A 57,671-nucleotide genomic window follows, 5' to 3' on the forward strand; every position below is an offset into this window, starting at 1 on the left:
CGTCGGCGGTCCGGACACCCCGGCCCCCGCGGCCCGCGGGTTCGGGCCCGGCACGCACGCCCCCGACACCCGGCCGGGCGCGCACGGTCCCGGCACCCGGCCCGGCGGAGGCCCCGGGCACACCGGCCCCGGCCACCCGCACGGCCCCGACGGCGGCCCCCACGGCCCCCACGAGAACGGCCCGCACGAAAGCGCGCCCCACGAGAACGGCCACAGCGACCCGGACGGCGGCCCCCCGCACCACAACGAGCCGCTCCCCCCGGACGAGGTCAACGCCCGGCACTCCGAAAGCACCCCGTCCGGCAGCTCCTACCACGCCGGCGACCCCGACATGGGCGACCTGCCGCACCGCGTCCAGCCCGACCCGGACGGCCGCTACACCGTCGACGTGCACGTCACGCCCGACGGGCACGCCCGCATCGGTGACCGGCTCTACACGCCCGAAGAGTTCGCGGACGTCCTGCGCCGCAACGCCGACTACGACGGCCGCCCGATCCGGCTGATCGGCTGTGACGCCGGCTCCAACGACTTCGCGCACCGGCTTTCGCGGGAGCTCGACACCGAAGTCATGGCGCCGACGAAGCCCGCCTGGACCGACTCGCACGGCCGTGTCTTCTCCTCCGACTACGAGATCGGCCCGGACGGCAAGATGCGGCCCCGCATCCCGCCGGACGGCGAGTGGAACACCCATCACCCGGACGGTTCGACGCACCGCGCGGGCGACGACGGCTTCGCGCCGGAGAGCCACCACGGCGAGCCGCACGACGTCGACGCCGACAGCGCTCGACACCGCGGTGATGGCGACGATCTCAACCCGCAGCACCAGATCGAAGGGCGCTGGCACGAGCCGACGAACTTCACGCCGCCCGGCGAGGACGTCCGCCTGGGCGCCGGTGAGAGCTTCTTCGACAACCCGCCGCCGAAGCTCGAGCCGAACACCCGGTACAACGTCGTCGATCCCGACGGCAACGTGCGCACGCGGATCTACACCGACAAGCACGGCACTGTGACCCATGTGGACGCGCACGCGCCGAACACGCTGCACGGCGGCAACCCCGAGGTCGCCCGGCCGGTGCCCAACGCCGACTACCGGGTGCAGGTCGGCAACCGCCACGACATCTACCCGACCGGGCCCGACGGCCAGGTCCGGACCGTCACGCACCAGGACGTCCAGACCGTGCACGGCAAGCAGGACGTCACCCGCACCGACCACGTCACGACACCGCCGGAACCCGCCACCCACACGCACGTCGGCCCAGGCGACCCGAAGGCGCCGGCGGCCGACAAGCCGTTCAGCGCGCGGACGGACCTGGAGCCGGACACCCGCTACCACGTCACCGACGCCGAAGGGAACCCGCGCGGCAGCTTCCAGACCGACGGCGAGGGCAAGGTCAAGTGGGTCGACACCCACGAAGGCACCCCCGACCGGCCCAACCCGGACCTCGACCACCCGGTGGCGAACGGCAACTACCGCGTCGACCGCGGGCCGAACTACCAGGAGTACCACGTCGGCGCGGACGGCAGGCCCGAGCACGCGGCGAACTGGCGGGAGCCGCACACCTCCGGCGAGGCCGTCGTGCACGAAGGCGCGGTGCGGCAGAACGAGGCGTTCAACCGGCAGAACCACGTCGACGAGCACGGCAACTCGACGCTGGCGCCCGAGCGCGAGCACCAGGTCACCGACCGGCACGGTCAGTCGCGCGGCTCGTTCTACACCGACGAACACGGCAACATCACGCAGGTCGACACCACGACCGGGCAGCGGTCCCGGGTCAACCCCGAGATCGCCAAGGCACCGGACGGCGTCCACGTCACCCAGGACGGCTTCTACGGCACCGGCAAGGCCAAGGACGTCCAGGACTCCTGGCCCCAGCCCGACCGGGAAGTCACCTTCTCCCACCACGAGAAGAACCCCGGCTTCCTCGACGGCAACGCCGACGGCTTGAGCGACCAGCAGGTCAAGGCCGTCACGGACCCGGTCAGCGGCAAGCAGGGCAGCCCGCTGGTCACCCGGACCGACCTGCCGCCGAACACCCGGATCCACGTCGTCGACAGCGAGGGTTTCCCGTACTCGACGGTGCAGACCGGACCGGACGGCAAGGTCACCCACGTCCACACGTTCCAGCCGACCAACGCCGACCTGAACTACCCGCCGCCCGGCGCGACCGTGCGGGTCGACCACGGCCTCGAGGTGCACAACCCCGACGGCAGCACCCGCATCACCGAAGGCGACGTGCACCGCACCGACACCCGCGGCAACACCGTGGCCACTTCGGGCCCGCCGGACGCCGCCGGCGCCAGCCAGATCCGCCGCGACGAGAAGGCCCAGGCGGAAGTCGGCGCCCTCGGCGGGAAGGACGCGGCCGGCAAGAACATCGACGACGGCGGCCACCACGGCGGCACCGCGATCGGCAAGGGCGGCGAGTCGATCAACCAGTCGACGGAAGGCCGCATCGACAACTCCAACGCCGGCTCGAAGGAGCTCGAAGGCACCTACGACACCGATGACAGCTGGTACCAGATGGAACGCACCCGCGACGAGAACCTCGACGCGGTCGACCACGAGGACATCATGCCGGCGCGGGACCCGGACATCGACGACCCGCACACCCGCCACTACCGTTCCTACGGCGTGGACGAGCAAGGCCGAATCACCGTCAATGTCAGGAGTTTCCCCGGTGACCACAACACCCCCCTCTGGCCCCGCGACTTCCGGCGGTGAAAGCCACGAGGACCTGATCCAGCAACTCGGCATCGCGCTGCTGGACCTGGCGCCGGAGACGGGCTGGCGACGGATCGACCTCGTCAGCTCGATGACCGTGCCGGTGCAGGACCTCGGGTTGACCGTGATCATGGACGACGGCTCGCGGCCGGAGGTCCGGCCGCCGCACGAGCTGAACGTCGTCCTCGCGAAGCTGCGGACGCTGACCTACCAGCCGGGGCGCGGCGCGTGGTTCTCCGCGCGCGTCTCGATGAACCCGCCCGGCGCGATCTTCTACAACTACAACTACGACTACGAACCCCGGCTGACCCCGCAGATGAAGCCCGAGGACTACGCCGAGGACCTGAAGATGTTCCCGCGGGAGCCCGAGCACGTTCCCGGCTGGCTGCGGGAAAAGCTCGCCGCGGCGAACGGTGAGGAGCAGAAGTAATGCCCATGCCCCGGATGCCGCTGAACACGGCGCAGGCTCACGAGCTGCTCAAGGACTTCACCACCTGGATGATCCACTCCGTGCCGTCGGACTGGGACCAGCTGTTCCTCACCTTCCGGTCGGTCGGCGGGTACGTCGAGCTGCCGGCGCAGATCATCACCGTGCTCGGCGGCGGGTACGACTGGACGCCGCCGCCGGGGGTCGCCGAGTTCTTCGTCGAGCTGAAGGACGACATGGCGCGCCCGGGCGAGGGCGCCTGGACGTCGCTGCGCTACCACCTGGTGCACCCCGGCCGCTACAACGCCGAGTACGACTGGGACGGCGAGCCGGACTGGGACCACGTCCCGTCCCGCGACTTCTTCGTCGCCGAAGCCGAGAAGTACCCGCGGGAGAACGTCCCGGAGTGGCTCCAGCGCCGCTTGGCCAGTGACTGACGGGAGAGGCAGATGAGCCAGCCGCCGGTGCCGCCGCAGCAGGAGATCGTCCGGCAGATCGCCGTGGTGCTGACGTCCCAGGTGCCGCCGGGGTGGCGGCAGCTGCGCGTCGAGTACCGCGCCGCCGGGCGGCACGTCGAAGCCGACCTGCTGGTGACCGGGCCGGACGGCGTGCCCCGCCCGGGCCAGCCGCACCCGGAAGCGGTGCGGCTGCTCGGCGTGCTGCGCTCGGGCATGTACCAGCCCGGCCTCGGCACCTGGCTGGGCGCGATCCTCGTGTTCGAGCCGGGCCAGGCCCCGGACGTCGACTTCGTGCGGCCCGACCTGGAACCGCCGTTCCGGCAGCAGCCGCCGCCCATCGGCTTCCAGGACGAGCTGCGGTTCTTCCCGCGCGCGGACGAGCACATCCCGGCCTGGCTGCGGGAGCGGGCCGGCCTGCAACCGCCGGTTTCGGACGGCGAGATCCGCACCCCGCGGATCTACGACGGCCTCGACGCCGCGGGCAAGCCGCTGATCCGGCGCCGGCCGCTGATCCCGGCCGAGGCCGAGCGGGTGCTGGCGTACCTCGACGCGGCGCCGGTCATCCTGGCCTCGCGCAGCAACGGCCCGGACGCCTTCGCCCCCGACCGCGCGGACGCGGTGCCGATGAACTTCCGCACCGACGGCGCGTGGGCCTGGCCGGGCGCGGTTGCGTACTACCTGCGCGAGCACGGTGTGCCGCCGGACCCGGACCTGGTCGCCCACATCCGCGCCCGGCGCTTCACCGCGCCTTCGGAGGTGTCGGAGCCGGCCAAGGACCTCGCTCTGGCCGCCATCACCGGCGAGGAGCTGTGACCTCCGGGCCTTCGGGCTCCGCCACCCGGAACCCTCGGAAGACGAGTCAGACGACGGTGTAACCCGCTTCCATCAACGCACGCTCGACGTCCTTGCAGTGCTCGGGACCGCGGGTTTCCAGCGCCAGCACGATGTCCGCCTCGCCGAGGTCGAGCGTGCCCGAAATCCGCGAGTGCTCGACGTCGAGCACGTTCGCGCCCAGTTCGCTGACGCGCGAAAGCACGCCCACCAGCGACCCCGGGCGGTCCGGCACCCGCAGGTGGAGCCGCAGGTAGCGGCCGCCCGCGGTCATGCCGTGCTGGATGATCTGCAGGAGCAGCACCGGGTCGACGTTGCCGCCCGAGAGGATCGCGACGACCGGCGGCTCGAACGCGCCGGGGTGCTGCAGCAGCGCCGCGACCGTCGCCGCGCCGGCGGGCTCGACCACCAGCTTCCGCCGCTCCAGGCACAGCAGCACCGCGCGGGAAAGGGACTCTTCGGACACCGTCACGACGTCGTCGACCAGCGACTCGACGTGGGCGAAGCTGACCAGGCCCGGCTCGCCGACCGCGATCCCGTCGGCCATCGTCGAGGTCGAGCCCAGCCGCACCGGCGCGCCCGCGGCCAGCGACGGCGGGTACGCGGCGGCTTCCTCGGCCTGGACGCCGACGACCCGGACGTCCGGGCGCACCGCCTTCACCGCGGACGCGACCCCGCCGACCAGCCCGCCGCCGCCGGTGGCGACCAGGATGGTCTTCACCCCGGGTGTCTGGTCGAGGATCTCGAGGCCGACCGTGCCCTGGCCGGCGATGACGTCGGCGTGGTCGAAGGGGTGGATGAACACCGCGCCGGTCCGTTCCCCGAACTCGACGGCAGCGGCGAGCGTCTCCTCGAGCAGGGCGCCGTGCAGGTGCACGTCGGCGCCGTAACCGCGGGTGGCCGCCAGCTTCGGCAGCGGGGCCCGCAGCGGCATGAAGACGGTGGACTTAGCGCCGAGCAGCGACGACGCGAGCGCGACGCCCTGCGCGTGGTTGCCGGCGCTGGCCGCGACGACGCCGCGCGCGCGTTCGGCTTCGCTGAGGCCGTGGATGCGCGTGTAGGCGCCGCGGATCTTGAACGACCCCGTGCGCTGCAGGTTTTCGCACTTCAGGTGCACCGGACCGCCGTGGAGCCGGCGCAGGTCGCGCGCGTGCTCCATCGGCGTCACCCGGGTCACTCCGGTGAGGAGTTCGCGGGCGGCCTGGATCCGCTCGATGGTGACGAGTTCCATGAGCCGGATGATGCCACTCAGGAGATCCACAGGTTGACCGGACCGGGACCCGGGTACCCTGGGCCGTGTCAACACGCGGTGAACGAGGAGCGACCATGGCACGGGGGAACGACGCGAACGCCGCTCGACGGGCGCGCGCCACCCGCTCCGCCGGCCTCCTCCCCCTGGTGATCGGCGTCGCCTCGGCGGCCGCGCTCACCGGCGCGGCGTACTTCACGGTCGACAGCGCCTCGTGCGGCGCGCCGGCGCAGTACATCCGCCACGACAGCCACGTCGAGCTGGTCGGCGGCTGCGTGGACGGCTCGACCCTGCCGGCCACCGGCACTCCCCGCGCGGGCGGCAACTACAACCCCTGAGGGTTACTCCCGTGTTCCTCCGGCACAGGAAAGTGCCTTCTTCCGCGGTGTGTGCGCGTCCTCGATGATCACGGCATGAGTTTCGAACCAGGCCGTGGCCCAGGTCCCGCCAAGCCGACCGAAGAAGCGCTGAGCGACCTGCTCGCGACGCACGACCTGGGCGCGCTGGCGACCGTCAACCGGGCCGGCCACCCGCACCTGTCGACTGTGGCGTACGCCTGGGACCCGGCCGAGCGTGTGGTGCGCATCGGGTCGACGCTGGGGCGCGCGAAGGTCCGTCAGCTCGCGCACAACCCGCGCGCGTCGCTGTACGTCAGCAGCGCGGACCAGCTGTCGTTCGCGGTCGCGGAGGGGGCCGGCTCGGTGTCGCCGGTCAGCTCGGTGCCCGGTGACGAGACCGGGCGGGCGCTGCTCGCGATGCAGGCGCCGTTCACCGACCCTGGCGACGAGGCCGCGTTCCTGAAGAACATGGTCGAGGACCGCCGCGTGGTGATCACGCTCCGGGTGGAGCGCCTCTACGGCGGCGGCCTCGACCTGAGCGCAAGCTGACAAGCGCCCCAATGTGGCCTTGGTTGCGTCAGACGCACCCAATGTGGCCTTCGGTGCGTCTGACGCACCGAAGGCCACATTGGGGTGCTTGAGACTCAGCCGAGGGCTTCCAGGAGGTCCGCGACCAGGTCACGGCCGTCTTCGATGCCGACCGACAGGCGCAGCAGGTCCGCCGGGACCTGCAGCGTCGAGCCCGCCGTGCTCGCGTGCGTCATCTTGCCCGGGTGCTCGATCAGGGACTCGATGCCGCCGAGGGACTCGGCCAGGATGAACAGCTTCGTGCGCGAAGCGACCTCCAGGGCCGCCTGCTCGCCGTCGGCATGGCTGAACGAGATCATCCCGCCGAAGCGGCGCATCTGCTTCGCCGCCGTCTCGTGGCCCGGGTGCTCCGGAAGGCCCGGGTAGTAGACCTTCGCCACCTTCGGGTGCTTGAGCAGCGCCTGGACGATCAGCTCGGCGTTGTCGCTGTGCCGCTCCATGCGCAGGGCCAGCGTCTTGATGCCGCGCAGGGTCAGCCACGCGTCGAACGGCCCCGGCACGGCGCCGGCGGAGTTGCGCAGGAAGAAGAACTGCTCACGCAGCTCGTCCTCGTTGGTGATCACCGCGCCGCCGACGACGTCGGAGTGGCCACCGAGGTACTTCGTCGTCGAGTGCAGCACGATGTCCGCGCCCAGCGAGAGCGGGTTCTGCAGGTACGGCGTCGCGAAGGTGTTGTCGACCACCAGGCGGGCGCCGGCCTCGTGCGCGACCCCGGCCAGCGCCGCGATGTCGGCGATGCCGAGCAGCGGGTTGGTCGGCGTCTCGCACCAGATCAGCTTCGTCTCGGGGCGGATGGCCGCGCGGACGTCGTCGAGGTCCGCCAGGTTGGCGACGGTGTGCTCGACGCCCCACAGGCTGAGCACCTTGTCGATCAGGCGGAACGTGCCACCGTAGGCGTCGTTGCCGAGCACGAGGTGGTCACCGGGGCGCAGGGTACTGCGCAGCACCACGTCGGACGCGGCCATGCCGGACGCGAAGGCCAGCGCGTGCCGGCCGCCTTCCAGCGAGGCCAGCGCCTCCTCCAGCGCCGAACGGGTCGGGTTCGCGGTGCGCGAGTACTCGTAGTCGCCCTCGCGGGTCCCGCCCACGCCGTCCTGCGCGTAGGTCGAGGTCTGGTAGATCGGCACGATCACCGCGCCGGTGCGGGGGTCTGGCTTCTGACCGGCGTGGATCGCGCGAGTCTCGAAACCCAGTACGGAGTAGTCGTCCACCATTGGCTAAGCGTACGGGCCGGCCCCGACATTCCCGTCAGGTGGGATGGATCTCAGCACCGCACCAGCGCGCCGCCGGTCCGGACGCGGCGAGGGCCAGGGTGACGACGGCGGGCGGCACGACGAGCGCCAGCGCGCCCAGCCCGCCGACGGCCAGCCCGCTCGGGCCGAAGTCGGTGAAGGTGACGCCGGCGGCCGCGAGGAGCGTCGAGGTCAGCGTCGCGAGCATCGCCGCGCAGCTGCCGGCGATGCAGCCGATCCGGCCGAGGGGCTCGCGCCGCAGCAGCAGGACGCCGCCGGGCAGCAACGCCGACACGAGCACCAGGTCGACCGCCGCGTGCAGGCCGACACGGCCGGCGTCGTCCGGAAAGCTCAGCAGCGCGACCGCGTCCAGGCAGAGCCCGGTCAGGTAGACCAGCCCACCGAGCAGCGCGAGCACGGCGGCGGCGAGCGCCGTCCGGCGTTCGGTCGCGATCAAGCGCTTCACCAGCCCGGGGGTCGGCCGCCCCGGGAGTGGGGCGGGTCGGGTGCCGAGGATAGGGCTGATGGCCGTGCGGCGCCGGTGGGGGCGAGCAGCAGCGTGCCGACCGTCAGCGCCGGCAGCGCGAAGATCGCCTCCGGCGAAGTCGGGCCGGCCGCGCACCGCCGGCGGGACTCACCAGCTCCGGGACGAATACGCGCCCTGGCCGGAGAAGACGGGCAGCGCCGGCGTCCGGTAGCGCAGGTACCGGAACGTGGGCGGCAGGAACGCCAGCACCAGCACGAGCACCGCCAGCCCGGCGAGCGCGACCCGGTCGACCATGGCGAAGCCGCCGTGGGTGAACATCGCGTCGGTGAAGCGGGCCAGCGGCACCCCGACCGACACCGGCTCGACCAGCAGGGCGCCGATGGCCAGCAGCGCGCCCAGGCCGAGCAGGACCGCGCCGGCCGTCGCGCGGAAGAACGTCGCCAGCGAACCGAGCAGCAGCACCAGTCCCGCGACGAGGTAGCCCGCGAGGTCGGCCAGCACCAGGCCGGGGAGCGCGCCGAGGCTGAATTCGGCCGGCATGTCGAGGAAGATCTTGACCGGCACATATCCCGCGGCGACCGCGGCCGGTAGTCCGAGCGCGCCGGCGAGAACCGCCGTTACTCCGGACGGCCGAACCGATGAATACGAATGCGAATGCGACACCGGGTAGCCGAGCGAACCGGTCACAACTCCCCCATCAGCAGAGCGCGGGACGACGGCGCTCACCCTAGTCCGGAAAGGGGAAACTGAACCCGAAAGGGAACGGAATTCGGCCGGACGGCGGAACCCAAGATCATTTTTGTGCGGTAGCGGCAGAAATCATGTCATGCGATCCGCGCGGCCGTGCTGCTCGTTAATTGTCCGAAAAGGACAAGTGCGTATTCGGCTATAAATGCAGCGTGCCCCGGAGCCGAATGGGCTCCGGGGCACGCTGTCTTCTCGAGACTGGTTCACCACTGCTGTTGCTGCGGCGGCTGGCCGAACCCGCCGCTCGGCGGGCCCTGCTGGCCCGGCTGCTGGCCGTAGCCGTGCGGCGGCTGACCCGGCTGCTGCGGGTAGCCCTGGCCCGGCTGGCCGTAGCCGCCCTGCTGCGGCGGCTGGCCCGGCTGCGGGAAGCCCCCGCTCGACGGCTGCGGGAACCCGCCGCTCGAGGGGTTGGGACCACCCGGCTGGCCGTAGCCCGGCGGCGGGCCGTAGCCCTGGCCCGGCTGCTGCGGGTAGCCCTGCGGCGGCTGGCCGAACCCACCCTGCTGACCCGGGTCGCCGAACCCACCCGGGCCGGGCTGCCCCGGCTGCCCGAAGCCCGGCGGCGGACCGGGCTGCCCCGGCTGGCCGAACCCGCCCGGCTGCTGCGGGCCACCGAAGCCCTGCGGGCCGCCGAAGCCCGGCTGCGAGCCGGCCGCGCCGCCGCCACCGAGGCCGACGAACTGCTGGGTCGGCGGCAGGAGCCCGAGCACGCCGACGATGAGGATGAGCACGCCGAGGATCAGTGGCGGGAGCCCGATGCCGAACGTGTCCTTCTCGGACGCGGACGCCTGCGCGAGCGTCTGGGCGTTCGGCGTCATGCCGATCTTGATCAGCAGCGCGAAGAGCACGAGCAGCGCGCCGCCCACGACGACCACGATCGGGACGAACTTCTTGATCCCGCCGAGCTTGCCCGCGAGCGCGAGCCCGACGCCGCCGGCGAGGGAGATCAGCGAGCCCACCAGGACCATGATCACGTAGAACCAGAGCGTGCCCGGGCCGATGATGCCGGCCGCGTCGAGGACCTTGTCGATCGCCGCCTGGTCCGGGGCGAGGTCGAAGATCTTCGAGTAGTCGCTCGCGTCGCCCATGTAACTGAACGAGATGATCAGCGCGATCAGGCCGAGCAGGGCGACGACGCCGCCGGCGATGTAGCCGAACAGGCCGTTGCCGCCCGCGGCCGGTCCGCCGAACTGCGGCGGCGGGGCGCCGAACCCGGGCTGCGGTGGGCCGCCGAAGCCGGGGCCGCCGAAGCCCTGCGGGGGCTGGCCGTAGCCACCCGGCTGCTGCCCGAACCCGCCCGGCTGGCCCGGCTGACCGGGCTGCCCCGGCTGGCCGAAGCCACCCGGCTGCTGGCCGAACGCCGCGGCCGGGTTGTCGGCCGCGCTCGGCGGCGGGGTGTACGGGATCGCGGGCGGCTGGGAACCCGGCGGGACCAGCTGCGTGGAGTCCGCGACCGGGGCGTCGCCGCCGCCGGCCGGGTTCACCATCTGGGTCGCGTTCGCGTCGGCCGGGTTCATCATCTGGGTCGCGCCCGCCCCGCCGTCACCCGGCTGGACCGGCTGCACGACCTGGGTCGGCTCCGGCGTGTCCCCGAACGGGGAACCGGGGGCTTGTGGTTGCACGACCTGGGTCGGCTCGGGGCTGCCGAACGGGTCCTGCTGCGGCTGGGGGCCACTCGGCGGGCCTTGAGGTGGCTGGCCGCCACCCCACGGCTGGTTCGGTGGCTGCGGTGCACTCATGTGGGTCTTGAACCCCCTTGACGAGGACGCGAAAGTGTTCTACTCGCGCCCACGCTATCGGATCACCCGGCAGGGCGCTCGTAACGCCCCTGCCGGGTCCGCCGATTAAGACACTTCTCAGCCGTTGTTCAGCGCCCGGCCAGGAAGCCCAGCAGGTCGTGCCGGGTGACGACCCCGGCGGGCTTGCCGTCGATCAGCACGAGCGCCCCGTCGGCGCCCTCGAGCGCCGTCATCGCGGCCCCGACCTGCTCACCGCCGCCGATCGTCGGCAGCGGCGGGGACATGTGCCGCTCGAGCCGGTCGGCCAGCTGCGCCTTGCCGGTGAACAGCGCGTCGAGCAGGTCGCGCTCGTTGACCGCGCCGACGACCTCGGCCGCCATCACCGGCGGCTCCGCGCTGACCACGGGCATCTGGCTGACGGCGAACTCCGCCAGGATCGCGACGGCCTCGGCGACGGTCTCGTTCGGGTGCGAGTGCACCAGCGCCGGCAGGTGCCCGCTCTTCTTGGTGAGCACGTCGGCGACCGTCGCGCCGGAGGAGTCGGGCGGCAGGAAGCCGTAGGAGGACATCCAGGTGTCGTTGAAGACCTTCGTCATGTAGCCGCGGCCGCCGTCGGGCAGCAGCACGACCACGACGTCGTCCTCGGTCAGCCGCTCGGCGAGCTTCAGCGCGGCGGCGACGGCCATCCCGCAGGAGCCGCCGACCAGCAGGCCCTCCTCGAGCGCGAGGCGGCGGGTGACCTGGAAGGAGTCGGCGTCGGAGACCGGGATGATCTCGTCGGCGATGTTGCGGTCGTAGGTGTCCGGCCAGAAGTCCTCGCCGACGCCCTCGACCAGGTACGGCCGGCCGCTGCCGCCGGAGTAGACCGAGCCCTCCGGGTCCGCGCCGACCACCTGCACGCGGCCGTCGCTGACCTCCTTGAGGTACTTGCCGGTGCCGGAGATGGTGCCGCCGGTGCCGACGCCCGCGACGAAGTGCGTGATCTTGCCTTCGGTCTGCGTCCACAGCTCCGGGCCGGTGGAGAGGTAGTGGCTCTCGGGGTTCTGCGGGTTGGCGTACTGGTTGGGCTTCCAGGCGCCGTCGATCTCGCGGACCAGGCGGTCGGAGACGTTGTAGTAGGAGTCCGGGTGCTCGGGCGCGACCGCGGTCGGGCAGACCACGACGCGGGCGCCGTAGGCCTTGAGGACGTTGCGCTTGTCCTCGCTGACCTTGTCCGGGCAGACGAACACGCACTGGTAGCCCTTGCGCTGGGCGACCATGGCCAGGCCGACGCCGGTGTTGCCGGACGTCGGCTCCACGATCGTGCCGCCCGGGCGCAGCTCGCCGGAGCGCTCCGCGGCCTCGATCATGCGCAACGCGATGCGGTCCTTGACCGAGCCACCCGGGTTCAGGTACTCGACCTTGGCCAGCACGAGCGGCTTGAGCCCCTTGGTCAACGAGTTCAGCTTGACCAGCGGGGTGTTGCCCACGAGGTCTGCGATGTGCTCTGCGTACTCCACGACCGCCAGCCTAAACGGCGGACCGGTCGGGTTGTCCACTCGTGCGGGGACCCGGGTGGGCCCCCGGGTGCGCGTCGGTGATGGCGGGCCGCGAACCGCGAGGTCGGGCCGTCCGGCGAAGACCGGAGGCGGCCACCAAGCCGCGCGTCTACGCCGGAGCCGGCCCGAGGGCCGCCGCACGCCGATCCGTCATCCCGTCCCGGAGGTTCCACCCGGCGCCGACACCGCGCCGACACCCCATCCGCAGGGCCAGGGACGCCCCGCAGGCGGCCCGTCCGATTGTCATCGCCAGTTCACCTCCCAGGTCAGGAATGGCGATCTTGTCTTCGTTCGACGATTCTATCGGCGCTCCGGTTGCCCCGGCTCATCCTTTCGTGTCAATTGTGACCAACCCGACCGTTCGGCGATCGGGCGTTCTTCCCAGCCGTTCGGCCAGGTCCTCGGGAAACCCTGTTGGGCTTCGGCGCCGGCGAGCCGGGCGACGGACTTCACGCCGAAATCGACCGGACCCGCGAAGACGGCGCCGTTGAACGTTTCGGACCCGTCGACGAATTCGACACCACGGAAATCGACGCGGTTCTCGAAGGTCGCTTTGTTGAAGTCCGCTTTGCCGAGGAATTCGGAGCCGCGGAAGGAGGTCAGGTCGGAGAACCGCGTCTCGTAGCAGGTGATCGAACGGATCACGCAGTGCGTGAGGTTCAGCCCGACCAGCGTCGCCCCGGAGAAGTCGAGGTCGACGCCGGGCCAGAAGCCGGTGTCCGGCTCGCCGGGCGGGCCGGGTCGCAGGTGCTGCCGGATGATCCGCTGGGCGGTCTTGCGGACCTGCAGCTCCTCGAGGTTCGTCGCGTGGTCGTCGAAGGGCATCCGCAGGTAGGCGCAGAGGACGTTGACGATCGTCTGCCGATGCTCGGCGTACCCGCCGGCCAGCCGCTCGAGGGCGTACAGCCCGGCGAGCCGGACCGGGGCCTTGTCGCTGCCGAGCTGGTCGGCGGCCTTGCCGTAGATCTCGGTGACCCGGCGTTCGGTGGCGTCGTGGTCCTTCTGCACGAGGTCCAGTTCGGCCGAGCGCTGCCGGCGCGCGGCGAGCAGCAGGGCGGCGGCACCCCCGGTGCCGACGACGATGTTGGCGGCGGTCTTCAGGGCGTCGAGCCGCGCGGAGTCCTCCGGGCGGCCACCGCCCAGGAGGCTCAGCAGCAGGGTCGCCGACACCGCGGCGACCATCAGCAGGCCGGCTCCCCACAGCAGGATCGTCCTGGTCCGCAGCACCCGCGCGTCCGTCCCCACCCCGGTGATCCTGCCAGCCGGGTGTTGCATTGGTCGCGTTCGACTTTGCCCGCGGGCGTCGGCGCGGCAGTATGTGAGCAACCGCTTAGCTCGCGATACGAGGATGTGTCACGTCATGCCTGAAGCTGTCATCGTCTCCACCGCCCGCTCGCCGATCGGCCGCGCCGGGAAGGGTTCGCTGGTCAGCATGCGGCCCGACGACCTGACCGTGCAGATGGTCCAGGCGGCGCTGGCCAAGGTGCCGGAGCTGGACCCCGCCGACATCGACGACCTGATGCTGGGCTGCGGCCTGCCGGGCGGCGAGTCCGGGTTCAACATGGGCCGCGCCGTCGCCGTCGAGCTCGGGTACGACCACCTGCCCGGCTGCACCATCACGCGGTACTGCTCGTCCAGCCTGCAGACCACCCGGATGGCGTTCCACGCGATCAAGGCCGGCGAGGGCGACGTCTTCATCTCGGCCGGCGTCGAGACCGTCTCGCGGTTCGCCAAGGGCAGCTCGGACTCGTGGCCGGACACGCACAACCCGCTGTTCGCCGACGCCGAGCAGCGCACCGCCGCGACCGCCGAGTCGGGCACCGACAGCTGGACCGACCCGCGCGGCGACGGCAACGTCCCCGACGTCTACATCGCGATGGGCCAGACCGCGGAGAACCTGGCGCGGCTCAAGGGCGTCACGCGCGAGGACATGGACGAGTTCGGCGTCCGCTCGCAGAACCTGGCGGAGAAGGCCATCGCCGACGGCTTCTGGGCCAAGGACATCACCCCGGTGACGCTCGCGGACGGCACGGTCGTCTCGAAGGACGACGGCCCGCGCGCCGGCGTCACCATCGAAGGCGTCTCGGGGCTCAAGCCGGTGTTCCGTCCCGACGGCCGCGTCACGGCGGGCAACTGCTGCGCGCTCAACGACGGCGCCGCGGCGCTGGTCATCATGTCCGACACCAAGGCCCGCGAGCTGGGCCTGACGCCGCTGGCGCGGATCGTGTCGACCGGCGTGACGGGCCTTTCGCCGGAGATCATGGGCTACGGCCCGGTGGAGGCGTCCAAGCAGGCGCTTTCGCGTGCCGGGCTGTCGATCGGCGACATCGACCTGGTGGAGATCAACGAGGCGTTCGCCGCGCAGGTCATCCCGTCGTACCGCGACCTGGGCATCGACCTGGACCGCCTGAACGTCAACGGCGGCGCGATCGCGGTGGGCCACCCGTTCGGCATGACCGGCGCGCGCATCACGTCGACGCTGATCAACTCCCTGCAGCACCACGACAAGCAGTTCGGCCTGGAGACGATGTGCGTCGGCGGCGGCCAGGGCATGGCGCTGATCATCGAACGCCTCTCCTGACCTCGGCCTCGTGAGTGGTTAGGGCGGTTCTAACCGCCCTAACCACTCACGACAGCCACGGCAGACCCCGCTAGTGGACCATTGCCGGTGGGGCGGCCACCTCGCCTTCCGCCGGGGCGGCCGGTTTCGTCTTCGGCAGGAACAGTGCCGGGATCACGCACAGCACCACCAGCACCAGCGACCAGACGAACGTCGTCGAGAACGCGTCGGCCGCCAGGCCCGTGGCCGCCTCGTGTGACGCCGGGTTCAGGATCGCCGCCGTGGCCGCCAGCTGGCCCTGGGCCGTCGGGACGCCGAACTTGCCCGCCAGCAGCGCCGCCAGGATCGTCGCCATCACCGCCGAGCCGATCGCGCCCGCCGTCTGCTGGACGATGTTCGTCGCCGTGGACGCGCGGGCCATGTCCGCCGGCCGCAGCGTCTGCAGGGCCGACGTCGTGATCGGCATCATCGTGCAGCCCATGCCGAGGCCCATCACGAACAGCGCCGAGAGCAGCGTCCAGTACGACGTGGTCGCCGTGACCTGCGTCAGCACCGCCATCGAGCCGACGATCAGCACCATGCCCGGCAGCACGATCTTGCGCGCGCCCACCTTGTCGGCCAGCCGGCCGGCGACCGGCATCGTGAGCATCGCGCCGAAGCCCTGCGGCGCCAGCAACAGCCCCGCGTGCAGCGTCGTTTCGCCGCGCACCAGCAGGAAGTAGGTCGGCAGCAGCATCATCCCGCCGAGGAACGCGACGAAGAACAGCGACATCGTCACCATCGCCACGGTGAACGCGCGGTTCTTGAACAGCCGCAGGTCCACCAGCGGGTTCGGCACGCGCAGCGCGCGCAGCACGAACGCCACCAGCAGCGCCAGCCCGGCGACCGCCGGCAGCCACACCTCGACCGCGCCGATCCCGCCCGCCGACGGGATCTTCGAGACGCCGAAGATCAACGCGGCCAGCCCCGGCGACACCATCAGCATGCCCGCGAAGTCGAACGGCGCGGTGGCCTCCGGCTCGTCCTTCGGCAGCAGCCGCCACGACAGCAGCAGCGTGACGACGCCGATCGGCACGTTGATGAAGAAGATCCAGCGCCAGCTCACGGCGTCGACCAGCCAGCCGCCGAGGATCGGGCCGCCGATCGGGCCGAGCAGCATCGGCACGCCCAGCACCGCCATCACGCGCCCGAGCCGCTGCGGACCCGCCGCGCGGGTCAGGATCGTCATCCCGCACGGCATCAGCATGCCGCCGCCGAAGCCCTGCAGGACGCGGAAGAGGATCAGCGTTTCGATGTTCCAGGCCAGGCCCGCCAGCATGGAGCCGGCCAGGAACAGCACGATCGCGACCATGTAGAGCCGTTTGGTGCCGAACTTCTCGGACGCCCAGCCGGTGACCGGGATGACGGTGGCCAGCGCCAGCAGGTAGCCGGTGGCGACCCACTGGATGACGTCGAACGACGTCGAGAACTCGATCGTCAGCTTCTGCAGCGCGACGTTGACCACCGTGGTGTCCAGGATCGCCATGATGGCGCCCAGGACGACCACGGAGGCCACTTTCAGCACCCCGGCGTCGAGCGCGTCACTGTTCGGCGCCGAGCCGGTTCTTTGCGTGGTCATAAGGAGAAGTCCCCCCGGTTTCGTCGATTGTCCGCGAGAGTACCGGGGGGCTCCGACAAAAACGGCTCAGCAGATGCTGTCGGCCGGCTCCGGGTTCGCGAGCCCGAACAGCGGGCGCAGCTTGAGGCCGAGCCACGTGCCGCCGAGCGCGAACGCGCCCCACAGCCAGCCGTGCAGGCTGCCGGTGGAGATCCCGCCGAGGTACGCGCCGATGTTGCAGCCGCCCGCCATCCGCGCGCCGACCCCCATCATGATCCCGCCGAGGATCGCGGCGACGGCCGTGCGCCACGGGATCGAGCTGTGGATCTTCCACGCGCCCGCGGCCGCGGCGGCCACCGCGGCGCCGATCATGATCCCGATGTCGGTGAGGCTGGTCTTGTCCTGCCAGATCGGCCCGGCCAGCGACGTCGCGTTGGCCTTCTGCTGCCAGAACTCCCACGACTCGGGGTGCAGCCCGAACACCTGCAGGATCTTCGCGCCCCACAAGGCGAACGCGCTCGTGACGCCCCAGATCCCGCCGGAGACCAGGAAGACCGCGCCGGCCAGCACGCCGAGCACGACCGCGCCGACAAGCACCGGCCACGAGCCGCGGAAGATCCGCGCGAACCCGCGCGCGGTCGGCACGACGTCCACCGGCGGCGGCGTGCGGCGGCGCTGCACTGCCCGGGTGACCAGCACGATCCCGGCGAGCACGGCGATCGTGATCGCCCACGAGCCGAACCAGCCGACGTGGTCGGCCAGCAGCACACCCGGGAAGGCCGGCCAGCCGTTGAGCAGCGGGTAGGCCCAGGTGTAGAGCACGGAACCGGTGATGAACCCGCCGAGGGTCAGGACGATCGTGGACTGGCCGGAGCCGACCGCGAACAGCGTCCCGGACGCGCACGCGCCGCCGAGCTGCATGCCGATCGCGAAAAGCGTCGCGCCGACGAAGAGGGCGAGCCCGAGCGGGCTGGCCGTCGGCGCCGGTTTGCTGCCGAAGAGCCCGGCGCCGGTGCCGGCGATCAGCGCGATCAGCGTCGCGGCGGTGCCCAGCAGGAGGGTGTGGGCACGCAGGCCCTGGCCGTTGCCGACGGCGATCAGCTGCCGCCACGCCGAGGTGAAGCCGAACCGCGAGTGGAACAGCGCGAGCCCGAGCCCCAGGCCGAGCAGCAGCAGGACGCCGAACTTGGCGCCTTGGCTCGCCCAGACGTACCAGGTCAGGCCGACGGAGAGCACACCGGCGACCGCCAGCGGCACCACGCGGACGGGCTCTTCCGGCTTCGGCACGGGTGCGGCGCAGGACGTGGGGAACTCGAGGAACTTCTTTTCACCGGCAGGGGATTCGGTCGTCGCCACCAGTACTCCAGGCTTGGGTGGGCGGAGCAGGACGAGCAACGTTAGGTCCGGTGATCGGCTTGTCGCAGCCCGTCGCACAGTGTGGGACGAATGGAGCAATCCGGCCGCTATCACCCGTTCGGCAGTTACGGAGAGACGCTGAACAACCTTAGATTCGATCTTGATCTGAATGACCCAGGATCGAAACGAGGGTGGATGAATTCCAATCTTCGCCGCGTCGCGGCGATTGCTGCTGCGGCGGTATCGATTTTCACAATGACCGCAGCAACCGCACAAGCAGGAACGGAATCGGTCAATCTCTGTTCTGAGAGCAGATTCTGCATGTGGCATTTCGCTGACGGCACCGGCTACCCGGATAGCTCTACGATCGGGCGCCCGCTCAAGTGCATTGACACGGCCGAATATCAGCTCGCGTACAACCGCCAAAGTCAGGCCGTCCGGGTGTGGAAGTACAACAACTGCACGGGCGACTCGGCAGTGGTGTTTCCTGGAGCGATCTTCACCCCACAGGGCTGGACCATCGACGCCATTTCTCCCTGAACGCAAACGACGTGACTGAAGCTGTGGGGGCATCCTCCGCGAGGATTCCCCCACAGCCGAATCAGTCAGCCGTCTTGACGCACATCGTCGTCGCCGGCTCCGGGTAGATCGCGACGCGGGTGGCTTCGGTGCCCTCGCAGACACTCTCGCTCGCCTGGCCTTCGACGACCTTTACGAGCTCGGCGTCCTTGGTCGGGTCGGTGCACGCGACCTTCTGGTAGCCCTTGGTCTTCGACGAGAAGTTGGCCAGGCAGTCACCTTGCTTGGCGTTGATCATCAGGCACAGCTTGTACGAGCTGCGGCCACTGACCGAGTACGTGTCGTAGCCGGCTTCGGAGCCGCCCGGGCACTCGTCGCTGGAGCTCTCGAGCTTCGCGCCGATCTTGACGTTGGCCTTCGGGTCGTTGCAGTCGGCCTTCGCCGGGTCGTCGCCGCCCCGGGTGAACTCGGTGATGCTCAGGCAGTCACCCGCGTTCGAGGTGGCCGGCGACTGCGCGAAGGAGACGATCCCCACGATCACGAGGCCGATGACCACGATCGCGCCGATCGCGCCGACGATCAGCCGGGCGGCCATCGACTTCTTCGGCGGCGCGGGCGGCGCCGGCGGGAAGCCGGGCTGGCCGGGCGGCGGGAACTGGCCGGGCGGCGGGCCGAACTGGCCGGGCTGACCCTGCGGCGGGGCACCGAACTGTCCCGGCTGGCCCTGCGGCGGGGTCCCGGGCGCGGCGCCGAACTGTCCCGGCTGGCCGAACTGCTGCGGCTGGCCGCCCGGAGGCGGTCCGTACGGATCGGGCTGACCCACCGGCTGCTGGCCCCCGGGGGCCGGAGGGGGAACGCTCACTGTGAACCTCACACATGTGAAATGAAGAACCGACCGGCACATCAAACACGCAGGGTGAGCACGGACCGCAGCGGGGTCCTCATATGCACTAATTACCCACAGAAAAGGCGCCCCGTTGATTACGGAGCGCCTTCACTGAGAGACTGTGAGCCAAGCTACTCACGAAGGTAGGACAGCAGCCGCAGGATCTCCAGGTACAGCCAGACCAGCGTGGTCATCAGGCCGAACGCGGTGTACCAGGCCCACTTCGACGGCATGCCGGCGCGGATCATCCGGTCGGCCTGGTCGAAGTCGAGCAGGAAGCTGAAGGCCGCGATGCCGATGCAGACGATGCTGAAGACGATCGCGAGCGGGCCGCCGCCGCGCAGCGGGTTGAAGTCGAAGGCCAGCGACGCGATCAGGTTGAACAGCATCAGGACCGCGACACCGACCACGGCGCCGACGATCCACTTGGTCAGCTTCGGCGTGACCTTGACCGCGCCGGTCTTGTAGACCACCAGCATCCCGATGAAGACGCCGGCGGTGCCGATGATCGCCTGCAGCGCGATGCCGTGGTAGACCGCTTCGAACACGCCGCTCAGCGCGCCGAGGAAGAGGCCTTCGGCGGCGGAGTAGGCCAGCGTCAGCGGGCCGCTCGGCTTCTGCTTGAAGATGATCACCAGCGAGATGACGAGCCCGACGACCAGGCCGCCGATCATCGCGCCGATCAGCGCGCCGGGGAGCCGGCCGGTCTCGGCGATGGAGGTCTGGGCCCAGATCCCGGTGATGATGCCGACGACGAGCGCGACGCCGAGGCTCATGCCGGTCTTGATGACGACGTCGTCCACGGTCATCGGGCGGTCGCCCTCGCCGGAGGTGACCTGCCCGGGGCCGTACCCGGGCGCGCCGCCCTGGGTCTGGTCGAAGCCCACCGGGGGCCCGTACTGCCCATACGTCTGGGTTCCGCCTCGGGGCAGGTTGCGGAACGCCGGGTTGCTACTGGAACGCACCTGATCCTCCTGGATCTGCTGCTTCGTGGATCGACGCTGCATCGGGTTCAACGACCGCCGGGCACGCACGGTTCCCGTCGAGTAAAGACGACTTTACTCGACGGCGGGCCACCGGCCACGTCGGACACGGTAGGCGAGCGGGCGCACGACCGTTCAGCCGCAGCCACCCGAAGAGCGGTAGACAGCCCAACCCGGTTCGAGCGACGCTCACCTGGCGTGTCCGGACGTTCACCGAACGCGCGTCGGGGAGTTGATCAATCGTGTGACCTGCGGAGACGCACCGGCGTCGCCGCACGTCCCGACGGAGGGGCCTGCACACCATGAGGTGGTCAACCCGCTCGCGCGCGCTCGTCGGCCTGGTCGCCACCGCGCTGCTGGGCCTGCTGTCGGTGGCGCCCGCGGCGTCCGCGGACTCCCAGCGTGGCATCGGTCACCTCATCGAGGGACAGCCCGGCACGGGCCAGGACTGGCTGGGGTCCTACGTCGTCGGCGGGCAGCAGGTCTTCTGCGTGAGCTTCCAGCTCACCGCGCCCGACACCGGCGAGGTGTACAAGCCGGGCGACGAGCTGCTCACGAAGTGGGGCACGAAGCTCCCCGCCGACCAGGCGGCGAACATCTCGTACCTGCTGCTGCGCTACGGCGGCACGAAGGAGCCGGACGACGCGGCCGCGCTCGCGCACCTGCTGCACTCCTGGACGGCGGCGCCGCGCACACCCGCCGACCTCGTCGCGTCCCTGCCGCCGGACAAGATCGCCTACGACGCGCCGCGGCACCTGGCGAACCTGCCGGCCGGCGCCCGGGCGGCCGTCGAGCGGCTGCGGACCGAGGCCGAGACCAACCGCGGCCCGTGGACCGCGTCGGTGACCACGCCGAAGGCGCCGCAGTACCCGGGCGAGGCCGCCGAGTGGACGGTCACCGTGACGAACGCCAAGGGCAAGGGCGTCCCCGACGTCCCGGTGAAGCTGACGGCGACCGACGGGACGCTCGGCGACACCGCCACCGCCGGGAACGCGAGCCCGCCGGGCGGCGGGGCCTCGCTCACGACCGACGCGGACGGCACGGTGCGCGTGAAGCTGACGCCGGACGGCGCGCGGCCGAAGCTGGTGGCGTCGCTGTCCGCGCCGGCCGACCGGCCGTACGTGCGGGTGCCGGTCGACACGGCGAAGCAGCGCGTCGTCTCCACCGGCGGGGAGAAGGAGCTGACGGCGCAGGGTGTCGTGAACGTCGCCAAGCCGGGCCGGGCGCAGGTGACGAAGACCGACGCGAACACGGGCAAGGGTGTCGGCGGCGCGGTCCTGCGCATCACGGGCAAGGACAAGACGGCGGCCGCGCTGGCCCAGGACGGCAAGCCGCTCGTCGGCGCCGACGGCAAGCCGGCCGTGGTGACCACCGACGGCGCGACCGGCGCCGTGACGGTCGAGAACCTGCGTGCGCCGCAGGAGATCTGCGTGGTGGAGGCGAGCCCGCCACCGGGCTACACGAACGCGTACGACCCGGCGAACCCGCCGTCGGCGTGCGGCATGGTGAAGCCGGGCGAGACGCTGGCGCTGACGGTGTCGAACAAGCCGAACGAGGTCCCCCGCGCGATCCCGGCGGGCGATCGGCCGGTGGCGCAGGCACGCGGGGTGGTGGAGACGAGTTATTCGGCGCCGGGGCTGGCCGGGCTCGGGTTGCTGGTGCTGCTGGGCGCCGGCCTGGTCGGCTTCGCCGCGCGGCGGGCTTCGCGGCGGTAGGAGCGGCATGGCGCGGAGGGACTGGCAGGACGACAGCTGGTTCGTCGACGAGTGGCAGCACGGCGACCGGCAGGTCGGTGACGCCTGGCCGGCTGCTGAGGGTGGCGGGCATGGGGAAGACGGGGTCTGGCAGATCGATGACGCCCGGCCACCCGACGACACCTGGCTGGCCGCCGAAGGCGGGCCGGGCGGCAACCCCCGGCAAACCGGCCCAAAGGACATCCGCCGACCCGCTCCGAAAGCCGGCCGCGCCCGGCTCCTCGTCGGCTTCGCCCTCGGGGTCGTGACCGTGCTCGCCGCCCAGTTCGGCTCCTCCGCGCTCACCTCACCGCCCGTCGCGGTCGTGGCCGGCACCGCCGTCCCCGCCGCGGGGGCCGCCGCACCCAAAGCCGCGCCGCCGGTCCCCACCACCACGACCACCGCGCCCGCGGCCCCCGCCGCCGCCACGCCGTCGTCAACCACAACGAAGCCGCCACCTCCGCCACCCCAGCCACGCGGCACCGTCCGGCTGCCCGGCGGCGGCACCGCGACCCTCGTCCGCGAGGACCTCGGCCCCGGCGGCGAACTCCCGATCCCGGCCGACCTCGGGCAGGCGACCTGGTGGGGCGCCGACCTCGACGCCGCCGGTGGGGCCAGTGTCTTCGCCGGGCACGTGAACTGGCGGGGCGCCACCGGCCCGTTCGCGGAGCTGTGGGCCGACCGGGCCGGCGCCGACGTGACCATTGTGGACAGTGCGGGCAAGACCTGGCGCTACCGGATCTCCCAGCTGGTCACCGTGCACAAGGACGACCTGCCCGCGCGCGCCGACGACCTCTTCGGCCAGTCCGGCCCGCACCGCGTCGTGCTGGTGACGTGCGGTGGCCGCTGGGTCGGCGGCTCGGACGGCTACGAGGAGAACCGCGTCGTCATCGCGGACCCCGCCTAAGTTACCCGTGAGTAACTTCACGTCCCGCCACGGTGGTCACTGACGGCCATATGCAGCAGAATGCCCAGGGTCAGGCGATGCGGCGAGAGGTGAGAAGACGATGGCGACGTTCTTGGTGACCGGGGCGACCGGACTGATCGGGCGCCAGTTCACCCGGCTGCTGCTCTCCCGCCCCGAAGACGACCGCGTCGCGCTGCTGGTCCGCGCGTCGAGCAAGGCCCGGCTGGCCGCACTCGTCGACCAGTGGCCGCACTCCGACCGCGTCACGCTGGTCACCGGCGACCTCGGGGAACCGCTGCTCGGCGTGTCCGAAGAGGACCGCGGCGAGCTGCGCGGGCACGTCGACCACGTCGTCCACCTCGCCGCGCTCTACGACCTCACCGCCGACGACGACGAAAGCATCAAGGCCAACGTGGACGGCACGCGCGCCGTCGTCGACCTCGCCGCCGACCTGCGGGCCGGCTGCCTGCACCACGTGTCGTCGGTCGCCGTCGCGGGTGACCACGAAGGCATCTTCACCGAGGAGATGTTCGACGCCGGGCAGCGGCTCGTCACGCCGTACCACCGGACGAAGTTCGAGGCCGAGAAGATCGTCCGCGAGCAGGACGAGGTGCCGTGGCGGGTGTACCGGCCGGCCGTCGTCGTCGGGCACTCCGAGACCGGCGAGATGGACAAGATCGACGGCCCGTACTACCTCTTCCCCGCGATCAACCGGCTCGCCGGGCTGCCGGACGTGCTGCCGATCGTCGGGCCGGACCTCGGCGACACCAACATCGTCCCGGTCGACTACGTCGCGAAGGCGCTGCTGGAGCTGGTGGTCAAGCCGGGTCTCGACGGCCGCGCCTTCCACCTCGTCAACCCCGAGCCGCAGCCGGTCGTCTCCGTCTACAACGCCTTCGCGAAGGCCGCGGGCGCGCCGACGATCACCGCGCAGCTCGGCGAAGGCCTGTCGAAGCGGATCGTCGGGCTGGTCAAGCTGACCGAGCACATCCCCGGCGTCACCATCGCCCGCGACGCCGTCATGGAGCGCTTCGGCATCCCGCCGGTGCTGCTGGAGACCATGGCGTTCCCGTCGGTGTTCTCCTCGGCCGAGACGCGCAAGGCCCTCGCCGGCAACGTCGACGTGCCGCGGCTGGAGGAGTACGCGCCGACGCTGTGGCGCTACTGGCGTGAGCACCTCGACCCGTTCCGCGCGCGCAAGCACGGGCCGCGCGGTGAGCTCGACGGCCGCCGCGTGATCATCACCGGCGCGTCGTCGGGCATCGGGCGCGCGGCGGCGTTGAAGGTCGCCGCCGCGGGCGGGGTGCCGTTGCTCGTCGCACGGCGCCGGCACGAGCTGGAAGAGGTCCGCGACGAGATCGTCGCCGCCGGCGGCACGGCGTCGGTCTACCCGGCCGACCTGACCGACGAGGACTCGGTGCGCAAGGCCGTCGACGCGATGCTGGCCGAGCATGGCCGGATCGACATGCTGGTCAACAACGCCGGCCGGTCGATCCGCCGGTCGATCAAGCTGTCCTACGACCGGATGCACGACTACGAGCGCGCGATGGCGATCAACTACTTCGGCGCGGTCCGGCTGATCCTCGCGGTGCTGCCGCACATGTCGGAGCGGAAGTTCGGGCACATCGTGAACGTGTCGTCGATCGGCGTGCAGGGCATCGCGCCGCGCTTCTCGGCGTACGCGGCGTCGAAGGCGGCGCTGGACTACTTCTCGCGGATCGCGGCGACCGAGACGCACGGCGACGGGATCACGTTCACCACCATCCACATGCCGCTGGTGCGCACGCCGATGATCCGGCCGACGAAGATCTACGACGCGTTCCCGACGAAGTCGCCGGAGCAGGCGGCGGACATGGTCATGACGGCGCTGGTCGAGCGGCCCAAGCACATCGGGACGCCGGCCGGGCAGGCGATCGGGCTGGCCTACACGCTCACGCCGGGCCTCACCGACGCCGTCGCGTACCAGGGTTTCCGGATCTTCCCGGACTCGGCCGCGGCGGGTGGTTCGGGCGGGCTCAAGATCGGGCGTGGCGAGAAACACCTCTCGCGCGCGGCGATGGCGCTCGCGCGGCTGTCCCGTGGCTTTCACTGGTGACTCAGCGTTTTCCGGGTACGGCCGTTCCGGCGACTCGCCGCCGGAACCGCGACACGTGTTGGTGATTTGTTAAGCCGAAGGGCGTAAGCGGACGGTGCCCGGGTACGGTCGGGCGCATGGTTCCTGAGCGCGACCCCGCCGCAAGCGCCCTCAACGGCCTCCTCCCCCTCCGTCGTGAGTACACCCAGGCCTGGCACGGTTACGACCGCAACGAGGTGCGGCAGTACCTCGACCACGTCGAGGCGCAGCTGCGCCGCGTGCTGAGCGAGCGTGACGGCGCGGTGCAGCAGGCCGCGGCCGCCACCCGCGAAGCCGAGTCGATCCGTTCGCAGCTGGCTTCGCTGGAAGCGCGCGTCGAGGAGCTGAAGAAGCCGCCGGAGCGGCTCGAGGACCTCGACGAGCGGATGCAGCGCACGGTGACGCTCGCGCAGGCCCGCGCCGACGAGATCATCAAGCGCGCCGAGGCCGCCGCGGAGAAGACGTGGGCGGGCTCGACCGAGGCGTCGACGAAGCTGCGCGAGCGGTACACGCGGCTGGTCTCGGAGCTGGACAAGCAGGCCGACCTGCTGCATTCCGAGCACGAGAGCGCGCTGGCGGAGACGCGCGCCGAGGTGCAGCGGCTGACGGTCGAGGCGGCGCAGCGGCGGGAGCTGCTCGACAACGAGGCGGAGCGGAAGCGGCGGAAGCTCGAGCGCGAGTTCGAGGCGTCGCAGGCCGCGCAGAAGGCGGCGCTGGAGAAGCACGTCGCAGATCAGCGCACGGCGAGCAAGAACCAGGCGGAGCGCCGGCTCGCGGAGGCGACGGCCGAGGCGAAGCGCCGGCTCGACGAGGCCACGGCGGAAGCCAAGCGCCGCCTCGACGAGGCGACCACGCAGGCGGCCCAGCGCACGACGGTGGCGAACCGCAAGGTCGAGCGGCTGGCGGAGATCCGCGAGCAGGCCCGCAAGAGCCTGGCGATGGCGGAGGACATCCTCAACCGCAGCGAGACCCAGCTGGCGACGCTGCCGGAGGAGGCGGTGATCCCCCAGGCGTCGAAGCTGGTGGGCGGCGACACCCCGGCCGAGTCCACGACTCCTTCGACGCCGGTGGTGCCGGTGGTCCAGCCGTCGATCCCGGCCTCGGCGAAGCCGGCCGCGAAGGCCGCGCCCGCGAAGCCGCTGAGCGCGCCCGCGAAGCCGAACGGCCCGGCGACCAAGCCCGCGAACGGCAATGGCGCGAAGCCGCTTTCGCCTTCGGGGAGCAAGCAGAGTTCCTGAGGTTCCGTTTTGGTGAAGGCCGCCTCGACTCCCGAGGCGGCCTTCACGGCGTTCCGGGCTGAGCAGCCCCCGAATTCCACGCTACCGGCGAGCACCGACAGTTCCGGCGCACCGGCGCGAGTTGTCCACAGCTCCGCTCAAGCGCCCCAATGTGGCCTTGGTTGCGTCAGACGCACCCAATGTGGCCTTCGGTGCGTCTGACGCACCGAAGGCCACATTGGGGCGCTTCAGGCGCGGGTGGTGCGGGGCCAGGGGTTCGCGGACTCCAGCTGGGCGGCCAAGCCCAGGAGGAGTGACTCGCCGCCGGGGCGGGCGATCAGCTGGACCGACGTCGGCAGGCCCGACCGGACGGAGCGGCCCACCGGCACCGTGATCGCCGGATAACCCGCGAAGTTCCACTGGCCCGTGAAGCCCGCCAGGCGCGTCGACGGCAGGACGTTCGTCAGCCAGCGGCGCTCGTGCCACCGGCCCGCCTTCACCGGCCAATGGGACAGCGTCGGCGTCATCAGCACGTCGTGGGACTCGAAGTACTCCGACGCCCGCGCGACCCAGCGCGCCCGCGTGCTCTCGCGGACCAGGCCCGCTCGAGACAGCAGGCGGCCCAGCCGGACGTGCGTGCGGGTCCGGCGCTGGAAGCGGGCGAAGTCGAAGTCACGGGCCTGCTGCGCCGGGCCCGCCAGCCAGCGGGCCGTCATGCCCAGGACCATCGTCGACGGGTAGCGCGGGGCCGACGTCGAGATCGTGTGCCCGGCCGCGGCCAGGATGTCCGACGCCCGCGCGACCGCCGCCACCAGCTCTCGCGGCACCGGTGAGCGCAGCAGCGGGACCGTTGTCGACATACCGACACGCGACGCGGACGGCGTCGGCACCGAAGCCAGCGAAGGCCGGCTCGCCAGCACCGACAACAGCAGTGCCGCGTCCGCCACCGTCGTCGTCAGGGGGCCGTGCACCGACATGCCGAACCAGCCGCCTTCGGCCAGCAAGTCCGCGCCCGGCTTCAGGCCGACCAGGCCGCACATCGCCGCCGGGAGGCGGACCGAGCCCATGCCGTCCGTTCCGTGCGCCACCGGGACCAGCCCTGCCGCCACCGCCGCCGCGCTGCCGCCGGACGAGCCGCCCGAGGCGTACGTCGGGTCCCAGGGGTTGCGGGCGATGCCGTCCGGGGTGTCGCTCATCGGCCAGACGCACAGCTCCGGCACGCGCGTCAGCCCGACGAGCACCGCGCCCGCCGCCCGCAGCCGCGCGGCGATCACGCCGTCCTCCGTGAAGAGCGCGGCCGGGCCCGCCACCGAACCGTGCGACGCGTACTCGCCCTCGATCGCCGTGACGTCCTTGACCGCGACGGGCACCCCGGCCAGCGGCAGCGCCGCCAGGTCCGGCCGCGCGGCCACCGACGCGGCCTCCTCGAGCGCCTCGGCCGCACGCACCCGCCGGAACGCGCCCACCACGCCGTCCGCCGCGGCGATCCGGTCGAGTGCTTCCTTCGTCACCTGCACCGGGTCCAGGTCGCCGGCCCGCACCGACGCGGCGATCTCTGCTGCGGTCACCACCATGATCGTGACCCTAGCCCCACCAGGGGTCAGATCGCGCCCGCCCGCAGCGCGTAAGCGACGGCGTGCGCGCGGTTGTTGAGGCCGCAGCGCGTCATCAGGCCGTAGAGGACGTTCTTCACGGTCCGCTCCGAGTAGCAGAGCTTCGCCGCGATCTCCTCGGTCCCGAAGCCCTCGGCGACCAGCCGCAGCACGTCGCACTCGCGCGCGGCGAGCCCGGACAGCGTGAGCCCGTTCGGCTCCAGGACGTCCCGGCGCATCCGCTGGACCTGCGAAAGCAGCGCCCCCTGCAGCCGCGGCGGCAGGTTCGCCGTGCCGTCGCCCGCCGCGAGCACCGCCGTCACCAGCTCCGCCCCGCCCGTCTCACGGCGCGGCAGGATCGCCACGACGCCGCTCTCCAGCACCGCCATCAGGTCGCTCTCGCGGAAGTGCTCGACGACCAGCACGACGTGCGACGCCTTGGCCGCGCGGATCTCGTCCAGCACCGTCTCGTTGACGTGCTCCTCCATCACCAGCAGCACGTCGGGCACCAGGTCGGTGACCCGGACGTCGGGATGGGACTCCAGGAGGCTCACCGCGCCGGCGTGCGTGATCGGGTCCGAGGCGAGGACGGTCACTTCGACGGGCTTCATGACCGCAGTGTGGACGGCGGGTCTTCACGCCTTCCCTATTCCGTCTTCACGCGCGTGAAGAATTCACCACGGCGTCGCCGGACCGTCGCCACCACGGGTCAGCTCGCCGAACGCCTCGCGGGCCCGGTCCAGGCACCCCGGCATCCGCTCGGCCGCCCGGCCCCAGTCGTGCTTGGCCCGCCGGTACTCCTCCCGCGCCTCCCAGGTCCAGCCGGTCAGCTCGGGCTCCACAGTGGACTCCAGCGCGGCGAGCAGCTCGCCCAGCTCGCCGGTGATCGACCCCATCCGGTCCAGGACGAGGTCGGCGAACCCGAAGTCCAGGTCGCGGCGGGTCATGACCGGCGCTGGCGCGGCACCCGGCCGCCGGTCGTCTCCAGCAGCCAGGCCAGCCGCGAGAGGATGACGTCGAACTCCTGCTCCCAGTCGCGCATCGCCTGGCCGAACCGCACCGAAGCCTCCCCGCGCCAGGACGCCTGGACGATCGCCATCTCGCTGGAGACGTCGAGGAGCCGCGAGTTGGCCGCCTCGATGGCGCACGCGAAGCGGGCGGCGGCTCGCTTCATGTCCTCCGTCGGCGCGGCTGTGGCCATGACGTCTCCTCGGGGTCCGGGCCTCCCGAGCCTGACGCACGCCCCGGCCCGGCGAAACCCCGCCCGCACGCCGTTGCCCGAATGTCCGCCATCCTTGCCTGCCGGTTCACGGCGGCCGCGTATGCTCACGTCAGGCATCCGGCGCGTGACACTTTGTCAGCGCACGAAGGGAGATCGATGTCGGCTGCGGACGGCTCCGCACCGAGACTCCAGCTGCTCGGCCCGGTCAAGGCGTGGGACGGCGAAACGGAGCTCGACCTCGGCTCCGCGCACCGTCGGACGGTACTCGCGACGCTCGCGATGAACCCGAACCGCACGGTCTCGCGCGAGGAGCTGATCGACGCCGTCTGGGGCGAGGCGCCGCCGCAGAGCGCGCAGGGCTCGATCTACACCTACGTCTCCGGGCTGCGGCGCGCGCTCGAACCCGGCCGCGCCAAGGGTGAGGGCCCGCAGCTGCTCGCGTCGATCGGCTCCGGCTACTCGCTGCAGCTCGACTCCGACGCGATCGACGTCCACCGCTTCGAAACCCTGCGTGAGCTGGCCCAGCGCAAGCAAACAGCCGGCGACCTCCGCGGCGCGCGCGAAGTCCTCGACGAAGCTCTCGACCTCTGGCACGGCGTCCCGCTGTCGGGCCTGCCCGGGCCGTTCGCCGCCGCGCAGCGCGCGCGGCTGGCCGAGGTGCGGCTGGCGACGATCGAGCGGCGCGCCGAGATCGTGCTGGACTCGGGCGGGCACACCGAGCTCGTCGCCGAACTGACCGCGCTGACCCGCGAACACCCGTTCCGCGAAACGCTGCGCGGGCTGCTCATGCGTGCGCTGGCGCGCTCGGACCGGCGGACCGAGGCGATCGCCGTGTACACCGACGTCCGCGACAAGCTGGTCGAGTCGTCGGGCACCGAGCCGGGCCCGGCGCTGCGGCGGCTGTACGAGCAGCTGCTGGAAAAGCCCGCCGCGGCCCCGAAACCGCCGCCCCCGGTGCGCGTGACACGGGTCCCCGTGACGTCACTTCCGGACCGCGCCGACGCTTTCGTCGGCCGCGCGCCCGAGCTGGCCCGGCTGCGCGAGGCGATCGCCGACGTCGCCGCGGGCACCGGCCGGTCGTTGTGGCTCGAGGGCGAACCGGGCAGCGGCCGCACCGCGCTGCTGGCCGAGCTGCTCGCCGAGGCCCAGGACCTCAAGCCCGCCTTCGCCGCCGCGGACGCCCTCGACCAGCGGTTCGCGCTGCGGCCGTTGCTCGACGCGCTCGGCGTGCACCCGCGGGCCACCGACGAGCGCCGCGCGAACCTGGCCGCCCGCCTCGCCGAGCAGCCCGGCGAAGACCCGGTCGACGGCCTGCTCGGGCTGGTCCGCGAGCTGTGCGCGGAGGCGCCGCTGGTGCTCGCGGTCGATGACCTGCACTGGGCCGACGACAGCACCCTGCGCCTCTGGCGCTACCTGAGCCGGGAGACGCGGGAGCTGCCGTTGCTGCTGGTCGGCGCGTGCCGGCCGGTGCCGAGACCGGCCGCGCTCGACGAGCTGAGGGCCGAGCTCGACAACGATGTCACGACCGTGCTCGCGCTGCCCCCGCTGACCGAAGCCGACACCACGGAACTGGCCACCGAGCTGGTCGGCGCGCCACCCGGCCCGGGCCTGCGGACGCTGGTCTCCTACGGCGCCGGGAACCCGCGCTACGTCCGGGAAATCGTCGAGACGCTGCTCGGGCAGTCGATGATCGTGCTCGACGGCGTCCACGCGCACCTGGACGGCGACTCGTGCCAGAGCATCCCGGCGCCGCTGGGGTCGCGGATCACGCTGTACCTGAGCTTCCTCTCCAGCGGCACCCGGGACACCCTGCGCTGGGCGGCGATGCTCGGCCGCGAGTTCGCGTTGTCGGACATCGCCGTCGCCACCGAGCGGCCGCCGACGGCGCTGGTCGGCGCGGTCGACGAGGCGATCACGTCCGGGGTGCTCGTCGAGTCGGGCGACCGGCTCGCGTTCCGGCATTCGCTCGTGCGGCGCGTGCTCTACGAGAAGACCCCGGCCGCGATGCGCGTGGCGCTGCACCGGCAGCTGGCCGAGGCGTTCACGGCCGCGGGCGCGCCGGCGCTGCGCGTCGCCGAGCAGCTGGCGGCCGCGCCCGCGCAGGTCGATCCGTGGGTCACCGCGTGGCTGCTGGAGCACATCGGCACGGTCGCCACCGAGGCGCCGCGGATCGCCGTGGACCTGCTGCGGCACGCCGTCACGGCCGGGACGCCGGCGGCGGACGCGCGGGAGACGCTGACCGCGACGCTCGCCCGGCTGCTGTTCTGGCTCGGCCGGGAGCCCGAGGCCGAGGCACGTTCGGTCGTCGCGCGGACGTCGGACAGCAAGCGCGCGGCCGAGATGCGCTGGATCCTGGCCTACATCTACTACCGCCGCGGCGACTTCGCCGAGGCGACGGCCGAGCTGAAGCGCACCCTCGACGACGCCGACGTCCCGGAGATGTGGCGGGGGCGGCACGAGTCGCTGCTGTCGACGCTGGAGAAGCTCGGCGAGGAGACCGGCCTGGTGCCGGCCGGGCTGCACCCGCTGGACGACGCGGCGCTGTCCGTGCCGACGATGGACAGCCTGGACGAAGCGGCCGAGCCGCTCGACGCCGCCCGCCGCATCGCCACGACGCGGGCGGTGCCGGGCGAGATGCACTTGGCCGGCGCGGTGCACTACTACTGGCTGGGCCGCTGGCCGGAGGCGCTGGGCGAGCTGGACGCGGTGATCCGCGACGGCGCGGAGACGGCGTCGTACGTGTTGCGCAGCCCGGGTTCGGCGCTGCTGGTGCACGGCGTCGGCGCGCTGATCGCCGGGCACCGCGGCGAGCCGGCGGTGGCCCGGACGCACCTCGACGCGGCGGGCCGCCGCCAGTGGCCACCGGGCCTGGAGCCCGACGGCGGCGACTTCCTGCTGGCGGCGCAGGCGTTGCTGGCCGAGCAGGACGGCCGGCCGGAGGCGGCGCTGGCCGCGTTGCTGCCGCTGCTGGAGGACAACTACCCGCCGGCCGCACGGCACCAGTGGCTGCCGGACCTGGTGCGGCTGAGCCTGCGGCTCGGCGAGCCCGGCCACGCCGAGCGGGCAGTGCGCCTGCTGGGCCCGGCGGGCGAGGTCCCCCCGGCCCACGCGGCCGCGGCGGCGCACTGCCGCGGCCTGCTGACGGGCGACCCGCAACCGGTCCTGACGGCGGCGGGTCACTACCGAGCTGCGGGCAGGGTGTTGAAGCAGGCGAAGGCAACCGAGGACGCGGCGATCCTGCTGGCGGAGTCGGGCGGGCTGGCGGAGGCACGCACGGCGTTCCGGGCCGCGTTGACGGCTTACAACGGGATGGGCGCGGTGTGGGACGTGCGGCGGGCGGAGGCCCGGATGCAGCCGTTCGGCATTCGGCGCGCGGGGGTCGCCCGGCCGCGGGCGGTTGCGGCGGAGTGAGCCGGGCCGGGTCTTGCCGGCCGCGGGCGGTTGCCGCGGACTGAGCCCGACCGGGACAGTCTCGCCGCCCGCCATTCGGCAGGCCGAGGCCACCGGCGGCCGCCGCCGAGCGAGCCGGGGCCGGGGCGGCTCTACCTTGCCGCCATCCGACACCAGGCAGGGCGAGGCGGTCGCCGCGAAGTGAGCCCGACCGGCACAGCTCTCGCCGCCCGCCACTCCGCACCCGGCAGGCCGAGGCCACCGGCGGCCGCCGCCGAGCGAGCCGGACCGGGGCGGCTCTACCCAGCCGCCATCCGACACCCGGCAAGCCGCGGCGGTCGCCGCGAAGCGAGCCCGACCAGCACAGCCCTCGCCAGCCGCCACTCCCCACCCAGCAGCCCGAAGCCACCGGCGGCCGCGGCGAAGCGAGCCGGACCGGGGCGGCTCTACCCAGCCGCCATCCGACACCCGGCAAGCCGCGACGGTCGCCGCGAAGCGAGCCCAACCAGCACAGCCCTCGCCGCCCGCCACTCCCCACCCGGCAGCCCGAAGCCACCGACGGCCGCCGCCGAGCGAGCCGGACCGGGGCGGCTCTACCCAGCCGCCATCCGACACCCGGCAAGCCGCGACGGTCGCCGCGAAGCGAGCCCAACCGACACAGCCCCCGCCGCCCGCCACTCCCCACCCAGCAGCCCGAAGCCACCGGCGGCCGCCGCCGAGTGAGCTCGGCGAGCCCTTCCCCGGAAGCAGCCGTTCGGCATCCGGCGCGCGGGCTCGGCGCGCTGTTGCCGCCGAGTGAACCCGGGCCCCGCCCCAAACGAGCGAGCCGCATACCGGTCAGCCGATCGGTACCGAACGGCCCAGCGCAACCCGATCGGGGGTTGCCACGTCAGTAAGCTCGCCGGAGTAGTCGGCAGCGAAAGATGTCCGCCGGGGTCCTGGGGGCCCGCCCCCGGCGGGTCGTCCCCTGAGGGAACGGCAGGGTCATGCGAGGGGAAGCGGACACCGGTCTGCGAGTGGGCGTGCTCGGCCCCCTGCGGGCCTGGCGAGGGACAGCCGAAATCGGCCTGGGTCCCGCTCGGCAGCGTGCGATCTTCGCTGTGCTCGCGGTCAACGCCGGCCGGCCCGTGCCGCGGGCCGAACTGATCGCCGGGGTCTGGGGTGACGCCGCGCCCGCGAGTGTCGAGGGCAGCGTCCACACCTACGTCTCCGGGCTGCGGCGGGCGCTCGAACCCGACCGTTCGCGCTGGTCGGCCGCCAGCGTCCTGGTGTCGGACCCGGCGGGCTACTCCCTGCTGCTCGACGAGGACGCCCTCGACGCCGCCGTCTTCGAACGCCACCGTGAACGCGCGCGGCAGCACCTCGACACAGGCGACCCGCGCGCGGCCGTCACCGAGCTCGACGCCGCCCTCGCGCTCTGGCAGGGGGAAGCGCTCTCCGGCGTGCCCGGCGGGTTCGCCGAGCGGCACCGCGAACACCTCGCCGAGCTGCGGCTGGACACCCTCGAGCGGCGCGTCGAGGCCCTGCTCGCGCTCGGCGGGCACCTCGACCTCGCGCCGGAGCTGGCCGTCCTGGCCGGTGAGCACCCGCTGCGGGAGTCGCTGCGCGAGTCGCTCATGCTCGCCCTCTACCGCAGCGGGCGGCACGCCGAAGCCCTCGACGTCTTCCGTGACGCCCGCGCCACGCTCGTCGACGAGCTCGGCGTCGAGCCCGGCCCGGCACTGCAACGCCTCCAGCAGCAGATCCTCGCCCAGGACCCCGTCCTGGACGCGCCGGCCGCGCCGGTCGAGGTCACCGGGCACCGGCTCTTCGGCCGCGAAACCGAGACCGCGCGGCTGGCCGAGCTCGTCGCCGACGTCCGGGCCGGCCGGGGCCGGGCCGTGTGGATCGAGGGCGAGGCCGGGATCGGCAAGTCCGAGCTGCTCACCAGCTCGCTGCCGGACGGCCCCGGCTTCCAGCGGCTCTGGGCGGCCGCCGACGAGCTGAGCACCCGGTTCCCGCTGCAGGTGATGGTGGAGTGCCTGGCGATCGACGCGCGCTCGGCCGACCCGCGGCGCGCGCGGGTCGGGAAGGAGCTCGCGGGCGACCCGGTGCGGCGCAGCTGGGGCCCGGCCGACCCGGTGCTCGGCGCCGTCGACCGGCTGCTGGCCTTGGTCGACGAGCTGTGCGCGGACTCGCCGCAGGTGCTGGTCGTCGACGACCTGCAGTGGGCCGACGAGGCGTCCGTGCTGGTCTGGCACCGGCTCTGCGCGGCGACCCGGCAGCTGCCGCTGCTGCTGGTGGCCGCGACCCGGCCGGCCCCCGACCGCGCCGAGCTCGCCCAGCTGCGGCGCGGGGTGCTGGCGCGCGACGGCGTCGTGCTCGACCTCGCGCCGTTGACCGGCGAAGACGTCGGACGGCTGATCGAGGATCAGATCGGGGCGGCGCCCGGGCCGGGGCTGCGCGAGCTGGCCGCCCGTGGTGCGGGGAACCCGTTGTACGTCAAGGAAATGGTCGACGTCCTGGTGCACGCCGGCGCGGTCGAGGTGACCGGCGGTGAGGCCGACGTCGACGATCCCGAGGAGTTCGAGGCGCCGCCGTCGCTGGTCGCGGCGGTCGACCGGCGGCTCGACTTCCTGCCCGCGCGCACGCGCGAAGTGCTGCGCTGGGGCGCGTTGCTGGGTATGGAGTTCGCCGTCGGGGACATCGCCGCGGTGCTCGGCGCACGGCCGTCGGACCTGCTGGAACCGCTGGAAGAAGCCGTCGCGGCGAACGTGCTCGTCGACACCGGCACGCAGCTCGCGTTCCGCCATCCCCTGCTTCGCCAGGCGCTTTACGACCGGCTGCCGGCCGGGACGCGGGCGGCGTTGCACCGGCAGGCGGCCGAGGCGCTCGCCGGGATCGGGGCGCCGGTGAAGCGCGTCGCCGAGCAGCTCGTCGCCGCACCGGCCACTGTGGACGAATGGGTGCTCGACTGGCTGGCCGGGCACCACGCGGCCGTCTCCAACCGGGCGCCGCTGATCGCCGTCGAGCTGTTGGAACGAGCGCTGGCCGCGGGGGCGGGCCCGCGCCGCGAAGTGCTGCTGGTGGCCCTGGTCAAGGTGCTGTTCCGGCTCGAACGCAGCCCGGAAGAGCTGGCGCGGCAGGCCCTCGACGTCGCCACCGAGCCGGACGCCGTCGAGGAGATGCGGCACGTGCTCGCGGCACTGCGCCACCGCCGTGGCGACACCGAAGGCGCGGTCGCGACACTCGGCGCGTCGGCCGACGACCCGGCCGTGCCGGAGCTGTGGCGCGTCCGGCACCGGCAGCTGCTGGCCAACTTCCGCCGCGGCGATCTGTCCGATTTGGACACCGCGGAAAAGGCGGCGTACGAGACGAAGTCGCTCGCGGGCGGCGACCGGTACCTGACCGCGCACGCGCTGCAGACGTTGTGGCTGGTCGATTCCGTGCGCCGCGAGCACGACTCCGCGCTGGCGCACGTCGACGCGGCGATCGAGGCGGTCGGCGACGAGCACGAGCTGGCCGACCTGCACCTGGACCTGCTCGACAACCGCGTGTTCACACTGCAGAACCTCGACCGGCTGGCCGAGGCGGGCGAAGCGCTGCGCATGGCGGGCGAAGTCGCGGCACGGCACGCGATGCCGGTCGGGCTGCAGGTGTCGGTCGCGGTGCACCGGTACTGGGAGGGCCGCTGGGACGAGGCGCTGGTCGAGCTGGACACGGTGACCGAGGACGGCCCGGCGATCACGTTCTACGGCCTGCGCGAGCCGGGCCCGGCGGCGTTGCTGCTGCACGGCGTAGCGGCGCTGATCGCGGGCCACCGCGACGACCACGCGCAGGCGGCGGCCCACCTCGACGCGGCGGAGGAGTACGCGCCGGCGACCAGCGCCGAGCGCGAGAGCTTCGACTTCCTGCTGGTCGCCGACGCCCTCGCGGCCGAGCAGCGCGGCGACCGGGCGCGGGCGCTGGCGGTCCTCGAGCCGATCCTGAACCCGACGTACGCGCAGATGATGCTGCGCCACCAGTGGCTGCCTACGTTCGTCCGGCTGGCGATGGACCAGGACGACGTCGAGCGCGCCCGCCGGGCGCTGGCGGTCTGCGAGGAGGAGGCGGCGAAGGAGCGACGTCCGGCGCGGGCGTACGCGGCGGCGTCGTGGTGCCGCGGCCTGATCGAGGAGGACCCGGCGGCGGCACTGGCGACGGCGGAGCACTTCCGCGCGGTCGGCCGCCGCCCGGAGCTGGCTTCGGTGCTGGAGGACGCGGCGGTCCTGCTGGCCCGCGAAGGACGCTTGGACGCGGCGCACGCGGCGTTCGAGGAGGCGGCGGAGCTGTTCACGGCGCTGGGCGCCCGTTGGGACCTGCGCCGGGCCGAGACGCGGTTGCGCCGGCTGGGCGTGCGCCGGGGCGCGCTGTTCGCGTCGATCCGCCCGGGCCACGGCTGGGAGTCGCTGACGCCGATCGAGATCCGCATCGCGAGCCTGGTGGCGGAGGGCCGCTCGAACCCGGACATCGCGGCGGAGCTGTCCCTCCCGCGGCGGACCGTGCAGGCCCATGTGACGCGGTTGCTGGGGAAGCTGGAGACGCCGTCGCGGTCGGGGGTCGCGGACGCGTTCCGCAACCGGCCCTAGTCCGCGCGGTCCGGCAATGCGCCCCAATGTGGCCTTGGTTGCGTCTGACGCACCCAATGTGGCCTTCGGTGCGTCAGACGCACCGAAGGCCACATTGGGGCGCTTGGTCACACCGGTGCCCCGCTCGAAATCCCGCGGACGACGTGCCGGCCCAGCAGCAGGAACAGCACGATGATCGGCAGCACGCCCAGCGTCGCGCCGGTCAGCATCAGCGCGTAGTCCGTGTAATACCCGCTCGCCAGCTGCGACAGCGCCACCTGCACGGTCGGCGTCTCGTTCGGGTCGAGGACCACCAGCGGCCAGAAGTAGTCGTTCCACGCGGCCATGAACGTCAGCATCGCGAGCACCGCCGCCGCCGGGCGCAGCGCCGGGACCGCCACGTGCCAGTACGTGCGCAGGATCGAGCAGCCGTCCACCGTCGCCGCGTCGACCAGGTCCGCCTCGATCGCGTGCTCGCACGCCTGGCGCATCCAGAACACGCTGAACGCGCTCAGCAGCCCCGGCACGATCACCGCCTCGAGCCGGCCGTACCAGCCGAGCTCGCCCACCACCAGGTACAGCGGGATGACGCCGAGCTGCGCCGGCACCATCGCCGAGCCGACCACCAGCAGGAACAGCGTGTCGCGGCCGCGGAACCGCAGCCGCGCGAAGGCGAACCCGGCCAGGCTCGCCAGCACCACGTTCGACACCATCACGGTGCCCGCGACGATCAGCGAGTTGCCCAGCGCCAGCCAGAAGTCGACGGTGTCGAACACGCGACGCACGTTCTCGACCAGGTGCCCGCCCGGCAGCAGCAGCGGCGACGCCTCCCCGATCGCCGAGTTGTCGCGTGTGGACACCACGAACGACCAGTACAGCGGGAAGATCGACGCGCCGAGCACGCCGACCAGCAGCACGTAGACCCACCCGGCGGGGCGTCTCACGACGACCTCACGAACCGGCGCACCAGCCGGTAGTTGACCAGCGCGAACACCGCGCAGATCACGAACAGCACCCAGGTCAGCGCGGCCGCGTAGCCGGCGTCGAAGTGCGTGAAACCCTTCTCGTACAAGTACATCACCAGCGTCTGGAACTGGCGGTCGTTGCCGCCGGTGCCGCCCGACCCGCCGTCGAACAGCTGCGGCTCGGCGAACAGCTGCAGGCCGTTGACCGTGCCGGCGATCGCGGTGAACGCCAGCGCCGGCCGGATGCCCGGCACGGTGACCGACCAGAACGTCCGCCAGCGCGAAGCCCCGTCCAGCGCCGCGGCTTCGTAGAGCTCCCCCGGCACCGCCTGCATCGCCGCCAGGTAGATCAGCGCGTTGTAGCCGGTCCAGCGCCAGAGCACCATCGACGCCACCGCGAGGTGCGACGTCCAGGTCTTCGCCTGCCAGTTGACGGGCGCGACGCCGAACCAGCCCAGCACCTCGTTGACCACGCCGTAGTCGCGGCTGAACAACTGCCCGAACACCAGCCCGATCGCGACGACGGACACGACGTTCGGCAGCAGGATCCCGGTGCGCCACCACGTCGCCGCACGCAGCGGCCGGTCCAGCAGCGCCGCGATGCCCAGCGCCAGCAGGAACTCCGGGACGGCGGCGAGCAGGAAGATGCCGACGGTGTTGGCCAGCGCGTTGTAGAAGTTCGGGTCCGCCAGCAGTTCGCCGTAGTTGGCGAGGCCGAGGTAACCCTGGTCGCCTTCGAGCAGGTTCCAGTCGTGCAGCGACACCCACGCCGTGTACAGCAGCGGGAACGCGCCGAAGACGACGAACAGCGCGAAGAACGGCGCCACGAGCAGCAACGGCGTGACCCCGCGACCGGACCGACCGAGCACGCGCCGCTACTTCAGGACGGCTTGTGCCTGCCGGACGGCGTCCGCCCAGGCCTGGTCGACGTTCTGCGTCCTGTCCTCGATCCGCCCGAGGGCCCGGCCGAACTCCGGCCGGACGTCGGCGTCACGCAGGCCGCGGTAGTTGGGGCGCAGCTTGTCGGCCGACGCGGCGAAGATCCGGCCGATCGGCGCGTCGCCGAAGTACGGGTCGGTGTGCGCGACGACCTGCGGGTCCTCGAACACCGACGGCTCGCTGGGCAGGATGCCGTCGGAGAGAAAGAGCTTCTTCTGCTGCTCCGGCGCGGTCAGCCAGCGCGCGAGCTCGTACGCCTCTTTCGGGTGCGCGCCCTGTTTCGGCACGGTCAGGAACGAGCCGCCCTGGTTGCCGCTGGCGCCGGGCACGGTCGTGACGTCCCACTTGCCCTTGCCGGCGTCGCCGCCGGCTTCCTTGATCTGGCTGAGCATCCAGGCCGGGCAGGCGACGGTGGCGAACGAGCCCTGCTTGATCGCGACGTTCCAGGCCTGGGTGAAGGTCGTCGCCGCGGCGGTCTCGCCCTTCGCCGCGATGCCACCCGAGAGGTAGAAGGCGTTGTGCACGCTGGGGTTGCGGTCGGCGATGAACGAGTCGTCGGCCGCGGAGAAGTAGTTTTCCGGCGACTGGTTGAGCATCGCGGTGTAGACGGTGCCGGCGGAGTCGGCGAACTTGACGCCCGGTGTCTTCCGGGTGAACTCCTCGGCGGTGGCGGCGTAGGCGGGCCAGTCGGGCATCAGCTTCGCGACCGCGTCCCGCTCGGTCGGCAGGCCGGCGGCCGCGAACAGGTCGCGCCGGTAGCAGAGCGCGAGGCTGCCCATGTCGGTGCCGAGGCCGAGGACGAACGAGCCGTCGCTGCCCTGCGCCCACTTCCACGGCGCCCACTGCTTTTCCAGGTCGCGGGCGCCGTACTGCGCGAGGTCGGCGAACTTGTCCTTCGCCTTGCGGTACTGCGGGATGTACTGCTCTTCGATCGCGACGACGTCGGCGGCGCCGCGGCCGGTGGCGAGCTGCGTCGCGAGACCCTTGTGGTGGGTGTCGAAGTCGGTGACGCGGTTCTGCACCGCGATGTCCGGGTGCAGCTTCTCGTACTCGGCGATCAGCGGCGCGTAGCCGAATTCGCCGAAGGTCGCGATGGTGAGCTTCGTCTTGCCACCGGCGTCACTCGGGCTGCAGGCGGCGAGCAGGATCAGCGCGGCGACCGCGGGGGCCGTCCGGCGGATGATCGTTCGCACAGGCGTGAGCTTCCCTCAGATCACACCGGCCCGCACGGCGTAGGCGACCGCGTGCGGCCGGTTGCGCAGGTTGAGCCGGTTGGTCATGGCGTAGATGACGTTCTTCACGGTCCGCTCCGAGTAGCAGAGCTTTCCCGCGATGTCGGCAGTGTCCCAGCCTTCGGCCATCAGGCGAAGCACATCCACCTCGCGCGGCGTCAAAGCCGCGCCGTCACCTTCGCCGGAAAGCGCTTCGACCTGGTCGCGCAGCGACGTCGAACGGCCGCGCGCGGCAGCGAGCACGGTCTCGGTGAGCCGGTCGAGCGCGGTCCGCGGCAGCACGGCGGAAACGTGGCAGTCGGCCAGCAGCGTCAGGTGCGCGGGGTCGACGTGCCCGGCGACCAGCACGATCGCGGCGGGCGACTCGGTCGCGGCGGCCCGCAGCGCGGCGATCGCCTCGCGGTCGACCTGCCCGACGGCGAACACCAGCACGGCCGCCTCACCGCGGCGGGCGCGGGGCACGACCAGCAGCTCCGGGCGGGACCTCAGGTGGTTGATCAGTCCGGTGAGCGCGATCGGATCCGACGCCCACGCCGCCACTCGCACCTGGTCCATCGAACCCTCCACCCCTGTCGTGCTCCGGTGGGGCCAGTCTGCTGAGGCCGCCTTCATGAATTCTCTAAGGTCGGTGACGCCGTTCTTCACGCCGTGAAGTCGAGCCGTCGACTACCGTCATGGGGCACGCCGATGACCGAAGGGACCGATGAACCACCGACGCTTGGCCGCCCCCAAGGCGGCACTGTGCCTGCTCGCCGCGTCTTTCCTGGTCACGGGCTGCGGGTCGACGGCCGTGTCCGGATTGGCCGTCCCGCAGTCGTCGGCCCCGCCCTCCCCGTCACCCCGCGCGGCGCCGGCTTCACCGGCGCCGACGTCGCGGCTGGCCCGGCCCGGTGACTGCGCGTCGACGGCGAGCGGCCTCGACGTCCGCGCCCAGGTCGCGCAGCTGGTCGTCGTGGGGGTCACCGGCGACAACCCGGCGGCCACCGTTTCGCTGGTGCGGGACAACCAGGTCGGCGGAATCTTCATCGGTGGTAACGCAACAGCGTTGTTGAAAGATCGTTCCCTGGACGCGGTGCAGGCCGCCGCGAAGGTGCCGGTCGCCGTCTCGGTCGACGAAGAAGGCGGCCGCGTCCAGCGCATCGACGACCTCGACGGGGACATGCCCTCGGCGCGCGAGCTGGCCGCGACCAAGTCGCCGGAGCAGGTCCGGACGATCGCCGCCGACCGCGGCCGGCAGCTCAAGGCCCGCGGGGTCACCGTGGACTTCGCGCCGGACACCGACGTCACGGACGCCCCGGACGACGACGTGATCGGCGACCGCTCCTTCAGCCCCGACCCGGCGCGCGTGAAGACGTACGCGAAGGCGTTCGCAGCGGGGCTGCGTGACGCGGGGATCCAGCCGGTGCTCAAGCACTTCCCCGGCCACGGCCACGGTTCCGGTGACTCCCACAAGGGCACGGTCGTGACGCCGCCGCTCGACAAGCTGCGGGCCGTCGACCTCGTGCCGTACCGCAACCTCGCCGACTACGGCCCGGTCGCGGTGATGGTCGGCCACCTCGACGTGCCGGACTTGACGAACGGCGTCCCGGCGTCACTTTCGCCGGCCGCGTACGGGTTGCTGCGCAAGGAGTTCGCCTTCACCGGCCCGGTGCTGACCGACGACCTCGGCGCGATGAAGGCGATCACGGCGCAGTACCCGCTGCCGGACGCGGTGCTCAAGGCGTTGCAGGCCGGCGCGGACGAGGCGCTGTGGTCGTCCGGCGGCCGGGTGAACGAGGTGCTGGACCGGCTGGTCAAGGCCGTCGGCACCGGTGAGCTGCCGAAGGCGCGCGTGCAGGAGTCGGTGGCGCGCGTGCTGCGCGCGAAAGGCGTCTGCGGCTGAAGCTGCCTAGACTGCGGCTCACCAAACGTGAGGAGCGGAATGGCACACCTGGGCGGCACCTTCACCCTCGGCGGCGAACTGGCCGTGACGCGCATGGGCTACGGCGCCATGCAGCTGGCCGGGCCCGGCGTCTGGGGACCGCCGCGCGACCACGACGCGGCCGTCGCCGTGCTGCGCGCGGCCGTCGAAGCCGGGGTCACCCACATCGACACCAGTGACTACTACGGCCCGCACACCGTGAACGCCGTCATCAAGGAAGCCCTCCACCCCTACCCGGACTCGCTGCACCTGGTCACGAAGGTCGGCGCGCGGCGCTCACCCGACAAGGCGTGGCCGGCCGCGCTGTCGGCCGAGGAGCTCACCCAGGCCGTGCACGACAACCTGCGCAACCTCGGCCTGGACGCGCTCGACGTCGTCAACCTGCGGCTCAGCAACGACGCCGGCGAGTACCCGGTGGCGATGTCGCTGGCCGAGCCGTTCGGCGTGCTCGCCGAGCTGCGGCAGCAGGGCCTGATCCGGCACCTCGGCGTCAGCCACGTCAGCGCGGACCAGCTCGACGAGGCGAAGGCGATCGCGCCGGTCGTGTGCGTCCAGAACCAGTACAACCTGGCGCACCGCGAAAACGACGACCTCGTCGACAAGTGCGCCGCCGAGGGCATCGCGTTCGTGCCGTACTTCCCGCTCGGCGGCTTCAGCCCGCTGCAGTCCGGGCTGCTCGACGACTGCGCCGCCCGGCTCGGCGCGACGCCGATGCAGGTCGCGCTGGCCTGGCTGCTGCGGCGGTCGCCGTCGATGCTGCTCATCCCGGGCACGTCGTCGCTCGAGCACCTGCGGCAGAACCTCGACGCGGCGTCGCTCGAACTCCCCGCGGACGTGCTCGCCGACCTGGACCGGATCGGGGTCGCCTGATGGCCGAGTGGGGCGACCTCGTCGCGTACATCAGGCAGGCGTACCGGGTGGTGCGCGACGAGCCCGACGAGATCCGGATCCGGCTGATCTTCGGCAACGAGCCCGACACCGAGAGCCGCGCCCAGATCATGGTGATCGCGCGCGAGATCCTCGACCAGCGCGAGGACTGGGTCCAGATCGCGACGCCGTTCGCCCGCCACGACGAGGTCGACCTCCTCGAGGTGCTGACCGAGGTCGGCGAATCGACCGTCGTGGGCGGGCTCGCGGTGATGGGTGACCACCTCGTGCTGCGTCATTCGCTGCCGCTGATCAACCTGGACATCAACGAGTTCATCGACCCGCTGGAGCTGGTGGCGGGCGCGGCCGAGCTGCTGGAGCAGCAGTTCACCGGCCGAGACGACTACTGAGCGGGATGACGGCGAGGGCGGCGGCCACGGTGAGCCCGGCGGCAACGCCGAGCACCGCGGTCGCCGTCACGCCGCCCAGGTAGAGACCGCCGAGCAGCGCGACGCCGAGCGTGCCGCCCAGCTGCTGGACCGCGTTGAGCAAGCCGGCCGCCGACCCGGTTTCGTGCGGGCGCACCCGGTGCAGGGCCGCGGTGAAGAACGGCACCGTGAACGTCCCCATGCCGAGCCCGCACAACGCCAGTGCCGGCCCGTCGGCCCCGGCGAGGATCCCGGCCACCAGCAGCGCCAGCCCGGCGAACATCACGCGCGGGCCGAACTTCGGCACCAGCTTCGCCCCGGCGAACCACGACGACACCGCGAGCCCGGCCGAAAGCGGCAGCAGCGTCAGGGCCGCGGTGCGGACGTCGGCGCCCTCGCCGAGCTGCAGCCGCAGCGGGACCAGCAGCATCAGCCCGGTCATCACCGCGAAGAACAGCAGCGACCCGGCGAGCGCGGCCGGGAACCCGCGGTTGGTGAACAGGCTCGGCTCGACCAGTGGCGCGGCCGTCCGGCGCTGCTGCACCCCGAACACCACCAGCACCACGGCGCCGGCCGGCAGAAGCGCCCAGTTCGTCCCCGCGATCAGCGGGTAGCCGAGCAGCCCGGTCCCGGCGACCACGAGCACCGTGCCGATGACGTCGAGCCGGGGGCGCGTCTCGGCGCGGTCTTCGCGGAGGAGCCGGGCGGCGAGCAGCACCGCGAGCCCGAGCGGAACGTTCACCAGGAACGCCGCCCGCCACGACAGCGCGTGGGTGAGCAGGCCGCCCAGCAGCGGGCCGGTGACCGCGGACAGGCCCATCACCGGGCCGATGCTGCCGAGGGCCTTCGCCAGGTCGTCGCCGTCGAAGAGGGCGCGGATGAGGCCGATGGTCTGCGGGATGACCAACGCCGCCACGGCGCCCTGCACCGCGCGGGCCCCGATCAGCAGCCCGGCGGCCGGCGCGACCGCGCAGGCCAGCGAAGCCAGCACGAAGCCGGCGACGCCGATCTTGAAGGTCCGGGCGCGGCCGAAGATGTCGCCGAGCCGGCCGCCGGTGATCAGGAAGACCGCGAAGGGCAGGGTGTAGGCCGCGCTGAACCACGGGATGTCGGCGGCCGGGCCGGACAGGTCGGCGTGCACGGCCGGGCCGGCGACCTGCACGATCGTCGCGTCGAGGAGGTTCATCGCTTCGGCGGTGAGCAGGACGGCCAGTGCGGCCCGGCGGGTTCGGATCATGGCCGGACCTTGACTTTCCCGCGGCCGTGACTTCCACTTTTCCGGGGTTGTTCGCTGATTTCTTCCACTGGGGCGGCTGTTGTGGCGATTCTTGACGACGTCGACCGCGCGTTGATCCACGCGCTGCACCTCGACGGTCGGGCGCCGTTCACGAAGATCGGCGAGGTCCTCGGCGTCTCGACGCAGACGATCGCGCGGCGCTACCGGCGGCTTCGCGCCGAGGCCTCGCTGCGCGTGGTCGGGCTGCCGGACCCGCAGCGCGCGGGCCAGGCCGAGTGGATGGTCCGGCTCACGGCGACACCGCACACGGCGCAGGACCTCGCGCACGCGCTGGCGCGGCGCGCGGACACGGCGTGGATCAAGCTGATGTCCGGCGGCACGGAGATCTGCGTCAACGTGCACACGCCGGCCGCGAGCGACCACGCGCTGCTGCTGCGGGACATCCCGCGCACGGCGAGCATCACGGCGGTGTCGGCGCACCAGCTGCTGCACCGCTACTTCGGCGGCCCGACGGCCTGGCTGGGCCGCGCCCGCTTCCTGGACGACGCGCAGATCGCGGCGCTGACACCGGCGTTCGCCGGTCCGGGCAAGCCGCTGACCGCCGACGACGCGGCGTTGCTGGCGGAGCTGGCCCGCGACGGCCGCGCGAGCCTGGCCGAGCTGGCCACGGCAACGGGCTGGTCCGCCTCGACGGTCGCGCGCCGGCTGGCCGACCTCCAGGCGGGCGGCACGGTGTTCTTCGACCTGGAGGTCGACACGAGACCCCTGGGCGCGACGACGCACGCGCTGCTGTGGATGGCGGTGGCCCCGGCCCACCTCGACGCGGTGGCCCGAGAGCTGGCCACGCACCCGGAGCTGGCCATCGTCGCGGCGACGACCGGGCCGGCGAACCTGGTCGCGCACGCACTGTGCGACGACGCGGCGGCTTTGCACCGGTACCTGACCCAGCGGTTGGGTGCGCTGGAGGCGATCCGGACCCTGGAGACCGCGCCGGTGCTGCGGACCATCAAGGCCGCCGCCTCACGCTGAGCCGGGCCGGTTGGGGTGCCGGGCTGGCCTGCGCTGCCGCACGCTGAACCGGCGGCGGGCTGGGCCGCCGGGGCCGCGGGCTGCGCCAACCCGGGCACGCCGAGCCGCCTCACGCGGAGCCCGGGTGGCTCGCGCCGGCGGGCTGCGCCATCCAGGCCGCGCCACCGCAATCCACCCCATCACGCGCCGCACCACCCCAAGCCGCTCAACCGCACGCCCCGCCACCACACGCCCCGCCATCCCAAGCCGCCCAACCGCACGCCCCGCCACCGCGTAGTTCGCCGAGCCAACCCGGGTCAGGCGGGTTTGCGGGCCAGCACCCTCCCCTGCGGCACCCGCGCGGCCGGATCGCGCAGCACCTTCGTCAGCACCTCGAACCCCGCGTCGCGCACCAACTCGCCCACCCGATCCAGTGGCAGCCAGTAGATGTCCAGCGAAAAGCCCTCGTGGCCGTAACCGTCGGTCCGGTGGTGGCGCCGGTCGCCTTCGTGGAAGCCCAGCTGCAGGTGGCCGCCCGGGCGGAGCACCCGGAACAGCTCTTCGCAGACCCGCGGCAGGCGCTCGGGCGGGGTGTGGATGATCGAGTACCAGGCCACCGCGCCGGCGAGGCCGCCGTCCGGGAAGTCCAGCTCCAGCAGCGATCCCAGGGAAAACCGCAGGCCGGGGTGATCGCGGCGGGCAATGGCCAGCATCTCCGGGGACAGGTCGACGCCCGAGATGTCGAGGCCCGCTTCGGCGAGGTAGGTCGTCACCCGGCCGGTGCCGCAGCCGAGGTCGGCCACCGGGCCGCCGCCGTCCGCCTGGACGAGGTCCGCGAACGTCGTCAGCAGCGCGCGGTCGTGGAGGTCTTCGACGATTGGTGGCGCGAACGCGTCGTAGCTCCCGGCAACGATGTCGTAGGTTTCGCGAGTCGGGTTCAGGAACAGGTCGTCGGTCACCGCGCGGACGCTAGCGGCAGGCACCGACAGTTTCCGCGAAGCGTCCTAAGTGGACTCCGCTTTCCCGAGGTGGTCGAGCATCGTGCGGACGGCCTCGAACTCGCGGACCTCCTGGCGGCAGTCCGGGCACGCGGCGAGGTGCCGCTCCACCCGGGCCGCCTCCGCGGCTTCGAGCAACCCCAGGCTGTAGGCCCCGAGGTCGGTCCGGTCGTACCGGCCCATCGATCGCGTCTCCGTTTCCGCGTCCCGCGAGGGCACGCCCGCACTACCGGACGTCTCCAGAGTCCTGGCCGGTACGCCGCACCGGCACCGTTCCCCCGTTTTCCACCCGATCGGCCGACAACTACGGGAGGCGAACAGCCCATGTGAGTGACGCGGCGTCGTCACGGAACACGCCGGGCCGGACACGGAAAGTCTTCGTGCGACGAATTTCCCGGATTCGGCGTCATGGCTCCGAAGCGGGCTCGTCGGAACTGCGTCGGGCCCGGATTTTTCGGCCTCGACCAGGGCAACAGGCGATCCGAAACGAGGAGAGCGAGCGATGATCACACGGAGCCACGACGTCGTCGACGAGGTCGGGGTGTGGCTGGCCGGGGAGTTCGCGGGGCGGCTCCCGGCCGCGGAGATCGACCACGTCGTCCGGGCGACGCGGATCGACCTCGAAAGCAGCATCGCGCCGGAGGAGCTCGGGGAGATGCTCCACCGGCTGAGCCGCGCCCGGCTGCAGCGGATCCTGCAGCTCACGCCGGCGACGAAGCTGCGGATCCCGCGCGCACGGTGATCCACGGGCCCGCCGGGGCACCGCGCGCCGGAAGCGCCGCGCCCCGGCCGCCCCGCCGACGAACGGCACGTCGAACTCCTTCCCCGCCAACGAATCCACGGCCACCGACCGCCCGCACGCGTGAAGCCGCGGTCGCCGAACGGTTCACCGCCGGAGACATTCGCGCAGTTCCCTTGCCCGGACCACCAGTTTTCTTGACTGGACTAGACCAATCTGTTCTAGTGACCCCTGTCACCCTCGTCTCGGCCGGATGAGCACACCCCCTCCGACACCGGGCGCCCCGCGTCCGGACTCTGTCGTGGCCGAAGGAGTGAGCCAGTCTTGAGAAGACGTCTTGTCGCGGTCCTGTCCGCAGTCGCCGCCGTCGCCGGGCTCGTGCTCGGCGTGCCCGCCGCCACCGGCCAGGCGCCGCAGGCGGCCGCCGCCGCGTGCAGCGCCCCCAACTGGGTCGCCGGCCAGTGGTACGACGTCGGTGCGGTCGTCAAGTACACCAACGGCGGCTACTACCGCGCCAAGAACGCCAACCCGGGCTACGACCCGATCATCAGCACCTGGTACTGGGAGCCCTACAGCTGTGACGGCGGGGGCGGCGGCACCACCTGCACCGCGCCCAACTGGGTCGCCGGCCAGTGGTACGACGTGGGCGCGGTCGTCAAGTACACCAACGGCGGCTACTACCGCGCCAAGAACGCCAACCCGGGCTACGACCCGATCATCAGCACCTGGTACTGGGAGCCCTACGACTGCGGCGGCGGCACGAACCCCGGCAACCCGGGCGCGTTCGTGATCAGCGAAGCCCAGTTCAACCAGATCTTCCCCGGCCGCAACAGCTTCTACACCTACAGCGGCCTGACCGCGGCGCTCTCGGCCTATCCCGGCTTCGCCAACACCGGCAGCGACACCGTGAAGAAGCAGGAAGCCGCCGCGTTCCTGGCGAACGTCAACCACGAGACCGGCGGGCTCGTCTACATCGTCGAGCAGAACACCGCCAACTACCCGCACTACTGCGACTACGGCCAGCCCTACGGCTGCCCGGCCGGCCAGGCCGCCTACTACGGCCGCGGCCCGATCCAGCTGAGCTGGAACTTCAACTACAAGGCCGCGGGTGACGCGCTGGGCATCGACCTGCTCGGCAACCCCTGGCAGGTCGAGCAGAACGCGGCCGTCGCGTGGAAGACCGGCCTCTGGTACTGGAACACCCAGAGCGGGCCGGGCACGATGACCCCGCACAACGCCATGGTGAACAGCCGCGGCTTCGGCGAGACCATCCGCAGCATCAACGGCTCGATCGAGTGCAACGGCGGCAACCCCGCCCAGGTGCAGAGCCGCGTCGACAAGTACCGCCAGATCACGTCGATCCTCGGCGTCGACCCAGGTGCGAACCTGTACTGCTGAGTTCTTGACGCGGACGGGGGTGCGCCGGATCGCGGCGCACCCCCGCCCGCTTGCTCAGCCGGCGAGCCGCTCGCCGATCAGCCGCGTCACCGCCGCGGCGTGTTCGTTGAGGTAGAAGTGCCCACCCGGGTACGTCTTCAGCTCGAACCCGCCGGACGTGTGCGCCGCCCACTGCCGCGCCTCCGCCTCGGTCACCTTCGGGTCGTGGTCGCCGATCAGCGCGACGACCGGGCAGCTGACATCGGCGCCGGGGCGGTAGTGGTAGAGCTCCGCGGCCTTGTAGTCGCTGCGCAGCGCCGGCAGCACCATGCGGACGAGCTCGTCGTTCTCGAGCACCTGCGCGTCGGTGCCGCTCAGCCGCTTGACCTCGGCGAGCAGGCCTTCGTCGTCCTTCTCGTGCGTCCGCTCGTCGCGGGCCGCGGTCGGCGCGCGGCGGCCGGAGACGAACAGGCCCAGCAGCCGGGTGCCCCGCGGTTCGAGCCGCCGCGCGACCTCGAAGGCCAGGCTGGCGCCCATGCTGTGGCCGAAGAACGCCACCGGCCCGGCGGTTTCCGCGGCGAGCACCTCCGCGAGCCCGTCGGCCAGCACGAACAGGTCGTCCACCAGCGGCTCGGTGTGCCGGTCCTGCCGGCCCGGGTACTGCACGGCCAGCACCTCGACCGCGGGTGACAGCGCCGCCGAAACCGGGTGGAAGTAGCTCGCCGATCCGCCCGCGTGCGGGAAGCACACGAGCCGGGCCGTGGCCGACGGCGCCGGGTGGAACCGCCGGATCCACGCCGCGGCCTCGAGCGAAAGAGTCATGCTCCCGAATCTGGCAGGCCGCCGCGGCCGCGTCGACCCCTAAAAGTCGGGGCGGGTCCGGGGTGCAGACCGGACCCGCCCCTTTCCTCCCTCCGGCGGCGGCTACTCCGCCCGCCACAGCGCGGGGACGGCCGGGGGTTCCCAGCCCGGCTGGGCGGTGTGCCCCTGCAGGCACACGTAGCCCCGGCCGTCGTAGGTCACCCGGGCACCGGCCGCGTAACTGGTGCCCACCGCCCACGAGGTGCCGCCGGGAGGCTGGGACGTCGTCGGGCCACCGGTCGTCGTGGTGGACGTCGGCGGGGTGGACGTCGGGGTCTGCGGGACGTTCAGCACGAAGTCGAAGGCGGCTTCCTTCGCCGAGCCGTTGTCCCGCACGGTCATCAGCAGCCGCGCGTCGAAGATCGTGTCGGTGTTGTTGCGCGGCTCGTTCGGGAAGTAGAGCTGCGTGGTCAGGATCGGCCGGCCGGGCGCCTGCACCTTGACGTGGATGTGCCGCGTGCGGCCCGGGTAGAGGCCCGGCACGATCGTGGACAGCGTGAACGCGCCCTGGGCGTTGGTGTACTGGTGGCCGCGGAAGGTGTAGCCGGTGTTGTCGTAGGCGCCGTTGACGTCGGCCTGCCAGAAGTCCAGCAGCGCGCGGTTCACCGGCAGGCAGGCGCGCCCGAAGACGTAGCCGGTCACGGTCAGCCGGGTGCCCTGGGTGCCGGGGGTGACGAGGTTGGTGCGCTCGGGTGAGTTCGGCTTGAAGTAGGGCCCCTCGGTCTGCTCGATCGTCGGCTCGTCGCCGTCGTGGCACGCCGGGGTCAGCTCCGGGACCTGGCCTTCGGCAACGCTCGTGCGGGCCAGCGCCGGGCCACCGAACAACGCGACCGGCGCGGCGACGCCCGCCGCGAGCGCGGCCTTCAGCACCGTCTTGCGGCTGAGCTTGTTCTCTTCGTCCATGCCTGCTCCTCGTGGGGGCGTCGGGAATCCCCTCGAACGTAGGCAGCGCGGCGAGCACGGGCGATGGACTGGACCGGTCAGTCGTGGTGCTTCTCCCCGGCGCGCCGGAAGTCGCCGGGGCTCAGCCCGGTCTCGCGGCGGAAGAACCGGCAGAAGTAGGCCGGGTCGGCGAACCCGACGCGGCTGGCCACCTGCCGCACGGTGAGGTCCGTGCGGAGCAGGAACCGCTGGGCCTCGCGGGTCCTCGCCTCGCGCAGCAGCTGCGCGGCGGTGCGCCCGGTCGCCGCCTTGACGGCCTCGGTGAGGTGACCGGGGGTGACGCCGAGCCGGCCGGCGTGCGCGGTCACCGACCACAGCCCGAGGTCCGGGCGGGCGGTGAGCCGGGCGAACTCCGCCGCCACGGCCCCGGCGGGTGCGGGCGGCGGCGTGCCCAGCAGCCGGCCGGCCCGCACGACCAGGACGTGCACCAGCGCCCGCAGCACCGACTCGTCGCCGTGCCGGCGCTCCTCGACGAGGTCCGCGATCAGCCGCGTGACGTCGGCGTCGGCGCGGTCGTCCAGCGTCAGCCACGGCCCTTCGCTCAGCCGGTGCAGCAGCTCGCGGTCGGCCGGGTGGTCGAGGAGGAAGTCGTCGGTGAACACGACGACGTGCCCGCTCAGGCCCCGGACGCCGGCCCACTGGTGCACCTGCCCGGGGACGATGACGCCCAGGTGCGGCGGGCGCAGCGGCCACCGGGCGGTGTCGACGACGTGCGTGCCGGTGCCGCCGGTGACGTGCACGAGCTCGTGGAAGGTGTGCCGGTGCGGGAACTCCGCGCGGGAGAGCGGCCCGATGTCGTCGAACGTGCCGGCGGCGAACGGCGGCGCGTGCGGGGTCGGCACCTCCAGCCGGTGCATCGGCAGCTCCCCCGGCCGCCGCCGTTCGCAGGGCGTCCCGGGCGGAACGGTCGTACCGCGCATGGCCTCGTCCCTTCGCCGTCCGGCGGAAAAGTCTAGACCAATTCGCGGGCGATTCGCCCTCTTTGCCCCGATGATCGCACGACGATAGTAGGGTCCGCGCACAGAAAAACGGGGCCGGTCCACTGTGGACCGGCCCCGTTTTCGGGGGTTCAGCTTACGCGCGGCCGCGACGACGGTTCAGCAGCAGCATCAGCGCGCCGCCACCGAGCAGCAGGCCGCCGACGGTGAACGGAACCGCGGCGTCGACACCGGTGTTGGCGAGGTCGCCGCCACCGCCGTTGGAGCCGGCCGGGGTGCTCGGCGCGGTGGTCGGGGCGCCGGCCTCGGTCCAGCTGGCGGGCGCGTTCGCGGTCACCTCGGTCTTCTCCGAGTCGGCGACGATCAGCGACTGCGCCGGCGTCCGGTCGTAGTTCTCGGCGACGAACAGGCGGCCGGTGTCCAGCTCGCCGGTGGCCTTGAGGGTGAAGGCGCCCTTGCCCGGCTTGGTGCCCGCCGGGACGTCGACGAACAGCTTGCTGCCGTCCTTGACGTCGGTGCCCTTCAGCTCCTTGCCGTCGGCGTCGGTGATCTTGACGCCATCGGGCAGCTGGCTGCTCAGCGAGGTGATGTCCCCGCTGGTGGCGACGCTGTACGGGCCGATCTTGCCGCCGGCCGCGCCCTCGGTCTTGTCCGCGGCGATGTTCAGCGTCGGCTTCGGCTGCTCGCCGATGCCCTTGTTCTGGTCACCGGTGAAGTACGCGTAGAGCGCGGCGACGTCGGCGTTGTGACCCGGGTCGTCCTCTTCGTCCAGCGGCTTGGTGGGATCCAGCTTCACGCCGTCGCTGAAGTGCCACACGGCGGCCTGGGTCGCGGCGATGGCCTCCTGCTCGGAGACGCCGTCGTGCAGCTCGACGCCGGCCTTCTTCAGCGCCTTGCCCAGCGCGTCGAGGCCGGTGCCCGGGTAGCCGTTGTGCAGCACCCAGTTGATCTTGGCGCTGTTGTCGTTGAACGGACCCTTGGCCGGGTACTTGTTCCACGGGCGCTCGACCATGTCGACGTCGGTGCGCAGGCCGACGGTGATCTGCACGCAGTAGAGCTTCAGCGTGCTGCCGTTGGACAGCTTCATCTCGAACAGCTCGGCGATGTAGTTGCCGCCGCGGCCGAGGTTGAGCCGGTAGCCGACGGTCGCCTTGGGGATCATCTTCCCGTCCGGGCCCTTGACCAAGGGAACGCGGCCGTGGGCGGCGCCGTCGTCGGCGAGGGCGGCCGGCGAACCGATCATGACGGCGGCGGCCGCGGCGAGAGCCGCGATCCCGCCACGCACGAGAGTGGACCTGACCTGCATAAAACTCCTATCCGAGCCCGAACCGCAGCGTGAGGGCCGCGTGAGACACGAATCCCCGATCACGACGGCCACTGATTCGGGTGAGTGATCACCCGGTCAAGCGAGACCGGAGCTTACACGGACCCCACAGGGGCTACGCGCGGTGTCCCCATTAACTCGAATGGGCAAGAAAATCGTGTAAATCGGTCAGGAAAATCGGGCAGGTCACGTTTCCGTCACCGCGCTCGGGCGTCCACCCGGCCGACCACCGGCCGCAACCCCGAGGCCATCTTCCCGATCACGGCGGTGTACTCCGCCTTCAGCCGTGATTTGTCCACATCGGACGCCTCGGCCAGGGCCATCCCCGCCGTGCCGAGCATGCCGAACACGAGCCGGGTCGTGGTCTCCAGCGGCTGCTCGTCGATGTCGCCGCCCTCGATCAGGGCCTTGATCAGCTGCTCGACCAGGCCGTACGCGTACTGCTCCTCCGCCGCCTGCCAGCGGACCCAGCCCAGCGCGATCGGGGCCTCCTGCCAGACCAGCTTGCCGTACACCGGGTCGCAGCAGCGGTCGAGGAAGACGTCGAGCGCCGCGAACGCCGCCGACCAGGGGTCGCCCGCACCCGCCGCCGCGCTCGCCGACAGCTCCATCGCTTCGGTCTCCAGCCGCTCGAAGACCGCCTCGAACAACGCCGTCTTGTTCGCGAAGTGGTGGTAGATCGCGCCACGCGTCGCCTGGATGTCGGCGGCGATGTCCTCCAGGGCCGTGCCGGTGAAACCGTGCTCGCCGAACCGGCGGGTGGCCGCGGCCAGCAGGGCGGCGCGGGTCGCCTCGGAGTACTGCTCCCGCCGGCTCTTGGTCGACATGCGCAAAGCATAGGACATACACTGCGTATGTCACCGACAGAGTGCAGGTCAACCGCTTTGGGGGCCACCATGACCGACCTGATCGAGCCCGGCGAAGTCCTGTTCAACCCGTTCGAACCGGGGTTCTTCGAGGACCCGTACCGGCAGTACCGGATGCTGCGCGACGAAGACCCGGTGCAGGAGCACCCGCTGGGGTTCTGGTTCGTCTCGCGCTACGAAGACGTCTCGGCGCTGCTGAAGGCCGGGCTCTCGGTGGAGATGGGGAACCTGGCGCCCGGGCCGCTGCTCGACCAGGCCGCCGCACTCACCCCGGACGCCGATCCGGGTGCGCTGAACCTCTCCATGCTCGACCGGGACCCGCCCGACCACACGCGGCTGCGCTCGCTGGTCACGAAGGTCTTCACCCGCCGCGCGATCGCGGCCCTGGAGCCGCAGATCGTCCGGCTGGTCGATGCCGCGCTCGACCGGATGGCCGACAAGGGCGACTGCGACCTGGTCGAAGAACTGGCGTTCCCGCTGCCGTTCGCGGTGATCTCGGAAATGCTCGGGATGCCGCCGACCGACCACGCCCGGATCCGCGAGCTGAGCGGCACCCTCGTCCGCTCACTGGAGATCGTCGCCGACGAAGAGACGGCGCGCGCGATCACGGCCGCGGACGCCGAGCTGAGCGCGATCACCCGCGACGTGATCGCGTGGAAGCGCGACCACCCGGCGGAAGACCTGCTGACGGCGTTGATCCAGGCGGAGCACGACGGCCAGGTCCTCGACGGCGACGAGCTGGTCGCCCAGGTGGTCCTCCTGTACGTGGCCGGCCACGAGACGACGGTCAACCTGATCGCCAACGGCGTCAACGCGTTGCTGCGCAACCCCACGCAGCTGAAGGCGCTGCGGGACCAGCCCGACCTGGCGGCGAACGCCGTCGAGGAGTTCCTGCGCTACGACTCCCCGGTCCAACAGACCCGCCGGATCACGACGTCGCCGTACGAGGTGGCGGGCAAGGAGATCCCGGCGGGTGCGTTCGTCCTGGCCTGCCTGGGCTCGGCGAACCGCGACGAGCGGTTCTTCGGCCCGGACGCCGGCGAGCTGCGCCTCGACCGGCCGAACGCGCGGCACCAGGTGTCGTTCGGCGCGGGCCCGCACCACTGCCTCGGCGCAGCGCTCGCCCGGCTCGAAGGTCAGGTCGCCGTCGGTCGCCTGGTGCGGCGGTTCCCGGATCTCGGCTTCGCCGGCGACCTGGAGTGGAACGGCCGGATCAACCTCCGCGGGCCGGCGAAGTTCCCGGTCACCGTGCACGCCTGACGCAGTCCCAGCAGCGGGCCCGGCGATCTCGCCGGGCCCGTTTCCAGCCCGGGCTTTGGACAATTTCAGGACAATTTTGAGAAACCGCGCAGTCCAGCGCGAGCCGCGAAAAGATCAATTCCGGTTCTGTTGCGACGGTACGGGTTCGTCTGCATACTGTCGGGCGTGACAGCCGCGGACGACCAACCCTTGTACGGCCGGGACGCGCTCGTTCGCACGATCTGGGAAACGGTTCTCGAACGCCCGCGGGACAATCCCCCCGGCGGGTGGCCGATCATCGCGTTGTACGGGCCTCGCGGCAGCGGGAAGACCGCGGTCGTGAACCACCTGGTCGAAAAGTCCATAAGACAGGCCGCACAACCGTTCGCGCGCCTCGACCTGGCCCGGCTCGACGAGCAGGCGTGGGGCAGCCGGGTCATCGGTGAACTCGCCTACGAACTGACGAACGCGAAATGGGCTCAGTTCGGCCGGTTGAAATTTCCGCGTTTCGCCGTCGGCCGGATGATCGTCGAAGGCGACGTGGCCACCGACAGCCCGGAAGAAACGCAGTCCGCGATCGAGAAGCTGCTGAAAGAAGCCCGCAAACTCGACCAGGCCTCGACCAACGTGGAAGCGCTGACCGGCCAGCTTCCCCAATTGCTCGACCTCGCCGGCTGGCTGAGCCTGGTCGGAAAAGTGGGCGCCTGGGCCATCCGGAGCCGCGCGATCGTGCGGTTCCTGTTCCAGACGGCGCTGGCGTTCTACGGCGAGGCTTTGCAAAGGCCGCCGAACGCCGGCTTTTCCGCGCTGGTCGAACTGGGCCGGCTCGGCAGCAGGCCCGATGACGAGAGCCGGCGCCGGCTCGACCTCGTCCTCTGCGAGGCCTTCCTGGCCGACCTCGGCGCCAGCTACGAACACGGGTTCCGGCCGAGGAACTGCCTCGTCCTGCTCGACAACGCACACTCGCCGGTCGGTCAGCGGACGTTGGCGGCCTTCGCCGCGGCCAAGGCGAACCGGGCGCCGGCCGCCGACCCCTTGGTCGCGGTCGTCACGAGCCGCGACGTGCGCGACTCGGCCCAGGTACTGGTCCGGCCGGGCCGCCGCCCGGACGTGCTGAGCCGGTGGGCCGACCTGCCCGCGGACGACGCGGCGGCCAGGGTCGTCAAGCGAGCGCCGGAGCACGGTTCCCCGGTCGTCGCGCTGCGGCTCGCGGACCTCACGCTCGAGAACGTCGCCGCCATCGAGAACCGCGAGTTCCCGGACAACGTGCGCCCGCTCGCCCCGTTCGTGCACAGCCTGACGAGGGGTCACCCGTGGGGCGTGCACAAAGTCTTCCAGGCCTGTGCCGCGTTGGACGCGAGGAAGCGCGGGCTGCGCGAAGAAGATCTCCGGCGCGTGCTCGACACCCAGTGCCACGGGGATTCCGTGGCACTGGGCGAGCTCGCCGGTGATCTGCTGCTGCTCGAGGACCTGCCGCGGACCGGGCAGGACATCCTGGTCTGGGCGGCGGCTCGGGACGTCGTCGCGGCGGAGAACACCTTCCCCGACTCGGCGGGACTGCAGACCGACGTCGGGGCACTCTGCTGGCTCGTCCGGCCGGCGGCCACGCCCGGGCGGGCCGGGCCGTACGGCGTCCTCCACCCGTGGCTGCGGCGCATCCTGCTGCGCCGGCTCGCGAACCGGAAGACCGGGATGCCCTGGAACGACGTCTACGCGAAGCTGGCCGCGCACTCCGGCGGGGCGTCCACCGCCTTGGACGTGCACTACTGCGAACTGGCCACCGGGGTGATCGCGCCCGCGGTCACCGTGCTCAACCAGCGTTTCGACGTGGTGGCCGCCGACCGGTGGATCGCCGAGTTCGACGAGATCACGTCGGCGCCCAGCAGGTGGCCCGTCGACGGCGACGTCCACGAGCACTACAGCCGGCTGGTCCGCGGCGTCGGCACCGAACCACCGGGTGGCCGGCTGCCGACCGCGGACCCGCACGGTGACCGGTGGACCACCATCGCCGGGATGACGGTGGCGCGCTGGATCTGGGCCGACCCGCTCGGCGATCCGGCCGTCGCGATGAGCCGGCGGATCGCCATCGGCTACCAGGATCTCGCGCGCCGATCACCCGAAGGGCAGCCTCGGCTGATCGTCGAAGCCGAGACCTACGAACAACGTCTTCGCCCCTGAGCCGGAGGACCCATGACCCACGCGACACCCGGCATGCGGCGCTACCACTGGTGGCAGGCGCACCGCGGACTGGCCATCATCGCGGCGGTGATCGCCGTGGTGGCCGTTTCGGTCGCGGCCTACGTCGTCTGGCCGCGCACCGAACCGCCGGTTCACATCACCGACGGCTCGCACGTGTTCAGTGCCGACCTGGCGCGCGTCGAAGCGCTCATCAGCGCGGAGAACTCGCAGGTCAGGGCGAGTGGCCACTACGTTTCCATCGCCTTCGTCGACATCATGGCCCCGCGGAAGAACATCGACCCGGTTCCGCCGGACTCGATCCGCCACGACCTCGAAGGCGCCTACCTCGCCCAGATGGCGTGGAACCACCCCATCGGCAAGCAACCCGCGACGTTGGTGCAGCTGCTGCTCGCCGACGAGGGAAGCGCCGAAGCGAACTGGCTCGAAGCGGCGCACGCGATCGAAGAAAAGGTCGATTCGCCGGACCACCTCGTGGCCGCCGCCGGACTCGGCATCAGCGTCGAGAACACCCGCAAGCTCATCAAGGAGCTGTCCGACCACAACATCGCGATCGTGGCCGGCGCGATCACCGGCG

Annotated in this window: 50 protein-coding genes (1 of these 50 running past the window's edge); 23 read left to right on the forward strand and 27 right to left on the reverse strand. The window is 72.0% G+C overall.

Annotation, left to right across the window (positions count from 1 at the left end; all coding sequences use genetic code 11):
• The 4 genes from M8542_RS30450 to M8542_RS30465 form a co-directional block, all read left to right on the forward strand.
• Positions 1-2,722: DUF8616 domain-containing protein (locus M8542_RS30450; protein WP_504970534.1), on the forward strand; the 2,722-nt coding region annotated here is incomplete at its 5' end.
• Positions 2,679-3,152 (forward strand): hypothetical protein, encoded by a 474-nt coding sequence (locus M8542_RS30455; RefSeq protein ID WP_257923722.1) that lies wholly within the window; start codon positions 2,679-2,681, stop codon positions 3,150-3,152. The genes M8542_RS30450 and M8542_RS30455, both read left to right, overlap by 44 nt.
• Positions 3,152-3,586, forward strand: coding sequence for a hypothetical protein (locus M8542_RS30460; protein WP_257923723.1), 435 nt, complete (start codon positions 3,152-3,154; stop codon positions 3,584-3,586). Before M8542_RS30455 ends, M8542_RS30460 begins: the two co-directional genes overlap by 1 nt.
• A gap of 12 nt (positions 3,587-3,598) precedes the next feature.
• On the forward strand, positions 3,599-4,420 hold the full coding sequence (locus M8542_RS30465) for a ferredoxin (RefSeq protein WP_257923724.1): 822 nt from the start codon (positions 3,599-3,601) through the stop codon (positions 4,418-4,420).
• A 46-nt stretch (positions 4,421-4,466) separates the two neighbouring features.
• Here the strand turns inward: M8542_RS30465 and ilvA are convergent, their stop codons facing one another.
• On the reverse strand, positions 4,467-5,669 hold the full coding sequence (gene ilvA / locus M8542_RS30470; protein WP_257923725.1) for a threonine ammonia-lyase: 1,203 nt from the start codon (positions 5,667-5,669) through the stop codon (positions 4,467-4,469).
• Positions 5,670-5,764: 95 nt separating this feature from the next.
• Between ilvA and M8542_RS30475 the strand changes: the two genes are divergently transcribed.
• A complete protein-coding gene (locus M8542_RS30475) occupies positions 5,765-6,025 on the forward strand; it encodes a hypothetical protein (protein WP_257923726.1) in 261 nt (86 codons plus the stop codon).
• 75 nt (positions 6,026-6,100) lie between these two features.
• On the forward strand, positions 6,101-6,574 hold the full coding sequence (locus M8542_RS30480) for a pyridoxamine 5'-phosphate oxidase family protein (RefSeq protein ID WP_257923727.1): 474 nt from the start codon (positions 6,101-6,103) through the stop codon (positions 6,572-6,574).
• Between the two features lie 95 nt (positions 6,575-6,669).
• Here M8542_RS30480 and M8542_RS30485 read toward each other — a convergent pair whose 3' ends face one another.
• The 6 genes from M8542_RS30485 to M8542_RS30510 all read right to left on the reverse strand — a co-directional run bounded on the left by M8542_RS30485 (position 6,670) and on the right by M8542_RS30510 (position 13,601).
• Entirely contained in the window at positions 6,670-7,827 is a 1,158-nt protein-coding gene (locus M8542_RS30485) for a cystathionine gamma-synthase (protein WP_257923728.1), read from the reverse strand.
• Positions 7,828-7,861: 34 nt separating this feature from the next.
• Positions 7,862-8,311 carry a hypothetical protein gene (locus tag M8542_RS30490; RefSeq protein WP_257923729.1) on the reverse strand — a complete coding sequence of 150 codons (450 nt, stop codon included), beginning with the start codon at positions 8,309-8,311 and terminating at the stop codon, positions 7,862-7,864.
• A 168-nt stretch (positions 8,312-8,479) separates the two neighbouring features.
• On the reverse strand, positions 8,480-8,872 hold the full coding sequence (locus M8542_RS30495) for a hypothetical protein (RefSeq protein ID WP_257923730.1): 393 nt from the start codon (positions 8,870-8,872) through the stop codon (positions 8,480-8,482).
• A 410-nt stretch (positions 8,873-9,282) separates the two neighbouring features.
• Complete coding sequence (locus tag M8542_RS30500; protein ID WP_257923731.1) at positions 9,283-10,818, reverse strand: hypothetical protein; 1,536 nt, start codon at positions 10,816-10,818, stop codon at positions 9,283-9,285.
• A gap of 128 nt (positions 10,819-10,946) precedes the next feature.
• The gene (locus M8542_RS30505; protein ID WP_257923732.1) at positions 10,947-12,317 is read right to left on the reverse strand and encodes a cystathionine beta-synthase; all 1,371 of its coding nucleotides are present in this window, start codon (positions 12,315-12,317) and stop codon (positions 10,947-10,949) included.
• 339 nt (positions 12,318-12,656) lie between these two features.
• On the reverse strand, positions 12,657-13,601 hold the full coding sequence (locus M8542_RS30510; RefSeq protein ID WP_257923733.1) for a pentapeptide repeat-containing protein: 945 nt from the start codon (positions 13,599-13,601) through the stop codon (positions 12,657-12,659).
• Positions 13,602-13,716: 115 nt separating this feature from the next.
• On the opposite strand from M8542_RS30510, the gene M8542_RS30515 reads away from it, so the two are divergent.
• Positions 13,717-14,937, forward strand: a complete 1,221-nt coding sequence (locus M8542_RS30515) for an acetyl-CoA C-acetyltransferase (protein ID WP_257923734.1) — start codon at positions 13,717-13,719, stop codon at positions 14,935-14,937.
• A 70-nt stretch (positions 14,938-15,007) separates the two neighbouring features.
• Here the strand turns inward: M8542_RS30515 and M8542_RS30520 are convergent, their stop codons facing one another.
• Both M8542_RS30520 and M8542_RS30525 read right to left on the reverse strand, forming a co-directional pair.
• Positions 15,008-16,534 carry a DHA2 family efflux MFS transporter permease subunit gene (locus tag M8542_RS30520; RefSeq protein WP_257923735.1) on the reverse strand — a complete coding sequence of 509 codons (1,527 nt, stop codon included), beginning with the start codon at positions 16,532-16,534 and terminating at the stop codon, positions 15,008-15,010.
• Between the two features lie 66 nt (positions 16,535-16,600).
• Complete coding sequence (locus M8542_RS30525) at positions 16,601-17,869, reverse strand: YeeE/YedE family protein (RefSeq protein WP_257923736.1); 1,269 nt, start codon at positions 17,867-17,869, stop codon at positions 16,601-16,603.
• A 90-nt stretch (positions 17,870-17,959) separates the two neighbouring features.
• Here M8542_RS30525 and M8542_RS30530 point away from each other — a divergent pair, with 90 nt between their 5' ends.
• A complete protein-coding gene (locus tag M8542_RS30530; protein ID WP_257923737.1) occupies positions 17,960-18,409 on the forward strand; it encodes a peptidase inhibitor family I36 protein in 450 nt (149 codons plus the stop codon).
• 61 nt (positions 18,410-18,470) lie between these two features.
• Here the strand turns inward: M8542_RS30530 and M8542_RS30535 are convergent, their stop codons facing one another.
• The gene (locus M8542_RS30535) at positions 18,471-19,250 is read right to left on the reverse strand and encodes an LppU/SCO3897 family protein (protein ID WP_257923738.1); all 780 of its coding nucleotides are present in this window, start codon (positions 19,248-19,250) and stop codon (positions 18,471-18,473) included.
• 155 nt (positions 19,251-19,405) lie between these two features.
• The gene (locus tag M8542_RS30540) at positions 19,406-20,239 is read right to left on the reverse strand and encodes a Bax inhibitor-1/YccA family protein (RefSeq protein WP_257923739.1); all 834 of its coding nucleotides are present in this window, start codon (positions 20,237-20,239) and stop codon (positions 19,406-19,408) included.
• 320 nt (positions 20,240-20,559) lie between these two features.
• Here M8542_RS30540 and M8542_RS30545 point away from each other — a divergent pair, with 320 nt between their 5' ends.
• From M8542_RS30545 to M8542_RS30560, 4 genes are all read left to right on the forward strand, one after another.
• Complete coding sequence (locus M8542_RS30545; protein WP_257923740.1) at positions 20,560-21,972, forward strand: MSCRAMM family protein; 1,413 nt, start codon at positions 20,560-20,562, stop codon at positions 21,970-21,972.
• 220 nt (positions 21,973-22,192) lie between these two features.
• Entirely contained in the window at positions 22,193-22,897 is a 705-nt protein-coding gene (locus M8542_RS30550; protein ID WP_257923901.1) for a class F sortase, read from the forward strand.
• A gap of 100 nt (positions 22,898-22,997) precedes the next feature.
• On the forward strand, positions 22,998-24,992 hold the full coding sequence (locus M8542_RS30555; protein WP_257923741.1) for an SDR family oxidoreductase: 1,995 nt from the start codon (positions 22,998-23,000) through the stop codon (positions 24,990-24,992).
• Positions 24,993-25,108: 116 nt separating this feature from the next.
• A complete protein-coding gene (locus M8542_RS30560) occupies positions 25,109-26,248 on the forward strand; it encodes a coiled-coil domain-containing protein (protein ID WP_257923742.1) in 1,140 nt (379 codons plus the stop codon).
• Between the two features lie 227 nt (positions 26,249-26,475).
• Here M8542_RS30560 and M8542_RS30565 read toward each other — a convergent pair whose 3' ends face one another.
• The 4 genes from M8542_RS30565 to M8542_RS30580 all read right to left on the reverse strand — a co-directional run bounded on the left by M8542_RS30565 (position 26,476) and on the right by M8542_RS30580 (position 29,020).
• Positions 26,476-27,801, reverse strand: a complete 1,326-nt coding sequence (locus tag M8542_RS30565) for an amidase (protein WP_257923743.1) — start codon at positions 27,799-27,801, stop codon at positions 26,476-26,478.
• A gap of 26 nt (positions 27,802-27,827) precedes the next feature.
• Positions 27,828-28,430 (reverse strand): helix-turn-helix transcriptional regulator, encoded by a 603-nt coding sequence (locus M8542_RS30570; protein WP_257923744.1) that lies wholly within the window; start codon positions 28,428-28,430, stop codon positions 27,828-27,830.
• Positions 28,431-28,493: 63 nt separating this feature from the next.
• On the reverse strand, positions 28,494-28,766 hold the full coding sequence (locus M8542_RS30575) for a WXG100 family type VII secretion target (RefSeq protein ID WP_257923745.1): 273 nt from the start codon (positions 28,764-28,766) through the stop codon (positions 28,494-28,496).
• Positions 28,763-29,020: a WXG100 family type VII secretion target gene (locus tag M8542_RS30580; RefSeq protein WP_257923746.1), complete on the reverse strand. Its 258-nt coding sequence runs from the start codon at positions 29,018-29,020 to the stop codon at positions 28,763-28,765. Before M8542_RS30580 ends, M8542_RS30575 begins: the two co-directional genes overlap by 4 nt.
• Positions 29,021-29,197: 177 nt before the next feature.
• Here M8542_RS30580 and M8542_RS30585 point away from each other — a divergent pair, with 177 nt between their 5' ends.
• Positions 29,198-32,452 carry an ATP-binding protein gene (locus M8542_RS30585; RefSeq protein ID WP_257923747.1) on the forward strand — a complete coding sequence of 1,085 codons (3,255 nt, stop codon included), beginning with the start codon at positions 29,198-29,200 and terminating at the stop codon, positions 32,450-32,452.
• A 965-nt stretch (positions 32,453-33,417) separates the two neighbouring features.
• Positions 33,418-37,038 (forward strand): BTAD domain-containing putative transcriptional regulator, encoded by a 3,621-nt coding sequence (locus M8542_RS30590; protein WP_257923748.1) that lies wholly within the window; start codon positions 33,418-33,420, stop codon positions 37,036-37,038.
• Positions 37,039-37,145: 107 nt separating this feature from the next.
• On the opposite strand, the gene M8542_RS30595 is transcribed toward M8542_RS30590, so the two are convergent.
• The 4 genes from M8542_RS30595 to M8542_RS30610 are packed head-to-tail and all read right to left on the reverse strand — an operon-like array spanning position 37,146 to position 40,708.
• Positions 37,146-37,961: a carbohydrate ABC transporter permease gene (locus tag M8542_RS30595; protein WP_257923749.1), complete on the reverse strand. Its 816-nt coding sequence runs from the start codon at positions 37,959-37,961 to the stop codon at positions 37,146-37,148.
• Positions 37,958-38,851: a carbohydrate ABC transporter permease gene (locus M8542_RS30600; RefSeq protein ID WP_257923750.1), complete on the reverse strand. Its 894-nt coding sequence runs from the start codon at positions 38,849-38,851 to the stop codon at positions 37,958-37,960. Before M8542_RS30600 ends, M8542_RS30595 begins: the two co-directional genes overlap by 4 nt.
• 6 nt (positions 38,852-38,857) lie before the next feature.
• On the reverse strand, positions 38,858-40,114 hold the full coding sequence (locus tag M8542_RS30605) for an ABC transporter substrate-binding protein (protein WP_257923751.1): 1,257 nt from the start codon (positions 40,112-40,114) through the stop codon (positions 38,858-38,860).
• Positions 40,115-40,129: 15 nt separating this feature from the next.
• Positions 40,130-40,708, reverse strand: a complete 579-nt coding sequence (locus M8542_RS30610; RefSeq protein ID WP_257923752.1) for a helix-turn-helix transcriptional regulator — start codon at positions 40,706-40,708, stop codon at positions 40,130-40,132.
• Positions 40,709-40,856: 148 nt separating this feature from the next.
• Between M8542_RS30610 and M8542_RS30615 the strand changes: the two genes are divergently transcribed.
• From M8542_RS30615 to M8542_RS30625, 3 genes are read left to right on the forward strand one after another with little or no spacing between them, the layout of a single operon-like run.
• Entirely contained in the window at positions 40,857-42,035 is a 1,179-nt protein-coding gene (locus M8542_RS30615) for a glycoside hydrolase family 3 N-terminal domain-containing protein (protein ID WP_257923753.1), read from the forward strand.
• Between the two features lie 39 nt (positions 42,036-42,074).
• Complete coding sequence (locus tag M8542_RS30620; protein ID WP_257923754.1) at positions 42,075-42,944, forward strand: oxidoreductase; 870 nt, start codon at positions 42,075-42,077, stop codon at positions 42,942-42,944.
• Positions 42,944-43,351, forward strand: a complete 408-nt coding sequence (locus tag M8542_RS30625) for a hypothetical protein (protein ID WP_257923755.1) — start codon at positions 42,944-42,946, stop codon at positions 43,349-43,351. The genes M8542_RS30620 and M8542_RS30625 overlap by 1 nt, the downstream gene beginning before the upstream one ends.
• Here the strand turns inward: M8542_RS30625 and M8542_RS30630 are convergent.
• On the reverse strand, positions 43,329-44,606 hold the full coding sequence (locus tag M8542_RS30630; RefSeq protein ID WP_257923756.1) for an MFS transporter: 1,278 nt from the start codon (positions 44,604-44,606) through the stop codon (positions 43,329-43,331). The two genes, M8542_RS30625 and M8542_RS30630, sit on opposite strands and share 23 nt — an antisense overlap.
• An 81-nt stretch (positions 44,607-44,687) precedes the next feature.
• Between M8542_RS30630 and M8542_RS30635 the strand changes: the two genes are divergently transcribed.
• Positions 44,688-45,635: an Lrp/AsnC family transcriptional regulator gene (locus M8542_RS30635; protein WP_257923757.1), complete on the forward strand. Its 948-nt coding sequence runs from the start codon at positions 44,688-44,690 to the stop codon at positions 45,633-45,635.
• A 296-nt stretch (positions 45,636-45,931) separates the two neighbouring features.
• Here M8542_RS30635 and M8542_RS30640 read toward each other — a convergent pair whose 3' ends face one another.
• Complete coding sequence (locus tag M8542_RS30640) at positions 45,932-46,573, reverse strand: class I SAM-dependent DNA methyltransferase (protein WP_257923758.1); 642 nt, start codon at positions 46,571-46,573, stop codon at positions 45,932-45,934.
• 45 nt (positions 46,574-46,618) lie between these two features.
• On the reverse strand, positions 46,619-46,795 hold the full coding sequence (locus M8542_RS30645; protein ID WP_257923759.1) for a zf-HC2 domain-containing protein: 177 nt from the start codon (positions 46,793-46,795) through the stop codon (positions 46,619-46,621).
• A 319-nt stretch (positions 46,796-47,114) separates the two neighbouring features.
• Between M8542_RS30645 and M8542_RS30650 the strand changes: the two genes are divergently transcribed.
• Entirely contained in the window at positions 47,115-47,354 is a 240-nt protein-coding gene (locus M8542_RS30650; protein WP_257923760.1) for a hypothetical protein, read from the forward strand.
• A 375-nt stretch (positions 47,355-47,729) separates the two neighbouring features.
• Positions 47,730-48,749 carry a chitinase gene (locus M8542_RS30655; protein ID WP_257923902.1) on the forward strand — a complete coding sequence of 340 codons (1,020 nt, stop codon included), beginning with the start codon at positions 47,730-47,732 and terminating at the stop codon, positions 48,747-48,749.
• 54 nt (positions 48,750-48,803) lie between these two features.
• On the opposite strand, the gene M8542_RS30660 is transcribed toward M8542_RS30655, so the two are convergent.
• From M8542_RS30660 to M8542_RS30680, 5 genes are all read right to left on the reverse strand, one after another.
• Positions 48,804-49,550 (reverse strand): thioesterase II family protein, encoded by a 747-nt coding sequence (locus M8542_RS30660; RefSeq protein ID WP_257923761.1) that lies wholly within the window; start codon positions 49,548-49,550, stop codon positions 48,804-48,806.
• Between the two features lie 102 nt (positions 49,551-49,652).
• On the reverse strand, positions 49,653-50,492 hold the full coding sequence (locus M8542_RS30665; RefSeq protein WP_257923762.1) for a dioxygenase family protein: 840 nt from the start codon (positions 50,490-50,492) through the stop codon (positions 49,653-49,655).
• A 77-nt stretch (positions 50,493-50,569) separates the two neighbouring features.
• A complete protein-coding gene (locus M8542_RS30670; protein ID WP_257923763.1) occupies positions 50,570-51,451 on the reverse strand; it encodes a helix-turn-helix transcriptional regulator in 882 nt (293 codons plus the stop codon).
• Positions 51,452-51,605: 154 nt separating this feature from the next.
• Positions 51,606-52,775, reverse strand: coding sequence for a thioester domain-containing protein (locus M8542_RS30675; RefSeq protein ID WP_257923764.1), 1,170 nt, complete (start codon positions 52,773-52,775; stop codon positions 51,606-51,608).
• Between the two features lie 215 nt (positions 52,776-52,990).
• Positions 52,991-53,620: a TetR/AcrR family transcriptional regulator gene (locus tag M8542_RS30680; protein ID WP_257923765.1), complete on the reverse strand. Its 630-nt coding sequence runs from the start codon at positions 53,618-53,620 to the stop codon at positions 52,991-52,993.
• A 69-nt stretch (positions 53,621-53,689) separates the two neighbouring features.
• Here M8542_RS30680 and M8542_RS30685 point away from each other — a divergent pair, with 69 nt between their 5' ends.
• From M8542_RS30685 to M8542_RS30695, 3 genes are all read left to right on the forward strand, one after another.
• Positions 53,690-54,919 carry a cytochrome P450 gene (locus M8542_RS30685; protein WP_257923766.1) on the forward strand — a complete coding sequence of 410 codons (1,230 nt, stop codon included), beginning with the start codon at positions 53,690-53,692 and terminating at the stop codon, positions 54,917-54,919.
• A gap of 165 nt (positions 54,920-55,084) precedes the next feature.
• Positions 55,085-57,076, forward strand: a complete 1,992-nt coding sequence (locus M8542_RS30690) for an ATP-binding protein (RefSeq protein WP_257923767.1) — start codon at positions 55,085-55,087, stop codon at positions 57,074-57,076.
• 12 nt (positions 57,077-57,088) lie between these two features.
• Positions 57,089-57,671, forward strand: the start of a protein-coding gene (locus M8542_RS30695; RefSeq protein ID WP_257923768.1) for a type 1 periplasmic-binding domain-containing protein. It continues 914 nt past the right edge of the window; only the first 583 of its 1,497 coding nucleotides appear in the window; it begins with the start codon at positions 57,089-57,091; its stop codon lies off the right edge, out of view.

Source organism: Amycolatopsis iheyensis (assembly GCF_024703995.1).
Classification (GTDB): domain Bacteria; phylum Actinomycetota; class Actinomycetes; order Mycobacteriales; family Pseudonocardiaceae; genus Amycolatopsis; species Amycolatopsis iheyensis.

Coding starts and splice junctions, on each gene's coding strand:
- M8542_RS30460 (WP_257923723.1), top strand. CDS start 3,152: ATGCCCATGCCCCGGATGCCGCTGAACACGGCGCAGGCTCACGAGCTG.
- M8542_RS30465 (WP_257923724.1), top strand. CDS start 3,599: ATGAGCCAGCCGCCGGTGCCGCCGCAGCAGGAGATCGTCCGGCAGATC.
- ilvA (WP_257923725.1), bottom strand. CDS start 5,669: ATGGAACTCGTCACCATCGAGCGGATCCAGGCCGCCCGCGAACTCCTC.
- M8542_RS30475 (WP_257923726.1), top strand. CDS start 5,765: ATGGCACGGGGGAACGACGCGAACGCCGCTCGACGGGCGCGCGCCACC.
- M8542_RS30480 (WP_257923727.1), top strand. CDS start 6,101: ATGAGTTTCGAACCAGGCCGTGGCCCAGGTCCCGCCAAGCCGACCGAA.
- M8542_RS30485 (WP_257923728.1), bottom strand. CDS start 7,827: ATGGTGGACGACTACTCCGTACTGGGTTTCGAGACTCGCGCGATCCAC.
- M8542_RS30495 (WP_257923730.1), bottom strand. CDS start 8,872: ATGCCGGCCGAATTCAGCCTCGGCGCGCTCCCCGGCCTGGTGCTGGCC.
- M8542_RS30500 (WP_257923731.1), bottom strand. CDS start 10,818: ATGAGTGCACCGCAGCCACCGAACCAGCCGTGGGGTGGCGGCCAGCCA.
- M8542_RS30515 (WP_257923734.1), top strand. CDS start 13,717: ATGCCTGAAGCTGTCATCGTCTCCACCGCCCGCTCGCCGATCGGCCGC.
- M8542_RS30520 (WP_257923735.1), bottom strand. CDS start 16,534: ATGACCACGCAAAGAACCGGCTCGGCGCCGAACAGTGACGCGCTCGAC.
- M8542_RS30530 (WP_257923737.1), top strand. CDS start 17,960: ATGGAGCAATCCGGCCGCTATCACCCGTTCGGCAGTTACGGAGAGACG.
- M8542_RS30545 (WP_257923740.1), top strand. CDS start 20,560: ATGAGGTGGTCAACCCGCTCGCGCGCGCTCGTCGGCCTGGTCGCCACC.
- M8542_RS30555 (WP_257923741.1), top strand. CDS start 22,998: ATGGCGACGTTCTTGGTGACCGGGGCGACCGGACTGATCGGGCGCCAG.
- M8542_RS30560 (WP_257923742.1), top strand. CDS start 25,109: ATGGTTCCTGAGCGCGACCCCGCCGCAAGCGCCCTCAACGGCCTCCTC.
- M8542_RS30565 (WP_257923743.1), bottom strand. CDS start 27,801: ATGGTGGTGACCGCAGCAGAGATCGCCGCGTCGGTGCGGGCCGGCGAC.
- M8542_RS30570 (WP_257923744.1), bottom strand. CDS start 28,430: ATGAAGCCCGTCGAAGTGACCGTCCTCGCCTCGGACCCGATCACGCAC.
- M8542_RS30575 (WP_257923745.1), bottom strand. CDS start 28,766: ATGACCCGCCGCGACCTGGACTTCGGGTTCGCCGACCTCGTCCTGGAC.
- M8542_RS30580 (WP_257923746.1), bottom strand. CDS start 29,020: ATGGCCACAGCCGCGCCGACGGAGGACATGAAGCGAGCCGCCGCCCGC.
- M8542_RS30585 (WP_257923747.1), top strand. CDS start 29,198: ATGTCGGCTGCGGACGGCTCCGCACCGAGACTCCAGCTGCTCGGCCCG.
- M8542_RS30590 (WP_257923748.1), top strand. CDS start 33,418: ATGCGAGGGGAAGCGGACACCGGTCTGCGAGTGGGCGTGCTCGGCCCC.
- M8542_RS30610 (WP_257923752.1), bottom strand. CDS start 40,708: ATGGACCAGGTGCGAGTGGCGGCGTGGGCGTCGGATCCGATCGCGCTC.
- M8542_RS30615 (WP_257923753.1), top strand. CDS start 40,857: ATGAACCACCGACGCTTGGCCGCCCCCAAGGCGGCACTGTGCCTGCTC.
- M8542_RS30620 (WP_257923754.1), top strand. CDS start 42,075: ATGGCACACCTGGGCGGCACCTTCACCCTCGGCGGCGAACTGGCCGTG.
- M8542_RS30625 (WP_257923755.1), top strand. CDS start 42,944: ATGGCCGAGTGGGGCGACCTCGTCGCGTACATCAGGCAGGCGTACCGG.
- M8542_RS30630 (WP_257923756.1), bottom strand. CDS start 44,606: ATGATCCGAACCCGCCGGGCCGCACTGGCCGTCCTGCTCACCGCCGAA.
- M8542_RS30645 (WP_257923759.1), bottom strand. CDS start 46,795: ATGGGCCGGTACGACCGGACCGACCTCGGGGCCTACAGCCTGGGGTTG.
- M8542_RS30650 (WP_257923760.1), top strand. CDS start 47,115: ATGATCACACGGAGCCACGACGTCGTCGACGAGGTCGGGGTGTGGCTG.
- M8542_RS30660 (WP_257923761.1), bottom strand. CDS start 49,550: ATGACTCTTTCGCTCGAGGCCGCGGCGTGGATCCGGCGGTTCCACCCG.
- M8542_RS30665 (WP_257923762.1), bottom strand. CDS start 50,492: ATGGACGAAGAGAACAAGCTCAGCCGCAAGACGGTGCTGAAGGCCGCG.
- M8542_RS30670 (WP_257923763.1), bottom strand. CDS start 51,451: ATGCGCGGTACGACCGTTCCGCCCGGGACGCCCTGCGAACGGCGGCGG.
- M8542_RS30675 (WP_257923764.1), bottom strand. CDS start 52,775: ATGCAGGTCAGGTCCACTCTCGTGCGTGGCGGGATCGCGGCTCTCGCC.
- M8542_RS30680 (WP_257923765.1), bottom strand. CDS start 53,620: ATGTCGACCAAGAGCCGGCGGGAGCAGTACTCCGAGGCGACCCGCGCC.
- M8542_RS30685 (WP_257923766.1), top strand. CDS start 53,690: ATGACCGACCTGATCGAGCCCGGCGAAGTCCTGTTCAACCCGTTCGAA.